The sequence below is a fragment of the Sphingopyxis sp. H115 genome, from assembly GCF_001468465.1.
Classification (GTDB): domain Bacteria; phylum Pseudomonadota; class Alphaproteobacteria; order Sphingomonadales; family Sphingomonadaceae; genus Sphingopyxis.
The window spans coordinates 55,671-99,284 of the sequence record NZ_LNSA01000015.1 but is presented as its reverse complement, the minus strand read 5'-3'; the positions used below and the strand labels follow the sequence as shown (position 1 = coordinate 99,284).

49 protein-coding genes and 1 tRNA gene (1 of these 50 cut by a window edge) are annotated in these 43,614 nt (G+C 62.9%); 14 read left to right on the top strand and 36 right to left on the bottom strand.

Annotation, left to right across the window (positions count from 1 at the left end; translation table 11 throughout):
• Positions 1–22: 22 nt before the first annotated feature.
• From ATE71_RS22900 to ATE71_RS12330, 6 genes are all read right to left on the bottom strand, one after another.
• Positions 23–1,495, bottom strand: a complete 1,473-nt coding sequence (locus tag ATE71_RS22900) for a DUF1156 domain-containing protein (protein ID WP_235588000.1) — start codon at positions 1,493–1,495, stop codon at positions 23–25.
• Positions 1,496–1,510: 15 nt separating this feature from the next.
• On the bottom strand, positions 1,511–2,083 hold the full coding sequence (locus ATE71_RS12350) for an anti-phage-associated DUF3780 domain-containing protein (protein ID WP_058803603.1): 573 nt from the start codon (positions 2,081–2,083) through the stop codon (positions 1,511–1,513).
• Entirely contained in the window at positions 2,083–5,187 is a 3,105-nt protein-coding gene (locus tag ATE71_RS12345) for an anti-phage-associated DUF499 domain-containing protein (RefSeq protein WP_058803611.1), read from the bottom strand. Before ATE71_RS12345 ends, ATE71_RS12350 begins: the two co-directional genes overlap by 1 nt.
• 85 nt (positions 5,188–5,272) lie before the next feature.
• Positions 5,273–6,142 (bottom strand): WYL domain-containing protein, encoded by an 870-nt coding sequence (locus tag ATE71_RS12340; protein ID WP_058803602.1) that lies wholly within the window; start codon positions 6,140–6,142, stop codon positions 5,273–5,275.
• A 171-nt stretch (positions 6,143–6,313) separates the two neighbouring features.
• A complete protein-coding gene (locus ATE71_RS12335) occupies positions 6,314–7,210 on the bottom strand; it encodes a TerB family tellurite resistance protein (RefSeq protein WP_058803601.1) in 897 nt (298 codons plus the stop codon).
• A complete protein-coding gene (locus ATE71_RS12330) occupies positions 7,203–7,625 on the bottom strand; it encodes a hypothetical protein (protein ID WP_152998761.1) in 423 nt (140 codons plus the stop codon). Before ATE71_RS12330 ends, ATE71_RS12335 begins: the two co-directional genes overlap by 8 nt.
• A 252-nt stretch (positions 7,626–7,877) precedes the next feature.
• On the opposite strand from ATE71_RS12330, the gene ATE71_RS21750 reads away from it, so the two are divergent.
• Positions 7,878–8,291: a helix-turn-helix transcriptional regulator gene (locus ATE71_RS21750; RefSeq protein WP_235587999.1), complete on the top strand. Its 414-nt coding sequence runs from the start codon at positions 7,878–7,880 to the stop codon at positions 8,289–8,291.
• Between the two features lie 30 nt (positions 8,292–8,321).
• On the opposite strand, the gene ATE71_RS12320 is transcribed toward ATE71_RS21750, so the two are convergent.
• Positions 8,322–9,803, bottom strand: a complete 1,482-nt coding sequence (locus ATE71_RS12320) for a tyrosine-type recombinase/integrase (RefSeq protein WP_235587998.1) — start codon at positions 9,801–9,803, stop codon at positions 8,322–8,324.
• A 147-nt stretch (positions 9,804–9,950) separates the two neighbouring features.
• A tRNA-Ser gene (locus ATE71_RS12315) sits at positions 9,951–10,043 on the bottom strand.
• A gap of 243 nt (positions 10,044–10,286) precedes the next feature.
• Here ATE71_RS12315 and ATE71_RS12310 point away from each other — a divergent pair.
• Both ATE71_RS12310 and ATE71_RS12305 read left to right on the top strand, forming a co-directional pair.
• Positions 10,287–11,063: a DUF1134 domain-containing protein gene (locus tag ATE71_RS12310; protein ID WP_058803610.1), complete on the top strand. Its 777-nt coding sequence runs from the start codon at positions 10,287–10,289 to the stop codon at positions 11,061–11,063.
• Between the two features lie 191 nt (positions 11,064–11,254).
• Entirely contained in the window at positions 11,255–12,421 is a 1,167-nt protein-coding gene (locus ATE71_RS12305) for a GGDEF domain-containing protein (protein ID WP_235587997.1), read from the top strand.
• Positions 12,422–12,438: 17 nt separating this feature from the next.
• On the opposite strand, the gene ATE71_RS12300 is transcribed toward ATE71_RS12305, so the two are convergent.
• From ATE71_RS12300 to petA, 4 genes are read right to left on the bottom strand one after another with little or no spacing between them, the layout of a single operon-like run.
• Positions 12,439–12,993, bottom strand: coding sequence for an adenine phosphoribosyltransferase (locus tag ATE71_RS12300; protein ID WP_058803597.1), 555 nt, complete (start codon positions 12,991–12,993; stop codon positions 12,439–12,441).
• A gap of 28 nt (positions 12,994–13,021) precedes the next feature.
• Positions 13,022–13,834, bottom strand: coding sequence for a cytochrome c1 (locus ATE71_RS12295; RefSeq protein ID WP_058803596.1), 813 nt, complete (start codon positions 13,832–13,834; stop codon positions 13,022–13,024).
• A gap of 31 nt (positions 13,835–13,865) precedes the next feature.
• Complete coding sequence (locus ATE71_RS12290) at positions 13,866–15,152, bottom strand: cytochrome b (RefSeq protein WP_058803595.1); 1,287 nt, start codon at positions 15,150–15,152, stop codon at positions 13,866–13,868.
• A 13-nt stretch (positions 15,153–15,165) separates the two neighbouring features.
• Entirely contained in the window at positions 15,166–15,723 is a 558-nt protein-coding gene (gene petA / locus ATE71_RS12285) for a ubiquinol-cytochrome c reductase iron-sulfur subunit (protein WP_058803594.1), read from the bottom strand.
• 222 nt (positions 15,724–15,945) lie between these two features.
• On the opposite strand from petA, the gene ATE71_RS12280 reads away from it, so the two are divergent.
• Together ATE71_RS12280 and hemF are read left to right on the top strand one after the other, a co-directional pair.
• Positions 15,946–16,404 (top strand): tRNA (cytidine(34)-2'-O)-methyltransferase, encoded by a 459-nt coding sequence (locus tag ATE71_RS12280; protein WP_058803593.1) that lies wholly within the window; start codon positions 15,946–15,948, stop codon positions 16,402–16,404.
• Positions 16,401–17,261 (top strand): oxygen-dependent coproporphyrinogen oxidase, encoded by an 861-nt coding sequence (gene hemF, locus ATE71_RS12275; RefSeq protein WP_058803592.1) that lies wholly within the window; start codon positions 16,401–16,403, stop codon positions 17,259–17,261. The genes ATE71_RS12280 and hemF overlap by 4 nt, the downstream gene beginning before the upstream one ends.
• A 61-nt stretch (positions 17,262–17,322) precedes the next feature.
• Here hemF and ATE71_RS12270 read toward each other — a convergent pair whose 3' ends face one another.
• Entirely contained in the window at positions 17,323–18,162 is an 840-nt protein-coding gene (locus tag ATE71_RS12270) for a glycerophosphoryl diester phosphodiesterase membrane domain-containing protein (protein ID WP_058803591.1), read from the bottom strand.
• 43 nt (positions 18,163–18,205) lie between these two features.
• Positions 18,206–18,949 (bottom strand): hypothetical protein, encoded by a 744-nt coding sequence (locus ATE71_RS12265; RefSeq protein WP_058803590.1) that lies wholly within the window; start codon positions 18,947–18,949, stop codon positions 18,206–18,208.
• Positions 18,950–19,081: 132 nt separating this feature from the next.
• Between ATE71_RS12265 and lipB the strand changes: the two genes are divergently transcribed.
• A complete protein-coding gene (gene lipB / locus ATE71_RS12260; RefSeq protein WP_058803589.1) occupies positions 19,082–19,735 on the top strand; it encodes a lipoyl(octanoyl) transferase LipB in 654 nt (217 codons plus the stop codon).
• 9 nt (positions 19,736–19,744) lie between these two features.
• Entirely contained in the window at positions 19,745–20,089 is a 345-nt protein-coding gene (locus ATE71_RS12255) for a hypothetical protein (RefSeq protein ID WP_058803588.1), read from the top strand.
• An 8-nt stretch (positions 20,090–20,097) separates the two neighbouring features.
• On the opposite strand, the gene queE is transcribed toward ATE71_RS12255, so the two are convergent.
• The 6 genes from queE to ATE71_RS12225 form a co-directional block, all read right to left on the bottom strand.
• Positions 20,098–20,730 carry a 7-carboxy-7-deazaguanine synthase gene (gene queE, locus ATE71_RS12250; protein WP_058803587.1) on the bottom strand — a complete coding sequence of 211 codons (633 nt, stop codon included), beginning with the start codon at positions 20,728–20,730 and terminating at the stop codon, positions 20,098–20,100.
• Positions 20,731–20,733: 3 nt separating this feature from the next.
• Positions 20,734–21,417, bottom strand: a complete 684-nt coding sequence (gene queC / locus ATE71_RS12245; protein WP_058803586.1) for a 7-cyano-7-deazaguanine synthase QueC — start codon at positions 21,415–21,417, stop codon at positions 20,734–20,736.
• A gap of 184 nt (positions 21,418–21,601) precedes the next feature.
• On the bottom strand, positions 21,602–22,006 hold the full coding sequence (locus ATE71_RS12240) for a hypothetical protein (protein WP_058803585.1): 405 nt from the start codon (positions 22,004–22,006) through the stop codon (positions 21,602–21,604).
• A 125-nt stretch (positions 22,007–22,131) separates the two neighbouring features.
• Positions 22,132–23,049: an Hsp33 family molecular chaperone HslO gene (locus ATE71_RS12235; protein WP_235587996.1), complete on the bottom strand. Its 918-nt coding sequence runs from the start codon at positions 23,047–23,049 to the stop codon at positions 22,132–22,134.
• Positions 23,050–23,059: 10 nt separating this feature from the next.
• Complete coding sequence (gene argF / locus ATE71_RS12230) at positions 23,060–23,986, bottom strand: ornithine carbamoyltransferase (RefSeq protein WP_058803584.1); 927 nt, start codon at positions 23,984–23,986, stop codon at positions 23,060–23,062.
• The gene (locus ATE71_RS12225; protein WP_058803583.1) at positions 23,983–25,170 is read right to left on the bottom strand and encodes an aspartate aminotransferase family protein; all 1,188 of its coding nucleotides are present in this window, start codon (positions 25,168–25,170) and stop codon (positions 23,983–23,985) included. Before ATE71_RS12225 ends, argF begins: the two co-directional genes overlap by 4 nt.
• A gap of 147 nt (positions 25,171–25,317) precedes the next feature.
• On the opposite strand from ATE71_RS12225, the gene ATE71_RS12220 reads away from it, so the two are divergent.
• Positions 25,318–25,755 (top strand): hypothetical protein, encoded by a 438-nt coding sequence (locus ATE71_RS12220; protein WP_152998760.1) that lies wholly within the window; start codon positions 25,318–25,320, stop codon positions 25,753–25,755.
• A complete protein-coding gene (locus tag ATE71_RS12215; RefSeq protein WP_058803581.1) occupies positions 25,752–26,675 on the top strand; it encodes a cation diffusion facilitator family transporter in 924 nt (307 codons plus the stop codon). The genes ATE71_RS12220 and ATE71_RS12215 overlap by 4 nt, the downstream gene beginning before the upstream one ends.
• Here the strand turns inward: ATE71_RS12215 and ATE71_RS12210 are convergent.
• Both ATE71_RS12210 and ATE71_RS12205 read right to left on the bottom strand, forming a co-directional pair.
• Positions 26,672–27,658: an LLM class flavin-dependent oxidoreductase gene (locus tag ATE71_RS12210; protein ID WP_201022946.1), complete on the bottom strand. Its 987-nt coding sequence runs from the start codon at positions 27,656–27,658 to the stop codon at positions 26,672–26,674. The two genes, ATE71_RS12215 and ATE71_RS12210, sit on opposite strands and share 4 nt — an antisense overlap.
• A gap of 67 nt (positions 27,659–27,725) precedes the next feature.
• A complete protein-coding gene (locus ATE71_RS12205) occupies positions 27,726–28,187 on the bottom strand; it encodes an Lrp/AsnC family transcriptional regulator (RefSeq protein WP_235587995.1) in 462 nt (153 codons plus the stop codon).
• A 64-nt stretch (positions 28,188–28,251) separates the two neighbouring features.
• Between ATE71_RS12205 and ATE71_RS12200 the strand changes: the two genes are divergently transcribed.
• Positions 28,252–28,842 carry a LysE family translocator gene (locus ATE71_RS12200; RefSeq protein WP_058803578.1) on the top strand — a complete coding sequence of 197 codons (591 nt, stop codon included), beginning with the start codon at positions 28,252–28,254 and terminating at the stop codon, positions 28,840–28,842.
• Between the two features lie 62 nt (positions 28,843–28,904).
• A complete protein-coding gene (locus tag ATE71_RS12195; RefSeq protein WP_058803577.1) occupies positions 28,905–29,921 on the top strand; it encodes an aldo/keto reductase in 1,017 nt (338 codons plus the stop codon).
• Here ATE71_RS12195 and ATE71_RS12190 read toward each other — a convergent pair.
• From ATE71_RS12190 to ATE71_RS12165, 6 genes are all read right to left on the bottom strand, one after another.
• Entirely contained in the window at positions 29,906–30,475 is a 570-nt protein-coding gene (locus tag ATE71_RS12190; protein WP_058803576.1) for a hypothetical protein, read from the bottom strand. The genes ATE71_RS12195 and ATE71_RS12190 overlap by 16 nt on opposite strands.
• A gap of 132 nt (positions 30,476–30,607) precedes the next feature.
• Positions 30,608–31,480, bottom strand: a complete 873-nt coding sequence (locus ATE71_RS12185; RefSeq protein WP_058803575.1) for a dienelactone hydrolase family protein — start codon at positions 31,478–31,480, stop codon at positions 30,608–30,610.
• 172 nt (positions 31,481–31,652) lie between these two features.
• Positions 31,653–33,566: a sensor histidine kinase gene (locus ATE71_RS12180; protein ID WP_058803574.1), complete on the bottom strand. Its 1,914-nt coding sequence runs from the start codon at positions 33,564–33,566 to the stop codon at positions 31,653–31,655.
• On the bottom strand, positions 33,556–34,197 hold the full coding sequence (locus ATE71_RS12175) for a response regulator transcription factor (protein ID WP_058803573.1): 642 nt from the start codon (positions 34,195–34,197) through the stop codon (positions 33,556–33,558). The genes ATE71_RS12180 and ATE71_RS12175 overlap by 11 nt, the downstream gene beginning before the upstream one ends.
• Before the next feature lie 60 nt (positions 34,198–34,257).
• Entirely contained in the window at positions 34,258–35,601 is a 1,344-nt protein-coding gene (locus ATE71_RS12170; protein ID WP_058803572.1) for a hypothetical protein, read from the bottom strand.
• Between the two features lie 11 nt (positions 35,602–35,612).
• Positions 35,613–36,560 (bottom strand): hypothetical protein, encoded by a 948-nt coding sequence (locus tag ATE71_RS12165; RefSeq protein ID WP_058803571.1) that lies wholly within the window; start codon positions 36,558–36,560, stop codon positions 35,613–35,615.
• A gap of 172 nt (positions 36,561–36,732) precedes the next feature.
• Here ATE71_RS12165 and ATE71_RS12160 point away from each other — a divergent pair, with 172 nt between their 5' ends.
• Genes ATE71_RS12160 through ATE71_RS12150 form a run of 3 tightly spaced genes read left to right on the top strand, consistent with a single transcriptional unit; the run spans position 36,733 to position 39,158 of the window.
• Entirely contained in the window at positions 36,733–37,527 is a 795-nt protein-coding gene (locus tag ATE71_RS12160; protein WP_058803570.1) for a PAN domain-containing protein, read from the top strand.
• A 15-nt stretch (positions 37,528–37,542) separates the two neighbouring features.
• Positions 37,543–38,118, top strand: a complete 576-nt coding sequence (locus ATE71_RS12155) for a hypothetical protein (protein ID WP_058803569.1) — start codon at positions 37,543–37,545, stop codon at positions 38,116–38,118.
• Between the two features lie 2 nt (positions 38,119–38,120).
• The gene (locus ATE71_RS12150; protein ID WP_058803568.1) at positions 38,121–39,158 is read left to right on the top strand and encodes a hypothetical protein; all 1,038 of its coding nucleotides are present in this window, start codon (positions 38,121–38,123) and stop codon (positions 39,156–39,158) included.
• A 22-nt stretch (positions 39,159–39,180) separates the two neighbouring features.
• Here the strand turns inward: ATE71_RS12150 and ATE71_RS12145 are convergent, their stop codons facing one another.
• The 8 genes in view from ATE71_RS12145 to ATE71_RS12110 are tightly spaced (at most 42 nt apart) and all read right to left on the bottom strand, a layout consistent with a single transcriptional unit that may run on beyond the window.
• Entirely contained in the window at positions 39,181–39,852 is a 672-nt protein-coding gene (locus ATE71_RS12145) for an HAD family hydrolase (protein WP_058803567.1), read from the bottom strand.
• 4 nt (positions 39,853–39,856) lie between these two features.
• Positions 39,857–40,270, bottom strand: coding sequence for a GFA family protein (locus ATE71_RS12140; protein WP_058803566.1), 414 nt, complete (start codon positions 40,268–40,270; stop codon positions 39,857–39,859).
• A complete protein-coding gene (gene glmS / locus ATE71_RS12135) occupies positions 40,267–42,090 on the bottom strand; it encodes a glutamine--fructose-6-phosphate transaminase (isomerizing) (protein ID WP_058803565.1) in 1,824 nt (607 codons plus the stop codon). Before glmS ends, ATE71_RS12140 begins: the two co-directional genes overlap by 4 nt.
• Before the next feature lie 16 nt (positions 42,091–42,106).
• Entirely contained in the window at positions 42,107–42,475 is a 369-nt protein-coding gene (locus ATE71_RS12130) for a PIN domain-containing protein (RefSeq protein WP_058803564.1), read from the bottom strand.
• The gene (locus ATE71_RS12125; RefSeq protein WP_058803563.1) at positions 42,472–42,696 is read right to left on the bottom strand and encodes a ribbon-helix-helix protein, CopG family; all 225 of its coding nucleotides are present in this window, start codon (positions 42,694–42,696) and stop codon (positions 42,472–42,474) included. The genes ATE71_RS12130 and ATE71_RS12125 overlap by 4 nt, the downstream gene beginning before the upstream one ends.
• Before the next feature lie 34 nt (positions 42,697–42,730).
• Positions 42,731–43,168: a hypothetical protein gene (locus ATE71_RS12120; RefSeq protein ID WP_058803562.1), complete on the bottom strand. Its 438-nt coding sequence runs from the start codon at positions 43,166–43,168 to the stop codon at positions 42,731–42,733.
• A gap of 18 nt (positions 43,169–43,186) precedes the next feature.
• On the bottom strand, positions 43,187–43,447 hold the full coding sequence (locus ATE71_RS12115; protein WP_058803561.1) for a hypothetical protein: 261 nt from the start codon (positions 43,445–43,447) through the stop codon (positions 43,187–43,189).
• A gap of 42 nt (positions 43,448–43,489) precedes the next feature.
• On the bottom strand, positions 43,490–43,614 hold the final stretch of the coding sequence (locus ATE71_RS12110; RefSeq protein ID WP_058803560.1) for a hypothetical protein. It continues 196 nt past the right edge of the window; 125 of the gene's 321 nt are visible here — the last part of the coding sequence; its start codon lies beyond the right edge, outside the window; the stop codon is at positions 43,490–43,492.

Below are 43,614 nucleotides of genomic sequence, written 5' to 3'. Positions count from 1 at the left end.
GATCGAGGAGGAAAATCAGCCCCTACACATCACCGCCAAAGCCGCCTGACGATGGCCCACGGCCACAGCCGAAATTACACCACCTTGACGGACGCGACCTATCGCTGACACTCCACTGGCGGAGGCGGTTCCTATTAGCACCTGATTCGTCCTTGTAATCCCCACGGATCTCTCTGATGGCGACTCCAAGGATATCATCCAACTGTGGATGATGTAGGCGACGGTCGTGGTTCCCTCCAATAACGGTCCCTTTGTCCGCGATCTTCATTTCGGCCTCTGAGACGCCAGAAATAATCTCAATGTCGTAGCGCTTCGATTCGTGATTTGGGATCAGACGCGCGATAACATTACGTTGTTTTGAGATTACCCAAGACGAAGAAAGTGGCACTATCCACCCGGTCCGAGGACACCTGGTCTCCAGGCAGTAGAGGAACACCTTTGCTCGGTTCCCGTCCTCATCATGCTCAATCCCCATCGTGGTGATCTCACGGTCGATCTCCGCCATCACCGAGACCTGACGCTTGTGCATCCGCTCATGTTCGTCCGGCGTGGCGCCAACGATGTTGAACGCCCCCCAAGTCAGCATGCAGGCGACCGGGTTCAGGTCGGAGGCGTAAGCGTCACAGCCCATCCGGGCCGCCTCGAATGGGATCGACCCCGATCCAGAGAAGGTGTCCGCGAGTTTCGGCCGACGGCCGAACCGCTTGACGCCGAGCTGCTCCACGAGATCCGAAATCGAATACGCCTCGGTTCCGAGATGCTCGTTCACCTCGTCCCAGACCCCCGCAAGCAGAACCTCCTCAGGTAGCTCTTCAGGCCGCTTCACCTTTTCTAGGCGCTCCGCATATGGGAGGGTCATGAAGGCCCGTGTGATCCGACGCTCCCGTTCGTGCTCGGTGATATCATCACGCCAGCACCATCGCCGATGTTTCTCCTCGACGAAGGGGTCCCAATTATTTGGTAAAGCCGCCACGAACTCCTTGGGGTCTCCGTGGGGACTTTGCCGCTCAGCCAGCCTCTTCAGATCCCTTCTAACCCAGTCCGGGATATCGTTTTCTACCCTACAAAGTAGCTTCTGCGCCTCGTGGGACTGATCGTAACCCTCACGGACGTTGGACCTCCACTCGAAATTCTTTCCAGTGGCGACCGTTTCGGCAAATTGGGGGAAGAGCTTGGCAAAGGCTGACGGACCGCCAACGAAACGACGACCGAACGTCTCATCCGCCATCCCCATCAGTTTCTCAAAGATCTCGACATCCCGCTCCAGATCGTCGGTTGCCGGCATCAGCGCGGCGAGCACGCAGGCCCGGGTCAGGATCAGCGGCTTGCGCCCTTTCCAATAAGAACCAAGGCCGGTCAGAGTTTGACCTGAGCCAGCCTTCCGCTCCTTCTGGGTCTCTGCCGAAATCTTCGCCGTCGGCCAGGCCCGCTCGATCAGGGATGGGGCGTTTCGGAGACTGAACGGTACAACGACGGTTTGCTCGGGGGCAGTCACGGTTATTATCAATCCTCAGAACTTGCTAAATAGGTCGGGGGTTTTCTCGCCCGGTGTCGCTGGGCGGGGGCGGCGGGGTGCCTTCTGAGCCTCCTCCCCGTCCCGTACTAGGGCGTGCCGGATCGCGATACGCCACCCGGTCTTGGGGCTGTCCCACTCACCCCCGTCCTTGTCGATCTGCTGGAAGAGCCACCAAAGCTCCTCCGGCCGGTGCGAGGACCACCGGTTGAACGCGATCGCCGCCTCGTCCGTGGTCGCGTCCTCGATCGCCCAAGCGAGCACGCAGAGCTCGCGCCCGAGAATCCGTTCGACCCGGTTGTCCCCGGCGTTGAACCGGGACGCCTTCAGGTCCTTCTCCTTCAGGCGCCGGTTCAGGTGGGCCTTCACCCCCTCCGCTACCTGGCGCCAGGTGTCGCGCGGTACTGCGGCCCGACAGAGCCGCTGCGCGGCTGTCCCGACCCCGACCGCGCCGAAATCTTCCCAGACCTCGACTGGGTCTGTGCGGCCAGCCGGGATCCGGACCAGGAACTGGTGCGGCAGTGGGTCATTCGGAACCCCGAACCCGTGAGTAATCACTTTTTCCGCCATCAGGCCTCCTGCTCCACGTCCTCGACCGGGATGTCGATCCCAACCTGGGTCGCGAAGTCCTTCAGGGCGTACCCATCCGGGAAGTCCGCCTCACGAAACCGGAGCTGCACCTCCGCGTCCGCCTGCCCAAGTGCACCGCGCAGACCCTCGATCATCGTCTCAATGTCCGCACCCGACAGGGCGACGTCCCCGCCGCTGCGCACCCGGAGGCTCCGCTCTCCCTCGCCAACGGTGACGCTGACCCCGTGGAACCGGACGCTCTCCTTCCCTTTCGCGGCCCGGACAACCCTGAGAACCTCACCCTTCGAGGCAAACTGAAAGTCCCGCTTCGCCTTCGCGGGGCGCTCGTTGTTGATAGTTCGCCGCGCACCGACTGCGTCGAAAGCGAAGGTCCGCTGGGCCGATACGCTCCCCTTGACCGCGTAAACGTGGAGCGTGGTCTTCTGGCGCCCATCGATCTCGATCGGCTCCCCATCGTAGACCGCCCCGTCCTTCGGGTTGATGCCCGAAATGTTCCAACGCAGCTCGGCCTCGGGGCGCGCAGCGAGAGTCACCTGCCACATGCCGGCGTTATCGCGCCTCTCATGGGTGATCGTGATCGACCCAGCCCAGCGATAGGGTTCGCTCACTTCGCCCGTTTCCGGGTTGCGGGACTGGAACCAGAGCTCGACTTCCGTGGTCCGGTAGGTCCGGTCCGTGATCGTCTCGCCCGCGCCCAGCCCTTCCCGGGTCGGGGCGACTAGCACCTCGGGTGCTCGTCCGGCATTCGAGACAGCGAGCTCAAGTTCGCTTTCCCCGGTCGTGTCGTCCCCACCGATCCGGGTGACCCTGACCACGGGCTGAGGCGGGGGCGGGCTCTTGTCGACGTAGCCGTTCTCTTCGACCCAGCGCCCCTCCGCGAGGGCCGCTGCCTTAATCTCATCCATGCCCTTCGGCGGAAGCCATATCCAGCGAGGGTTCGACGCGGCGCGCTCCAGCACGTCCGACCAGCGTGTGCGGGACTGGTTCTCCGGAAAGAGTTGATCCTCGCAGCGTTGGATCAGCCCGTCCATTTTCTCCGGGTCAAGTTCGACGAGCTTCTTTGCCCCTCCCCCCGCGAGGGCCGCCTCAACAGCCTTCTCCCCTTGTATCACTCCCCGCTCCTGGAAGTGGCCGAGGTCGATCCGGGCGCTCTTCAGCTCTTTGGTCTGGGGGTACCAGACCGCGTTGAATAGGCTCTTGACGGTGGAGTTGAAGCCGATCTCGGTCGTCTCCTGCTCTGTCTCGATCTCCCGCTGGTGCCTTGGGGTATCCGCGACGATCGTCTTCACGGCAGCAATCGCGAGGAGACGGCGAACGCTGTCCTCCGCGCTGGCCATCTTCGACCCGTCACCGGTAACCACGCAGAACGCATTCTTGTAGACCACGTCCTCGAAGAACCGCGCCGCCGCAGCGGGCGGGGACTTCGCGTCGGGAGAGAGGACCAGACAGGCCCGCTTAGACGGAGTCAGGTTCACGTCATCGACCCGCGGAAGCACCACCAGCTCGGAATAGGCGAGCTTGTTCACCGGACGGAAGATGTCCGTGAGGCGGCGACGCATCTCTTCATCGACCCGGTCCTGAGGGATCTTCCCGACCTTGTCTTCGATCTGCTTGCGGACGTTGGCTATGTCCGAGAAATACCACCGGTCCCCGTCTCGGTTGTGCAGGTACCAGCATCTGTCGCGGAGTTGGTCGAACGCCTCAATGAACCGCGTGGGCTCTTGGCCGGGAGAGACTAAATACTCGACGACCGTGTCGCGCGGCAGGCCTCGGATCCCATCAGTGTTGTCCGACAACGACGAAATGAACAGGAGAGTCGCCACCTGCGATGCGACGCGATCGTGGCGGTCGCCGTCGATCCCCTGCGCATGGGCAGACCCGTCCGTGTCATAGACGTCGCTGGCGAGGGCGGACTCGAGCGACCGCTCAATCTCCTTCACCTGATCTCGGGTTTCTTGATCGGAGAAGTCGAGGAACTGAGCTCCGATCAGGAACACCTCCTCTTGGCCCTTCCTACCCCAGACCCCGCGCATCAGGTTCGCGGTGAACTGGATCAGGCCCCGAGTCTGGCGAAACTTCTCGTTCTCCTTGAAGAGGGAGAGAATGTCCTTGTAGCTCGGGTGGAACGGATAGGAGCCGACGATCTCGTCCGCTATCTGTTCTGCGGATTTCGCCAGCGCACGGCCCCGGATCGCCTCTTGGTAGGTGGCGAGATAGGCCTGCGCCACCCGGTCCACCTCCGCCCCGTCCGGATCCGGTAGCCGGGTAAAGAGGCGTTTGCGCAGGATATCGTAGATCTCGCCCGTGTTCAGGTCGACCGGAGTGATGGATTTCGCTCCGCGGCTCGTCTCCTTCTGGAGGTCGGCGAGCTGCCCGCCCAGGATCCGGCGCGCCTCGTCATAAGCGGCATCGAGGGAGGCGACTACGACCACGCAGCGTTTGAGCTTCATCGCAGCGGAGAAAAGGTTGGCGATTGAGTATTTCAGAAGGTCGAGCAGGGTCCCCTGACCGATCGCTTTGGTGTGCGCCATGGCGAGGTACGGGGGAAGTTCATCGAGCATGATCAGGGTGGGCCGGTCTCCTATGAGCCGGATCCAGTCCCCCTCGTTCATCTCCTTCGGCCCGTTGACCCAGTGGTCCCGGAACGCTTCCGCTTGTCCCAGCTGCTCGGCGATGTCCCCCCAAAGGAAGTTCTGAACGTCTCGCCCATTGACGGTGGCGATCACGGCAGGGTCGTCACTCATTCCGGCCGTGACTATGTCCGGAAGTTGGTCCTTCAGCTCCGGGAACCGGGCTAGGAGGCCGAGGGCGATCATATTGTGGGTTTTACCTCCTCCCATCGCCTGGCGAAGCTCAAAGACCGCCTGCTGACTCTGGCCGGACAGGCGCCGAAGTGCGCCACCCAGGAACTCGGACATCCCGCTAGTGACGTGGTTTCGCGCGTAGAAAGCGCGCGCGGTCGATATATCCGCGTCGCCAATCGACGAGAGGTGTTCCACTTGCTCCGACCGGCTCATGGAGAATACGTCCGGGCTGACGTCGCAGACAGAGGTGACCAAAGGAATATTGTAACCCAAACTCATCTTCAGCTCCCCATCATCCGACATAAGCATCGATTTGATCGTTGTACTTGCCCAAGATTGCTAAATAACTAAGTCACACCGCACATTACTTGTCGACGCCGCCCAAACCTAGATTGACCTCGTGCCAATTTAACAAAACGATCTGCTGATCCTGAGGCCGCCGAGCCGACGGGTCTGTGTCGAGCCCAAGCCGCTTGAGCGCATAATATAAGAGCGCGCGCTTGACCGGGATGGTCGCCCTGCCCCCTTCCATCGCATAATCGAGTTCGATCGCCTTTCGTTGGCCGACACTCAGTTCAGGATGGGGCGCGATGACGAGGTCAATGTCACTGAGCCAATCATGATCGCGCGGATCCGCCCCCTCGGAGACTTTGCTCGCGCGCGTTTCTTCGATGCGGGACAGGACGAAGTCCTTGAACTCCCCGCTACGGACGCAAAGCGCTCGGGCGTGCCATCTGAACCCGTCAAAGACCAAGGCATGCGGCGCGATCCAGCGCCAGGACGGATCCGGCGAGGACATCGACTGATAGAGGACTTCGAGTGCTTCCTTGCGCTTGATCGCGGTCACAATCGCTCGGAGAATGGGGGCAGACACACCGCGGGCAGGTGTTGGCGCGCAAGCAAGCCCCGGAACGCGGCCTATCCAGGCATCGTCGGGAGTAATGATCCCGTCAGCGATCGACCGGATCTGAGTGAGATACCGCTCGGCGTCAGGCTTACGGAAGATTGGCTTGAAGGAAGAGCTTCGCACATAGGTCCGTGCGCTTTTGTCGTAGACCATGTTGGTCTCGGCTAGCCCCAGATATCTGTTGAGATCGGCTGACGCCTGATTGATCGAAACCCCGAATGTCTCGACGATGTCACTTCGGTTTACGTGGCCTTCCCAGAACAATCGGAATTCGATGAATTCCAGCCTGCTCTCGACGCCGCGACGCAACGCAATTTCATAGCCCATGTGACGCCTCCCCCAGCAAACATGGCCCGACCAGTTTCCTTATGGGTCCATCTACTGTGGGGGCAGACGGAACACAATCGGCATTAGATGATGACCTCGAAATTGTTGGCCAAAGCCCGGAGCACTTGAGAGTTATCGGTAGAATGGCTCACGAAGAATTGGACCATAGGGTCATGTCGCCCTACGGAACACCCCTCGGATATCAATCTTCCGGACTCGACCCTTCACGACCTCAGTCACTGCCCCTGCGGCTTTAGAGACATTGGTTAATGCCCATTTTTTCAGCCGCAATCGACTAAAGGGCATCGCTTTCATTGAATGAGCGATCGCGTCAATGGCCAAATCCTCGCGTTCGTCGATGACACCGTCCGCCATCGCGATTTCTCTGAGAAAATCCACCAGCGCAGCTTGCATTGCGAGGTTGTTACAATCCGGATTCTGGGCCTGAAATGAAGCGAGGGATCGCGCCATGTCCTTGACCGACGCCTTAGGAATGTCAGTGCGAACCACCGCTAAGGCCGATTCAACATACGCTGGGTGAAAGCCCCATTCCCCGACAAAATAGTCAGTTATTGCGCCAATCTCTCGTTTATCGATTTCGCCGTCGATTTGGGCAACACGGACGGCTAACCCGGCCATCAGGTCAAATAAGCTTGCGCCGAGCACATCAATTGGAGTGTTTATGAACTTAGGAATCTTGTCGACCCGAGATTCCTCGTAGCCGCCAAATAGCCGAGTGACGCCATAGAATGCGCCAGCCGATGTGGCGGCCGCGAAGAGGACCCATCCCACAGGCGTAACAGCGGCTCCGAAGCCAAACAGTGCAGCCAGCCCGGTTGGCGCAAAGAAGGTCGTTGCAACAGTTTTCGATGCTGCCACCGCGGCCCCCGTCCCCGCCCAACTAGCCGTATCCCAAACCCGATAGAGATACTTCGTTGTACGAAGCGAGGTGTAGGCGTCCTCTCCAATTCCTAGCTGAAGTTTGAATCGAAGCGGATCGGCGATCACACATTCGATCTCCGAGAAAGCCTGCTTGAGTAGCATCTCGCCTTGCGATTGCTCATCCATGGTCGATCACATTTGCAAAATGCTCTTCGAGAATCGCCACCCGCGACCGCATCGGCCCGTCTTTTAGGTCCGCCAACGCTCCCGCCGCAAGGCCAAACGCAAGCAGCAACGGCGCCAGGAGCGGACCCAACACTGCGCCAAACAATGGTATTGATGTAATTAGGGACGACACGACGAGCGCGACGATCATGCCAAATGCCGTGTTTGGATATCGCTTCACCATGTCGAAGACGAACGCCAATATTTGTCTGCCCGCTGCCACCACGCGGCCGCCCGCCTCCATCGCAACGTCGAGAAGGTCATTCAACAAAGCCTTCGCGTCGGCGGACGCATCCAGACGGTCGATACGCAATCGAAGATCGACCTTTGATGGGACGTCTCGAAACGGCTCGAAATCAATGTCGTCACTATCCATATGCGCCTCCATCCCCATTGCTCAAATGCGGCTAATCAATCCAGCCTCTTCCACCCCCCGCCGCTGTCAAGCTCTGCCATTCGTGCCGCAGTCACGATCGGAAACCTTCGGGTCATTTGCACTGTTCCTATGACAATAGCGGTCGCACAATCGCTCAAAACGGGATGATTGAGAAACTCCCGACCCGCACAGTAACATTATCTCGATGTCACCCCCCGGTGATTAATATCGTCCTTGAACTACGTTTAGGGCATGAACTCACCAGCCAGCAACCTCCATAGGCCAAAGTCGACGGCGCGCGGCGATGCCGGGGGCATGGGCCTAGCGGAAGAGCTAGCTAAATTGATCTCCGCAAGCCCAGCCGCTTTGAAATTGATAGCTGCGGCGATGAAGGAAAGACAACTCGACCAGTTCGCGGTGTCTACACCGTGCTCAAGTTGCGACACGAAATCCAAGTCTCTCGAGGTCATATCGACGTCCGCCGAGGCCGACGATCCTCTCGTTTCGCTCGACGTCGTCAAACGCATCGCAGGCATCGGAAAAACTCGGATTTATGCTCTAATCCGCCAGCATAAATTTCCCAAGCCCTACAAGCCGGGAGGGACGGCTTCACGATGGAGTCTGGCGGAGGTAAAATGCTGGCGAGATGAACAACGGTTACAATGAGATTTTTGTTGGAGCAGTATAAATATCGAGCTACCGCGGCCTTCCCGGGCCGGTTGCCGCCCATCTAATCGGTCCATTGAGCAGGGTCTCGGCCGGCCAAAACCCATCGAATACGATATCGGCCCATTCCTGCGCGAGCTGCCTGCGGCGTGGTCTATAGGCCGCCCGATTGTAGGCATCCTCGGACCCCGAAACCAGCGTTCCGGGAGAGTTTCGTTCGCCCGACGACTGCGGAACATGAGCCAGCATCAAATCAATAACGGCGCGGTCGCCATCATTTCCCAGCTCCTTGGCGCGCTCATTCATAATGGTTGAAAAAGCAGCGCGAAATCCATGCGGGACGTGGCGCTGATGATAATCGGCCCGAATGAGGAGCGCCCTCAGTGTGTTCTCCGATATCGGGCGATTAGCCTGCCGTTCGCCAGGAAAGCAAAACAGGAACTTTCCGGTCAAACGCCTGAGCTGATTCAGTACGTCCACGGCCTGCATCGAGAGGGGGACATGATGATCAAAGTCAGAGCTGTCCTTCCTGGCCTTTATCCCCTTCATTCGCAAAGCCGGAATTATCCAGGTCGGCTCATTGCCGCCGAGATCGAAAAACTCGGTCCAGCGTGCACCGATGAGATCCCCGGGCCGCACTGCGGTTAGAGCAAGCAATCGAAGCGCGAGTTTGGTCTGCGCTCGACAACGCTGCGCTTCGCAATCCAACAACATCTGACGAACGGCGGTGATTCGTCCGGCTTGGTCGGGCTGTTCGTCCACTATCGATGGTTGGTGCTTTGACTCTGGAACAGGCTTCAAGGCCTTTGAAAGCGTGGCGACAGGATCGCTGTCACAAAGGCCAGCCGCGATCCCGTACACAAATACCGCTGAAATTCGTTGCCGCAGACGGTGCGCAGTCTCGATCGCGCCGCGGTTTTCGACGTTTCGTAACAGAGCCAGAATTGCTGGCGCCTTCAATTTGGCGATCGGCTCGTCCCCGATCACAGGCAGGACATCACGTTCCAAGCTCACCCAGACATCGCGTGAGTGAACTGCTGACCAACGAGCGAGGGGGTCGACAGTCCAAATGTCGGCATGGAGATGCGACCATTTGCCTTCGTTCTCCATCGCTGATTCGCGCAGCTTCTGGAGAGACCATCCGCTCTGAAGCTCGAACCAGGCTTCGGTGGCCGCGCGAAAACTATTCTGCCTCTCGAGAGCCTCGGCCCGTTCAACGGCCCTGCGCTCTTCCGCTGGGTCCCTTCCCTGGCTCAGTACTCGCTTGGCTTCATCGCGCTTAGCGCGCGCGTCCAAGAGGCTGACAGCAGGATAAGAGCCAAAACTCAGCGTCTTCTGAACAAGCTTTCCCGCGGAGTTCCGCCCAAAGGTGTAGTTCATTCGCCAGTGCTTGCCGCCAGATGGCGTAATCAGGAGATAGAGCTGCCCACTATCTCCGAGGCGATAAGCAGATTCGCGCGCCTTCGCCGCTTTGATCTTCCCGTCGTTAAGCACGGCAGTCTCCGATACCATGGATGTCCGAACCGATACCATGGCCTATACCATGGATTTGCATGGACGCCCGCGAACCGGCGCGAACAAGCCCAATACTGATTGGCCGAAATAAGCGCGGAAAATCAACGATGTGTGAACGGGCGCGAACTGGAAAGTTTGCAAAGGTGGCGGAGACGGAGGGATTCGAACCCTCGGTACCGGATTTACCAGTACGACGGTTTAGCAAACCGTTGGTTTCAGCCACTCACCCACGTCTCCGCATGGCCTGTCGCGCTAACGACAGTCTGGCCTAGGCGGGTCGCTATAGCCATGCGCTTCGCGCCCCGCAACGGCAAAGATTGTGCATTTTTCGTGGTGCAGCGCGCATTTCGTCGCCCCGATGATTCGACTTGGCGCAAATTCGACTCGGGTCATCGCCCGTTCATTGCCCGAACGCCAAAGCGAGTCATGATTAACGACGATTTCGCCGTAACGACGCGGTTCGACTTTTGGGGGTCCAATATGCGGAAAACGTTCACCAGCCTCGCCTTGACGGCTTTGGCATCGATCGGCCTCGCGCTGACGCCGCTACCGGCGGCGGCTCAGATGCGCGAGATCGACCCCAGCAATATGCAGATCGATTCCGATCTCGACAATCCCGCTCCGCCCGCAGCGCCCAGCGAGCCGACGACGGAAGAATCGTATGACAGCGACCTTGCGACCGGCGATCAGCAAACGAGCGAAGTCCCGGTCGATAGCGCCGGGGCCAGCATCGATGCCCCGACGACCGCCACCGACGTTTCCGTCGATGATGGTTCGACCTACAAGAAGGACGACCTGATCGGTGCGGCCGAGGGCATATTCGGCAAGGGCGCGCAGGGTTTGGCGGGGATGATCGAAGACATATTGAAAAAGCAGGGCGAACCCAATGCCTATATCGTCGGGCGCGAAGCCGGGGGCGCGCTGGTTCTGGGCGTCCGTTACGGGTCGGGTACGCTTCACCACAAGATTGAGGGTGAATTGCCGGCCTATTGGACGGGCCCCTCGGTCGGCTTCGACGCCGGTGCCAATGCTGGAAACACGTTCGTCCTCGTCTATAATCTTTTCGACAGCGAAGACTTGTACAAGCGCTACCCGGCTGGCGAAGGCGCCGCCTATCTGGTGGGCGGTTTCAACGCGAGCTATCTGCGTCGCGGCGACGTCGTCCTGATCCCGATCCGGGTCGGGGTCGGCGCGCGCCTTGGCGCCAACGTCGGTTACATGAAGTTCCGCAAAAAACAGAATTGGGTACCGTTTTAAGCACACCTGTTTTGCCATCGACCACGGGGACGATAGCCCGCACTCCGGCGGGGGCTTTTTCTGCATAGCGACGAACCGCGCTCCAGATCGGTCCTGACGCAATCCCTTATTACCGAGTGTTAATCCTATCTCCATAAGCTCGGGGAATGGAACGATCGGCTTCCCCTACCCCGATCGAGCCGCGCTTGCGCTTGCGGATTTTTCCGAGCTCTGCGGCTCTGCCGCTGCCGGTGTATCGCGACTTCGTCGCCATGCTGTTCGGCATGTGGCTTCCCATCCTCGGGCTGGGCATCGTGTTCGTCGCGATATGCCTCCTTGTTGGTGCCGCGCTCGATAGCGGCGTCATCCTCCTCTTGGCGGTGGTCGGCGCTTTGACCACCATCCTGCGCCTCGCCACGCTCCGCGCCTATGCCCGTTCGGCTCCCGTCGTCGAATTCGGGCATCTGCGGCGCTGGGAGCGCCGCTACGCGATCGGCAATTATGTGTCCGCCTCGCTTATCGCGCTGCTCAACGTCGTCGCGATCACGGCCCACGATCCCCTGCTGCATTTGATCACGGTCAGCCTCGTCTTCAGCTTCGGCGCGGGGATCGTTTCGCGCACCTCGGTTCGTCCGGCGATTTGCGTCATCAGCCTATTGATCGCAACCGTGCCGACGATCGCCGCTCTGAGCCTGCACGCCCTCGAAACGCACTCCGCCCCCCTGCATGCCGAGCTGTTCGGGATCGAGGCGCTGATCGTCACGATGATTACCGCGCTGAGCCTCCAGACCGTTGCCTACCTCCACCGCACCGCGGTCGAGCACCACACCGCACGCCACGACATGGCCAAGCTCGCACGTACCGACGCGCTCACCGGTCTGTCGAACCGGCTGCTCCTCCGCGAACTATTCCAGCATCATACCGCGACGGCGATGCGCACGAAAAACCAGGTCGCGCTGCACTTCCTCGATCTCGACGGTTTCAAGGCGATCAACGACCGCTACGGCCATCCAGCGGGCGACGCGTTGCTCGAGCAGGTCGCGCGGCGGCTTGAGGATATGGTACGCAGCGACGACGTCGTCTCGCGGTTGGGCGGCGACGAATTCATCGTGCTTCAGGTCGGCCTGCGCGAAGATAGCGAAGCCGAACTGCTCGCGCGCCGGATCATCCGCGAAATCAGCAAGCCCTATCTGGTCGACGGCATTTCGATGTCGATATCGGTCAGCGTCGGGATCGCAACCGCGCCGCGGCTGGGCATCGAACTCGAACGCCTGCTCGCCTGCGCCGACGCCGCGCTATATCGCGCCAAAGCCGGGGGCAAGGCGCGCGCGATCTTCTGTATCGAGGCCGACGCCGCGATGGCCGATCTCGCGGCATAGGAGCGGCGCGTACCGCGCTAATCTCCGTCGAAGGCGATCAGCGTCTCGCAATCGAGGCCCGCGGCCTTCAGCCGCTGCGATCCGCCGAGGTCTGGCAGGTCGATAACGAACAGCGCTGCGGCGACCTCCGCCCCCGCGCTCCGCATCAAGTCGGCCGTCGCGAGGATGGTGCCGCCGGTTGCGAGCAGGTCGTCGACGAGCACCACGCGATGTCCAGGCAACACCGCGCCCTCATGGAGTTCGAGCCGGTCACTGCCATATTCCAGTTCATAATCGACGCCGATGGTCACGCCGGGCAGCTTGCCTGCCTTGCGCACCGGGACGACGCCCAGTCCCATTGCGGTAGCCATAGCGGCACCGAACAGGAAACCCCGTGCTTCGACAGCAACGATGAAGTCGGGCTGGTACGCCGCAGCGCGCGCGCTCAACCGGCGCACGCTCTCGCCGAAACCGGCAGCATCGCCGATCAGAGTCGTGATATCGCGGAACAGGATACCCGGCTTTGGAAAGTCGGGGATGGTGCGGACCAGCGACGCGAGATCGAGGTCCGGTCGAGGCGGAAGGGCGATCATGTCGTCACAATCGCCCTTCCCTCGTTTCTCAATGCTTCTTGTCGGCCCAGATGTTCCGGTACGACAAATAGGTCAGCACCGTGAAGATCAGCAGGAAGCCGAACACCGCATAGCCCACCTGGATGCGCTTGATCAGCTTCGGTTCGGCAGTCCAGACGAGGAACGCGGTGACGTCCTTCGACATCTGGTCGACCGTCGCCTTGGTGCCGTCGGCATAGGTGACCTGACCTTCGGTTAGCGGCGGCGCCATCGCGAGGTTGAGGTTTGCGAAATAGGGGTTGTAGTGCAGCCCCGTGCCCGGTTTCAGATCTGCCGGCAGGTTCGCCGGCGGGTTCTGGAATCCGGTCAGCAGCGAATAGACATAGTCCTTGCCGCCTTCGCGCGCCTTGGTGATCAGCGACAGGTCAGGCGGCAACGCATTGTTGTTCGCGGCGCGCGCAGCGACCTCGTTCGCATAGGGCGACGGGAAATAATCCGACGGCAGGCCGTCGCGCGTCGCCGGCTCACCCGTGTCGGGGTTGATCGACGGGACCTGGAAGCCCTTGGCAAAGGTCTTGATCTGGCCTTCGGTGTAGCCAAGGTCAGCGATGTCGCGGAACGCGACATGGTGCAGGCTGTGGCAGGCCGAGCAGACTTCCTTGTACACCTGCATCCCGCGCTGCAGCTGCGCCTGATCCCAGTGCGGCAGCAAAATGCCGTCGCTGGCCAGCTTCAGATGCTTGGGATGTTTGTGAAACTCGTGCGCGACATTGGGTTCATTGCTGAGCGGCGTCGTGAGGATCGCGAGCACCAGCGCGGTAATGAAACCGAGACCAACGAGAAAACCGAGCGGACGAACCATGGCTGTATCAGCTCCTATTAAAGTCCGGCGCTCAGGCCGTTGCCGAAGCCGACGATGCGTCGGTGGCATGTTTGGCGAGGACCGCTTCGGTAATCGAATTCGGCATCGGAAGCGGGCGTTCGATCCGCGACACGATCGGCAGGATCACCAGGAAGTGAGCGAAGTAATAGATCGCGCCCAGCTGGCTGAGGATGACCCACGGCTGTTCGGCCGGCTGCATGCCGCACCAGCCGAGGAGCAACACGTCGGCGACGAGGATCCAAAAGAAGATCCGGTACAGCGGACGATAGTTCGACGACTTGATCGGCGAGCTGTCGAGCCAGGGCAGGAAGAACAGCAGCGCGATCGAAGCGAACATCGCGATGACGCCCCACAGCTTCGCGTCGATCCACAGGAAGTTGAAGGTGAAAGCCTTCAGGATCGCGTAGAAGGGCAGGAAATACCATTCGGGAACGATATGCGCCGGGGTCGAAAGCGAGTTCGCCGGGATATAGTTGTCGGCGTGACCAAGCGTGTTCGGGCTGAAGAACGTCAGCGCGACGAAGATCAGCAGGAAAACGCCAACACCGAAGCCGTCTTTCGCGGTGTAATAGGGGTGGAACGGGACGGTGTCCTGCTCGTCCTTCACCTCGATACCCGTCGGGTTCGACGAACCCGGGATATGCAGCGCCCAGATGTGCAGGATGATGACACCCAAGATCACGAACGGCAGCAGGTAATGCAGCGAGAAGAAGCGGTTGAGCGTGGCATTGTCGGGAACGAAGCCGCCGAGCAGCCACTCGCGCACCGGTTCGCCAACGACGGGTATCGCCGAGAAGAAGCCGGTGATCACCTGCGCGCCCCAGAAGCTCATCTGGCCCCACGGCAACACATAGCCCATGAAGGCGGTCGCCATCATGAGGAGGAAGATCACGACGCCAAGCAGCCACACCATTTCGCGCGGCGCCTTGTACGAACCGTAATAAAGGCCGCGGAAGATGTGCAGATACACGACGATGAAGAACATGCTGGCGCCGTTCATGTGCGCGTAGCGGATGAACCAGCCGGCGTTCACGTCGCGCATGATATGCTCGACCGAGTTGAACGCGACGCCGGCATTCGCCGCATAGTGCATTGCGAGCACGATACCGGTGATGATCTGAATCATCAGCGCGGCGCCGGCGAGGACGCCGAAGTTCCAGAAATAATTGAGGTTGCGCGGAACCGGATAGCCGGGACCGGTGGCGTTATAGACGAGGCGCGGAATCGGCAGCTTCTCGTCCATCCACTTCATCAACGGATGCTGGGGTTCATAGGGTTTGGCCCAGGGAAAGCTCATCTTATCTCGCTCCTCAGCCGATCGTCACGACGGTGTCGCTGGTGAATTCATAGGGCGGCACAACCAGATTCTTGGGTGCCGGGCCCTTACGGATGCGCGCCGCAGTGTCGTAGTGCGAACCGTGGCACGGGCAGAAATAACCGCCGAAATCGCCCTTGTTCTCGCCCTCGGCGGCACCGAGCGGCACGCAGCCGAGGTGGGTGCAGACGCCAAGCGTGATCAGCCAGTTTTCCTTGCCGGGCTTGGTGCGCTGGTCGATCGTTTCGGGATCGCGCAGGTCGCCGAGGGGAACCGCCTTGGCTTCGGCAATTTCCTTGGCGACAAGGTTGCGCACGAACACCGGCTGCTTGCGCCAGCTGGTCTTGATTGCCTGCCCCGGCTGGATCGCCGAAATGTCGATTTCGGTCGTCGACAGTGCGAGCACGTCGGCCGACGGGTTCATCTGGTTAAGCAGCGGCAGCACGACCGCAACCGCACCGACACCAGCGAAACTCACCGCCGCAATATTGATGAAATCCCGGCGGCGTACGCCATCCTCGATACCGGCGTTGAGTTCAGATTCACTGGCCATTCGACTGCCCTTGCATGGGTGAACTACAAAAGTTCTCGAAGGATTGGCCGCCCCTGTTGCACGCGCACGAAGGCGCACAACCCGGCGGCCCCTCCGGGAATTGCGGGCCTGATAGCCGCACAGTCCGGGCTTGCCAACAGGCAATTTCCGCAGCGCGCACCGCATCGGGCCTCAATGCCGTAACCACTCGATTCCAGCGCCGACCGCAGCTATGGGCTGGGAATGGAAATCGCCATGTTTCAGCCGGATATCGCGGGCAATGTCGGCACGACCTTGCGCACCGCAGCCTGTTTCGGCGTGCTGGCGCATATCATCGAACCGTGCGGTTTTCCCTTTTCGGATGGCGCGCTGAAGCGTGCCGGAATGGATTATGCGACGCGGGCGAATGTGCGCCGGCATGCCGACTGGGACGGCTTTTTCGAATGGAGCGCCGATGCCGGGCGGCGCGTCGTGCTGCTAACGACGGCAGGCGCGACACCCCTGCCCGCCTTTGAATTTGCATGGGGCGACATCCTGTTGCTCGGTGCCGAATCTTCGGGCGTGCCGCCCCATGTTCATGACGCGGCCGCGGCTCGGGTCGCGATTCCGATGCGTTCGGGCTTTCGCTCCTTGAATGTCGCGGTTGCGGCTGGCATCGCGCTCGCCGAAGCACTCAGGCAAACGAAAGGTTTTCCGGAATGATCTCGCTCGATCCGCAGCAACAGGCTGCACGCGACTGGTTCGAATCGCTTCGCGACCGAATTTGCGCCGAATTTGAGGCGATCGAGGCCGAAGTCGGCAGCGACGCCCGCTTTGCCTATACGCCGTGGGATCGCGAGGCTGAAGGGGTCGACCCCGGGGACGGAGGCGGCGGCGTGCGCGGTGTGATGACCGGTAAGGTTTTCGAGAAGGTTGGGGTCAATGTTTCGACCGTCGGCGGCCAGTTCGCACCCGATTTTGCCGCATCGATCCACGGAGCCGGCGAGGATCCGAGCTTTTTCGCGACGGGAATTAGCCTGGTTGCCCATATGGCAAACCCGCATGTTCCGGCGGTGCATATGAACACGCGCTTCCTCGCGACGACAAAGCGGTGGTTCGGCGGCGGCGCCGACCTGAACCCGCCGATTCCGTACAAGGAAGACACCGACGCTTTTCACGCGCGGCTGCGCGCGGCCTGCGCACCCTTTGGCCCCGACGTCTATGAACGCTATGCCAAATGGGCCGACGACTATTTCTATATCCCGCATCGCGGCGTACATCGGGGCGTCGGCGGGATTTTCTACGACCATCTCGAATGCGGGGACGATGCCGGGTTCAACCGCAATTTCCAGCTGACGCAAGCGGTGGGGGAGGCGTTTCTCGATATTTTCCCGCAGATCGTGCGCCGCCGCATGGGCCTGCCCTTCACCGAAGCCGAGCGCGAGGAACAGCTGGTCTGGCGCGGCCGCTATGCCGAGTTCAACCTTGTTTACGACCGCGGCACATTGTTCGGGCTCAAGACCGGCGGCAATATCGACGCGATCCTGATGAGCCTGCCGCCGCTGGCGAAATGGAGCTGACGCAGTAAAAAGGGCGCCCCTGACAGCAAGGGCGCCCAAATTAACGAGATCGACGAACCTATCAGGCGAAAACGTCGGATTTGCTACCTTCGCCCAGCGCCCGATAGATGCCGGCGGGCACCCCGACCTGAAGATAGGCCATCGGAATACTGAGCAGCAGCGCACCGATAAGGATCGCGACAATCGATCCGCCGCCGGGCATACCGCCGCCCGCGAACATCGACACACCTACGATCATCCCGAGGATCAGGAACACGACGAAAAGCGCGATGCCGAGCAGGATGAAATAGCCGAAAATCTTCCATTGCGATGCGGCGGTCATCTTCCATGATTCGCCGAGCCCGGTCAGCACGTTGAACGTCCGCTGGTCCGCCATCACCGGCCCGGTGCAGCAGAAACGCGCGGCGAGCCAGATCAGGAACAGGAAGAATAGCAGCATAAGCAGCAGCATGATCGCGCTGGTCCCCGCGCCGGGTTGCCCGCCCATCGCCAGTGGCGCCAGCGCGCTGCCGAAGACGACAAAGCCGATCAGCACGAGCACCAATACAACCGCGATCATCAGCAGCAGCGTCGGAAGCGCGGCGATAAAGCCGAAGCCGAGAGCCGAGCCCAAAGTTTCACTGCCGTTCGAGAGCCCCATGCGCCACGACGCAAAATAGCTCCCCGTCTGAAGAACATAATTGATCAGGCTGGTAAGGATCGCGAGCCCGCCCATCGCCGCCATCCCCCCGGCCGCGAGGCTCATCGGATCCGCCATCATCGCCCCCCCGCCCAGCGCAAACTGAATAACGAGCGGCGCGACGATGCCGACGCCGATGAGAGCGATGGCGTGATTGGCGCCCTGCCCCGCAAAAAAACTGGTCGCATAGGACCAGGCTTGGCCGATACTAAACCGATTCATTCCTTTTCTCCCCCTGAACGATGCCATCGATATGCGACCCGGATCACGCGAACACCCCACCCTCAGCACGAATGGTCAATTGGCGATAGATCGAAGCGATCACCGCAGTGTTGAGCAGTCCGAAGGCCGCCGACACCGCCGAGTTGATCGCGCTGCCGACCAGGTGCCCGAACGAGCCCTGCGTGCCGAACACGCTCGTGATGCCGCCGGTGATCGCCGAAACGACGAGCAGGACGACCATGAACAGGACAACGAACAGCGCAATCCGCCAGCCGTTGCCCTGCGTCAGTCGCCAGCTGCCGTGCAACGCCGCGACCGGGTTCTTGAGTTCGCGGTCGGCGAGCAACGGATAAACCGCCGCAAATCGGCCGATAAGATAGATCATCGGAATAATCAGCAACAGGAAGGCCAGACCAAAAAGGATCGATTGGATCACGAATATCCCAATCAAGGTCGGTATCATCAATATCGCGAAAGTCAGCGCTTCCCCCACGCTGGTACCGGCGCGGGCCAGCCACAATCGCAAAATCGCCACCGAACCGAGGGTCGAAGCGACCGCCACGAACAGCAACCATGGCAGCTGCTGCCGCATATCGGCGATCAGCAACGTCAAGAGCTGGTCGGGCGTGGTATCGTTGGGCGGGGTCAAGGGAACGGGACCAAGCAGCGCCAACGCCATTCCGGGCAGAAAGAGGAAGATGCCCGCGAGGATGCTGGTCAGGGGCAAATGCGCCTTCACGAGCGCCATCGCATCGTCCCAAGCCGCACCCATGTCGAATTTTGCCATTGATACCCCGTCACTTTTTCAATTCCCGGTCGGGATGAAAGTGACGATCTTCGGCGCCGATGTCCAGCCCCGTCGCCAATCGCCCGCCGCCCCCTTGCATCGGGCCTGGCGACGGGCCAGATAGCCGGCGAAATGGATGCCCTTCCCCTACCCGAATGGACGATCGCCTCCGGGCTGACAGACTATGCAGCCGCGCTTGCCGACATGGAGGCACGCGCCGCTGCGATTCATGCCGGTGAAGCAAGGGAGCGCATCTGGCTACTCGAACATCCCCCGCTCTATACCGCCGGAACCAGCGCCGATCCCGCGGAGCTGCTCGATCCGCGTTTTCCGGTTTACGATGCCGGTCGCGGCGGACGCTATACCTATCACGGGCCGGGTCAGCGCGTCGGGTATGTCCAACTTGACCTCACAAAGCGCGGGCGCGACGTCCGCGCCTATGTCTCGGAGTTAGAGGGCTGGGTGATCGATGCGCTTGCGCTGTTCGGTGTCGCGGCGCGTCGCGCCGATGGCCGGATCGGCATCTGGACCGACGACGAGAATGGCCGTGAAGCGAAGATCGGCGCGATCGGGGTGCGCGTGAAGCGCTGGGTGACGATGCACGGCTTTTCGTTGAACGTCACGCCCAACCTCGCGCACTTTGGCGGCATCGTGCCATGCGGCATCGCTGAATTTCCTGTCACCAGCCTCGCCGCGCTCGGCAAGCCCGCGACCTTCGCCGATGTCGATACGGCGCTTGCCCGCACCCTGCCGGCCTTTCTCGACAAGCTCGGGCCAACCGACTAATATCCTGCTATGAACCGCATCATTCTCACCGCGCTTCCGATACTCGCCCTTGCCGCCTGCGGCGGCGGCGACAGCACGGGCAAATCGACGACCAAGCTCGACGCGGTAGAGGTCCAGCCTGGATCGATCAGCGATTCGATGATCATCCTCGACGATGTCGCGGGCGACGGTACCGCGGTCGACAACAGCGTTCCCGACGACGGCACGAAAAAGGATGCCGCCAAGGCGGACGATGAAAGCGCCGAAGAGGATGCGGCGGAAGGCGATGATGAAACGGCCAATCCTGACGCCGTTCCCGCTCCCGAAGCAAAAAAATCGCTCAGCGCCGAGACGGCGACCAAAAAAGGCGAATAATCAAAGCCTCAACGCAGGCCAAGATTCTTGTGCGTCTGGAGCGAGAGGCGCCAGCGCGGGTCGGCCATCACCAGATCGATGCACGCTTGTACATTGGCGGCGGCGTTCGGATCATCGAGCGGCTGCAAGAGCAATTGGCCGAAATCGAGGCCGGCGAGTTGCTCGACATCGCTGCCCGGCTGCGGCCAGACGAGCTTGAGTTCGTCGCCGCTAGTCTGCACCAGTTCGCTGCCAGCCTTCGGGCTGACGCAGATCCAATCGATACTGCGCGGGATCGGAAACGTACCGTTGCTTTCGATAGCGATGCTGAAGCCGCGCTCGTGAAGCGCGTCGATCAGCGCCGTGTCGACCTGCAGCATCGGCTCGCCGCCGGTCAGCACGACATAGCGGTCTTCAGCACCCTCGCCCCAGCTTTCGGCGATGATATCGGCAAGCGCCACCGCGCTCCTATATTTGCCGCCGAGCGTCCCGTCGGTACCGACGAAATCGGTGTCGCAAAATTGGCAGATCGCTTTTGCGCGATCCTTCTCACGCCCCGTCCACAGATTGCAGCCAGCGAAACGGCAAAAGACCGCGCGGCGCCCCGCCTGCGCGCCCTCGCCCTGCAAGGTCAGGAAAATTTCTTTGACCGCGTAAGCCATCGGTCAGGCGTATCGCGTCGGATCGGCGAGTCCCGCATCGGCGAAACCCTTGCTGCGCAGACGGCAACTGTCGCATTCGCCGCAGTGCAAGCCGTCGGGGGTCGGGTCGTAGCACGACCAGCTCATGCCCGCATCCATGCCGAGCCGCGCTGCCTCGGCCGCGATATCGGCCTTGGTCATATTCTGGAGCGGCGCGTGGATGCGGAACGCCACGCCCTGGTCGCCGTCGCGCGTCGCGAGCGCCGCCAGCTTCTCGAACCCATGAATGAATTCGGGACGGCAGTCGGGATAGCCCGAATAGTCGAGCGCGTTGACGCCGATCACAATGTCCTGCGCTTGGCGCGCCTCGGCGAGGCCGAGCGTCAACGACAGGAAGATGAGGTTGCGCGCCGGGACATAGGTGACGGGAATATCGTTGCCGACGCCATCCTTCGGCACGTCGATATCGGCGGTCAGCGCCGACCCGCCGAAGCGGCGCAAGTCGAGCGGCAGCACGATGTGTTCGGCGGCGCCCACATAAGCGGCGATCCGCGCGGCGGACTCCAGTTCGACGCGGTGGCGCTGGTTATAATCAATCGTGAGCGCGACAACGCGCGCACCAGCTTCACGCGCGAGGCCCGCGCAGACCATCGAGTCGAGTCCGCCCGACAGGAGGACGATCACCGTTTTTCCGGAAACTTGCTGCATGTGCGCCAGATAGGCCTGTGCCGCAGAGCGTGCAAGGGCTGCGCGGCACCAAAAGAAACGGGCCGCGCGACGCTGTCCCACGGCCCAGTTCGGCATGAAAGCCGTTAGGGAGAAGACACACAACAGTATGTCATGCCCCGGACTAGCCCGATATGGTTAACAAGCCGTTAGCGGCTGCCGAATTTCAGCAAGCGCCGGCTCGGCGCGCCTCGATCGCCTGCGAGAAGGGCTTGCCGTCGGCGATCCCCTGCGTGTCGATCTGAACAAGCCGGTTCGTCTCGCTGCGAATGGTGGTGCGCCCGTGCCCAGCGCCAGGGCAGGTGTAATGCACCGTCACCGACTGCGGCGTATCTTCGATGATATAGCGCGAGCATGTCGCGCGCGGGTGGTGGATCTGTATCATCCGCCGCGCGTCGCCGACGCAGATCGTCTGCAGGACGGCGCTCTGGCCGCGCTCGCGAAGCTGCCAGCTTCCCTTTTCGAGCCGGTCGAGCATCGCCAGCGACGGCGCCTGTGCGGGCACCGCCGTCGCGCCCGCGAGCGCGCCCGCCGCCACGAAGCATCGAAACAAGGGAGAGAAGATCGCCATTTTCACCTATCCATTGGCTGCCCGCAAGCGGGCTGAATTTGCGACCCCATTGTCCTTGAGGTAGCAAGCCAAAGACCAAATTTCAACCGATTGGCGCCAGATCGCGTCGCTTCGTCGCGTGCCCGTCAATGGTCGTGCGTTGAAATTTCGTTCAGCGGGATAGGAAAGAAGCGCGAACAAAAGGCGCAATCGACGACAATATTCCCTGCCTCGTCCGCCATTTCGGCGCGTTCGCTCTCGGGGAACTGCGCCAGCACTCCCGCGAAATAGCCCGTGCTGCACCGGCAACCGCGCGAGACCGCAATGCCGGGCTCGACCCGAACCTCGTCTTCGTGGAACAGGCGCCACGCCAGCGTTTCGAGCGAGGTGGCGGGATCGGTCAGTTCCTCGGCCTTCAGCGTGGTCGCGATCGTCTTCGCATGTTCCCACTCAGGATTGTTGTGGCGTACATGCAGCCGGTCGCGGCCCACTTCGCCTTCGGGCAGATGCTGGAGCAGCAGCCCGCCGGCAAGGCAGCCAGCCTCCGGATCGTGGCGGGCGGCAAGCTTGATCAGGCTCGAAATCTGCTCGGACTGCTCGAAATAATGTTCGGCAGCCTCGCCGATCGACGCGCCTTCGAGTGGGACGATGCCCTGATAGCGCTCGCCGGTCGTCGCCTGGTCGAAGGTGATCGCAAGGAAACCTTCCCCAAACAGCGCGAACAAGGTCGGATCGGCGCCGACCTCGGCCAGCCGCTCAGCGTCGAATTTCAGATAGCCGCGCAGTTCGCCCCCGCGATAATCACAGACGAGCAGTTCGACAGGACCGCCGCCGGTCTGGGCCTGCAGCGTCATCTGGCCGCTCTCGTCCTTCAGCGTCGAGCCGAGCAGGACAGTGAGGACAAGCGCTTCGGCCAATAGCTTTTCCGCGACCGGCGGATAATTATGCGCCCCGATGATCGTCCGCAGCGTCGGGCCCAATCGCACCAGCCGTCCGCGCACATGGCGTTCGGCGATGGTGAACAGCAGGGGCTGGTCGAACCAGGTTTCGATGATGTCGCTCACGGTTTCGAACTCACAATTTACCGAGCGCCCAGAGCAGGATCGATTTCTGCGCATGGACGCGATTTTCGGCCTCGTCCCACACCCGGGACTGTGGACCGTCTATTACGGCATCGACGACCTCGTCACCGCGATGTGCGGGCAGGCAATGAAGGAATATCGCATCGTGCTTGGCACACGTGATCAGCCGCTCGTCGACTTGGTAGGGTGCCATCGCCGCGATTTTGTTATGCGCATGATCCTGCCCCATTGACACCCAAGTATCGGTTACGACTAGGTCTGCGCCCGCCACGGCTTCGCGTGCATCGCGCACGATGTCGATGCGCGATCCCTCGGCGCGCGCGGCGTCGACGAAGCCGGCATCGGGCTCATAGCCCTGCGGCACGCCCACGCGGACGTGGAAGCCGAACAGGCCCGCCGCCTCGACCAGCGATGCGAGGACATTATTGCCGTCGCCGAGCCACGCCAACTCGAGCCCCGGCAACGCCTTGCCGCTTTCGACCACGGTCAATAGGTCAGCGACGATCTGGCACGGATGCGACAGGTCGGTGAGGCCGTTGATTACGGGGACGCTTGCATATTCGGCCAGTTCCTCGGCCTTCGCATGGTCGTCGGTTCGGATCATGATCGCATCGGCATAACGCGACAGCACGCGCGCCGTGTCGGCGATCGTTTCGCCGCGACCGAGCTGTGTCGTGCCGGCGTCGAGGATCATTGGCACGCCGCCCAGCTGGCGGATCGCGATATCGAACGAGGCGCGCGTGCGCGTCGAATTCTTCTCGAACACCATCGCAAGCACATGATCGGCAAGCGGCTTATCGGCATCGGGTTTCGCTTTCGGCCAGCCCGCGCGCGCTGTCTTGCGGTCGATCGCATCGGCGAGCATCGCGGCGACCGCATCCCCGCCCGCGTCGGACAGGTTCAGGAAGCGCCGTATCATGCTTCGGGCGGCGTGTAGCTCGCCGCGCCTGCCGAGAGTTTCTCGATGAACTCGGCGATATGGCTGTCATCGATGTTGAGCGGCGGCAGCACGCGCACGACATTCTCGCCCGCCGCGACGGTGAGCAGCCCGTGATTGTCGCGCAGGTGCGCGACGAAAGCGCGGCTGTCCGAATTAAGCTTGAGCCCGAGCATCAGGCCGACGCCGCGCACGCTGTCGAACAGCTGGTCGTGGTTCGGGATGAGCTGTTCGAGCGCCCCGCGCAGGCGCTCGCCGGTCGCTTTGACCTGATCGAGGAACCCTTCTTCGAGCACGACGTCGAGCACCGCCTGCCCGGCGGCGCAAGCGAGCGGGTTCCCGCCATAGGTCGAGCCATGGGTGCCGATCACCATGCCGCGTGCGGCCTTTTCGGTTGCAAGGCAAGCCCCCATCGGGAAGCCGCCGCCGATGCCCTTTGCACTCGCCATGATGTCGGGAGTCACGCCGAAATGCTCATAGGCATAAAGATGTCCGGTGCGCGCGACGCCGCACTGGACTTCGTCGAACACGAGCATCAGGTCGCGCTTGTCGCAGATATCGCGCAGCGCCTGCAGGAAGGGCTGCGAAGCCGGGCGGATACCGCCCTCGCCCTGGATCGGTTCGACAAGGAAGCCGGCGGTATTGTCGTCGACCAGATCCAGCGCGGCGTTGATGTCGTCAAAGGGCGCATAGGCAAAGCCTGGAAGCAGCGGGTCGAAACCCTTGCGCAGCTTTTCCTGGTTGGTCGCCGAGATCGTGCCGAGCGTTCGGCCGTGGAAGGCGTTGTTGAATGTGATCAGCGTGTGCTTTTCGGCGTTGCCCGCGCTCGAATGATAGGCGCGCGCGGTCTTTATCGAACATTCGACGGCCTCGGCGCCCGAGTTGGTGAGGAACACCGTATCGGCGAACGTATGTTCGACAAGCCGCGCGGCATAGGCTTCGCCCTGCGGGCTGCCATAAAGGTTCGACACGTGCATCAGCGTCGCGGCCTGATCCTGGATCGCCTTCGTCAGGTGTGGGTGGCCGTGACCGAGCAGATTGACCGCGATGCCGCTTGCGAAGTCGAGATAGCGCTCGCCTCGATCGCCGATCAGATAGGCGCCCTCGCCGCGAACCGGACGCACACCGCACCGGGGATATACGGGCATCAGCGGCGTGATCGTCATGGCAGGCACCTTTCAGTCAAAAGTAAAAAGGCGACCCCAAAACGGGCCGCCCTTGATCGGGCCGCCCCTATACTGCCCCTGCCGGAGCCGCGTCAACATGGGGCGCCGGCGCGACGCAACCAAGCGGGCGGCACCGCGTTCGCAGCGATGATGTATCGCGCCTGTTTTCTTCCTTTATTGCTGGCCCTTGGCGCCTGCGACGCATTACCACGCGACGCGGCTGGAACGACCGAGCGGATCTCGCGCGAGCATGCGATGCGCGTGGCGGTGCTGCCCGGGACGCCGGATGCCGCGCCTGCCCTCGCCCTGCTCGACGCCTATGCGACCAAACATCGCGCACGCCTGATGCTCGTTGACGCGCACGGCGAGCATGCAGCACGTCAGCTTGAGGACGGCCGCATAGACGCGCTTATTGGCCATTTTTCGAAAGTGTCGCCATGGATGGCGGACATTTCGCTGTCGAAAGCGGTGGCCCATCCCGAGCCCGATGACAGCCAGCAGCCGGTGCTGCGCATCGCGCGGCGGAATGGCGAGAACGCCCTGATCCTTGCGACCGACCGGGCGGTCGCGGCGGCGGCACGATGAGCCTCCATGGCGGCATTCCCCGCGCGATCGCGGCCGACGTGCGGCACGGCGAACGGCTTGAATATTGGACGCTCGGCTGGATGGCGAGTGTGGTGCTGGTGATGTGGCTCGTGATGGGGGCGAGCCAGGCGATGAAAGCGGCGGTAATCGAGGACTTGCTGAGTCTCGTTCCGGCATTCGTCTTCCTGCTGTCCGTGCATTGGGAACGGCGCGGACCAAACACGCGCTTTCCCTTCGGCTATCGCCGTGCGAACAGCCTTGCCTTTCTGGTCGCTGCGACCGCGCTGCTCTCGGTCGGCGGCTTTCTTGCCTATGAGAGCGTGTCGACGCTGATCCGGCAGGAGCATCCGACCGTCGGCGGGATCACGCTGTTCGGCCAGACGATCTGGCTCGGCTGGCTGATGATCGCGGCGCTTGCTTATTCGGTTGTACCGCCGATCATCCTCGGCCGGATGAAGCAACCGGTCGCCGAACGCATCAAGGACAAGGTGCTGCATACCGACGCGCTGATGCAGAAAGCCGACTGGCAGACGGGGCTTGCCGGTATCGCGGGAATTATCGGAATCGGAATCGGCTGGTGGTGGGCCGACGCGACCGCCGCGCTATTCATTTCCCTGTCGATTATCAAGGATGCGATCGGCGCGCTGCAACAGGCGGTTGCCGAGCTGCTCGACGGCACACCCCGCGCGCTCGATTCCAACGCGCTTTCCGACGATGCAAAGCAACTGAAAGCCACGCTGAAAGCACGGTTCGGCGATGTCGAAATACGGCTTCGCGAAACGGGGCGCTATATCGCCGCCGAAGCCGACTGCGCGCCGCCGGCGGCGATTCCCACGGCAGCGGAATTAATGGGCGACGATCTTGCCTGGCGCCTCGCGAGCCTGAGCTTTCGTCCTGAACCGGTCAAGGCGAACCCCTAAAGCGTCTTTGCCGCGTCCATCGCAAGCGCGACCGAATGCTTGCGCGCATCATGGTCGTACATCGACGAGGCGACAATGATCTCGTCGACGCCGGTTCGCGCCTGAAATGCCTTGAGACCTGCCGCGACATCGTCGACTGTCCCGACCGCCGAGCATTGCAGCACGTGGTCGAGAATCGCGCGCGCGTTGGGCGGAAGGCTGTCCTTATAGCCCGCTAGCGGCGGCTTCATCTTCCCGGGATTGCCGGTGCGTAAAGCGACGAACGCCTGCTGCTGCGACGAGGCAAGCAGTTCGGCCTCTTCGCGCGTGTCGGCTGCGAAGACGTTGAACGCCGCCGCGGCGTAGGGTTCGGACAATTGCTCCGACGGCTTGAATTGTCGGCGATAGATGTCGAGCGCCTCGTCGAGCGCGTCAGGCGCGAAATGGCTGGCGAAGGCATAGGGCAAGCCCAGCATCGCCGCGAGCCGCGCGCCGAACAGGCTCGACCCCAAAATCCACAGCGGGACATTTGTGCCCTCGCCCGGCACCGCGCGGATGCCCAGCCGGTCGTCGCCGGCAAGGAAGGCCTGCAATTCGACGACATCCTGCGGGAATTGCCGCTCGTCGCTCGCGAGGTTGCGGCGGAGCGCGCGCGCGACGACGCCGTCCGACCCCGGCGCGCGGCCAAGCCCCAGATCGACGCGGCCGGGGAACAATGCTTCCAATGTGCCGAACTGCTCGGCGATCACCATCGGGGCGTGGTTCGGCAGCATGATGCCGCCCGCGCCGATACGGATGCTTTGCGTGGCGTGACCAAGGTGCGCGAGCACGACCGACGTTGCGGCGCTGGCGATCCCCGCCATCCCGTGATGCTCGGCCACCCAGTAGCGTTTGTAGCCGAGCGCCTCGGCGTGCCTTGCTAGATCGGCTGCGTTGGCGAGCGACTGGGCGATCGTGCCGGTGTCGGTGACGGGCACGAGGTCGAGGAAAGAGAGTTTTGGCATGAAACTTATATGCGGCCGCGAGGACGATGGTTCAAGCTCAGCGCTTCGCGGGCGGCGCGAAGAAAAACTATGCCCGCTCGTCCTTGGGCGAATCCATCAGCACATAGGTGGTGATCGAATGCACCTGCGGCAGCACGCCCAGCACCTCGGTGTGGAAATGCTTGTAGCTCGCCAGATCCGCCGTTTCCACGCGCAGCAGATATTCGATTGTGCCGGTGATATTATGGCATTCGCGCACCTCGGGCGCGTCGGCCACCGCCGCTTCGAAATCGGCCTGCGACTTCTTGGTGTGCGACGACAGCCCGACGGTCACATAGGCGATGAAGGTCAGCCCGAGCTTCGCCGGGTCGATCACCGCGCGATAACCCTTGATCACCCCGCTGCGTTCGAACTCCTGCACGCGGCGCAGGCAGGCAGATGGGGAGAGGCCGACGCGATCGGCGAGTTCGAGGTTCGAGATTCGCCCGTCGTGCGACAATTCCTGCAATATCTTGCGGCCGATAGCGTCGATCTTGATCATAGATTGCATAATTTAGCCGAATGCGGCCCATCTTTGCAATCCGCCGCGCATCGAAACGCATTATGTTGCGCGAATGAACCAGACCACCCTCGCCGCGCTCTCCGCTTTCGCGCTCGTCTCGTCGGTCACGCCGGGGCCGAACAATATGATGCTGATGGCATCCGGCGCCAATTTCGGCCTGCGCCGGACGGTTCCGCATGCCCTGGGCGTCGGCATCGGTTTCACGCTGATGATCGTCCTCGTCGGCGTCGGGCTGATGGGGCTGTTCGACCTGTTCCCTATGCTGAATATCATATTGAAGGTGGTGAGCGTTGCTTATCTCCTCTGGCTTGCTTGGAAGATTGCGAACGCCGCCGCGCCCGACACGACCGGCAGCGCGCGCGGCAAGCCGATGAGCTTTTTCCAGGCTGTGCTGTTTCAGTGGGTCAACCCGAAGGCCTGGTCGATGGCGCTCACCGCGATCGCGCTCTACGCACCCGATCGAAATTTCGCCGCGGTGCTGCTCGTCGCGGTGATCTTCGGCATCATCAACCTGCCCTCGACCAGCCTGTGGGCGGTGATGGGCGTGTCGCTGCGCGGCTGGCTGTCGAGCCCGGCACGGCTCAGGGCGTTCAACTGGACGATGGCGGCGCTGCTCGTCGGATCGCTCGCGCTGCTGATCTGATTGCAAGGTTTCATCGCGCAACCTAAAGACGGGCTCCCCTCCCCCTGACCGGAGAACGAGCCATGCAAAGCCGCCGCCTCGGAAAAAGCGCCATCCACGTCTCCGACATCTGCATGGGGACGATGACATTCGGCAGCCAGACCGACGAGGCCGAGGCGTTCCGCATCCTCGACCGCTGTTTCGACGAAGGAATCAATTTCTACGACACCGCCGAAGGCTATCCGGTGCCGCCCGATATCAAATGGGTCGGCCGCACCGAGGAGATCGTCGGGCGCTGGATGAAGACCAAGCCGCGCGACGCGATCATCATGGCGACCAAGGTGTCGGGGCCGAGCCACGTCTGGTTCAAGTCGCCGTGCCGCAACGGCATGACCGCGCTCGACCGCAAGAACATCATGCAAGCTATCGACGATAGCCTGACGCGGCTGCAGACCGACTATGTCGATCTCTACCAGACGCACTGGCCCGACCATGACGCGCCCTATGACGAGATGATGGACGCGCTCGACGAACTCGTCCGTGTCGGCAAGGTCCGCATCCTCGGCTGCTCGAACGAAACGAGCTGGGGACTGATGAAATCGCTCGCGGCGTCGGAGAGACTGGGCGGTGCGCGCTATCACACGATCCAGAACAATTTCAGCCTCAATAACCGCCGCTTCGAAGACGAATTGGCGCAGGTGTGCCGGCAGGAAGGCGTCAGCCTGATCCCTTACTCGCCGCTCGCCGGCGGCGTGCTTTCGGGCAAATATCAGGGCGGTGCGACCCCCGACGGCGCGCGCTTCTCGCGCTACCTCCAGATGGAAGGGCGCCAGGCGGCAATGGGTCGCCGCTTCGTCAACGAAAAGAGCCTTGCCGCGACCGAACGCTATATCAAGATCGCCGAAGAGGCCGGGCTGCATCCGGTAACGATGGCGACCGCCTGGTCGAAACAGCACGACTTCGTCGCGTCGACGATCGTCGGGGTCAGCGCCTATGATCAGGTCGATCCGATCCTCGATGCGATGGAACTGGTGCTTTCGGACAATGTGATGAAGGCGCTGCACAAGGTCAGCAAGGACATCCTCTACCCGATGGGATGACCGCTCGGCCATTGGAGGATCAACGCATCGCCGACCCGCAGCGAACGCCACGCCCGCGACAGCCGATCGAAATCGGCAAACACACGCGATTGCTCGGCATCGATCCGCGCGCGCTCGTCGGCGAGGAGCGAGGAGCGTTTCCGTTCCACCTCGCCAAGCGCCGCGCGCTGTGCCCCGCTGTCGGGGCGCGTGCTGCTGCGCCAGCCGATATCGAAGACGAAGGCGGCGAGTTCGGACAATTCGCCCTCGCGGCCCTGCGCCTTGATCAGCTTCGCGCCCTTTGCGACCTGTTTGCGCGCCGCGTGCTGGCGTTCCTTCGCCGACCGTGCGCCGTCCGCTTCTACATGGAAGGAACCCGCGTCGCCGCCCGCCGCAATCTGGCCGAACACGCCGGTTTGGAGCCCCATCGCCGCCTCGACAACGAAATGCACCATGTCGTGCGGGAGATCGGGATCGAAGCCCGGTGCGGGGTCCATCACCAATGCCGGTAGCCCGGCGCGTTCGATGCGAATGCTGTAGCGGCGTTCGCCCGACCGGATGAAATGGACTTTCATGGCCCCCGCCTATAGGCTCTGCGGCGCTTCCACTAAAAGGATTTGCGATGACTGCTGCCCGCCGCCAGCGCGTCTATGCGAGCTATGCCGCGAGCGGCGGCGCGCACGCGCACTAACCAAGGGCGCCGCGCATCAGGCCAGCTCGGCCTTGAACAGCTCGAGCATTCGCCCCCACGCCTTTTCGGCCGCCGTTTCGTTGTAGGCGCGGCCGTCGGGCGGGCACCAGCCGTGCATCGCGCCGGCATAGACCTCGACCTCGTGCCAGTGCGGCGACGGTGCGAGGGCTTCCTTCAGCAAAACCTTCTCGTTTGGGGCTTCCTTGTCGTCATTGTCGGCGATCGCGAAGAGATAGCCGGCATTGGTGTCACCGATCAGCAGGTGCGGGCTGTCGGGCTTGTCGGTCGCGACGCCACCGCCATGGAAGCTCGCCGCCGCGCCGACGCGGTTCGGATCCAGCGCTGCGGTGTAGATCGTCATCGCGCCGCCCATGCAATAGCCGGTGGTGCCGATCCGGCGCTTGGTATCGACCTCTTTCTGCTCGTCGAGGAAAGCGAGGTGCGCTTTGGCGTCGGTTTCGACGATCGGGCGGGTAAGTTGCTTCAGATAGCCGAACAGCTTCTGACGAACCGCGTCGTTACTCCAGTCGTTCGCCGCGTCGACGACGGGCGATTTCTGCCAGCGGTAGAAGGGATTGACCGTCAGCACCGCATAGCCCTCGCCCGCCAGTCGGTCGGCCATCTGGCGAAAGGCGGGACGCAGCCCGCGAATGTCGGGCCACACCAGCACGCCAGGATGCTTGCCCTCGGCGGGCGCGACGAAATAGGCGTCGCATGTGCCGTCGTCGGTCTTGATCGCGACGTCGCGCCCCTTCACGGGCTTACCCGCCATCGCGCGCGCCGGCAGCGCCGCGATCAACGCGCCGGCGCCCGCCAGCGCGGCAAAGCTGCGCCGCGCAACGGGCATTCCGGCACGGTCGAGGTCGGCTTCGGTATCTTCGGTGCACATCGCTTCTCTCCTTGGGGCGCTTTTCGAAAACCGCAGAAAACTGGCGTAGCTTCCTCATAGTTACAATCTCTTGGCCGGTTCGCGAACCGGGTGTCCGACTCGAAGCTAATCCAGCGATCCAGGGTAAAACAGCAAAATTTTTAGAAGAGCGACGATGGTCATCGCCACGGCGCTAGCGGACGGAGGGCATTTCACGATCCCTGTGTTCGGGCAGCCAGAGCGAGACGCGCGTGCCGCCGGCGGCGGGCGCCGCAAAGCGGCATTCTCCACCCAAGGCGCGCGCGCGGGCACGCATGTTGGCGATCCCCTTGCCGGTCCCACTCTCCTCACTCGCGAAACCTTTGCCATCGTCGGCGATCTCGATCGAAATCCCGGCGACATGCTCTCTGGCGGACGGCGACAGCCGGATGACGATGCGCGTCGCCCCCGCGTGGGTCAGCACATTGCTGAGCGCTTCCTGGATAATCCGAAGCATGTGCAGCGCGTTGGCCGCGTCGAGCCATTCGAGCGGCGGGCACGGTTCGACGTGCCAGTCGAGCGCGATCCCGGCGCGCCTGAGGTCGGGCTCCATCCTGTGCCGCAGGTTGGCAAGGAGCGTAACCACGTCGCCATCGACCGGCGCCAGCGAATCGACCGTCAGCTTGAGGTCGGAGATCGCCCGTTCGAGGGTCGCGATCGTGTCGGGATCTTGCTCGCGCCGGCGCGCGACGGCGAGCGCGGTGACCAGGTTCGACCCGATGCCGTCGTGCATCTCGCGCATCAGGCGCTCGCGTTCGGAATCGATGGCGCGTTCGACCTCCATCCGGCGCCGGGCGCTTTCGCTGCGCGCCAACGCCTGTGTCGCATGTTCGACGCGCCGCTCGAGTTCGACGTTGGTTTGCTCGACGACGTCGAGAGCGCGCAGGATGCGCCGCCCGATCGAGAAGAGAAAGGCCGTAAACAGCGCCAACCCCGTATAGGGCTGGGCGTGGAAGCCCAGGCCATCCCACCAGAGGATGTTGGGGACCCGGCCGAGATCGTGGAGGGCAAAGGCCGTCGAAACGCCCAGCGCACCGATCAGGACAAGATGCTCGATCGTCCGCTGGCGCAGCCAGGCGGCAAACAGCACGACGAGCATCGCGACAACGATTCCCAGCGTCATCAGATTGCTCAATACGTCGGTTGCGGTAGAGCGGACAAGGAACAGGCGGAAAAGGCAGAGCGACAGGCCAAGCAAAAGCAGCGCGCCGATAATGCGACGCCGACGACGCGGCTTCATGAATTCGACGCAGAAGCACAGCGACGTGATGATTGCGGGATACAGCGAATAATAGGTGATCTGCTGAAACAGCCACGGATCGAAGGGCGCTTCTTCGGCAAAAAAATGATAGTCGCGCACGAACCACGCGAAGCCGGTCATCGCGAGCCAGAATAACTCCATCTCCTTGCGGCGCCACAGCCACATGACAAAGATGATCGCGGACAGGAAGATCAACGCATAATTGGCACCGCGTGCGCCCGAAATACGCCAGAAATAGCGATCGGCGTGGAGCGCGGCGAGGCTTTCGCGCGGCCCCACCCACACCGACCCGACGCCAAGGTTGAACTCCCTGCGCGACGCGGTGTGCAGGATTATTTCGTTGACGCCGGGCTTCACCAGCGCGTCGGGCACGGTGATCAGATAGGGGCGGTTCCATCCTATCGCCGGCGCGGCTTCGCTTCGATAATTGCGGTAAACGTCGACGCCGTTGAAATAGACGGTGAGCTTTTCGCGATTATTCTCGGTCAGGATCGCCAGATGGTCGCCATCGACATCGCTCCGGTCGAAGCGCATCCGCGCCCATGCGCCGAGCCGTCCGGGCCGCAAGCGCCGCGCTTCGTCCGAAAGCCAGATCTGCGGCATCGTCCGCCGATGCCACCCTCGCGCGGGGATGTCGGACTGGGCGCTGAGGACGAAATCGGCGTCGGTGAACTGGACAATCCGCCCGTGGTCGGAAACGCGCGCGACGAAACCGTTGGTCGCCCCCGCTTCGGCAGCGAAGGCCGGCATGCCGGCGGCCGCAAGCAGGAAGCAGAAGATCGCGCCCGCGATCCGCTCAATTGTCATCGAGCATCCCGCGAAGCGTCGCTTCATAGACCGCCTCCGACCGCGACCTGACCTCCAGCTTGCGATAGATATGCTTGACGTGCGTGCCCACGGTGTGCGGCGAGATGTCCATGATCCCGGCGCACTCCGAATAGGTGAAACCGCGTGACAGGAGGCGCAGCGTTTCGGTCTCGCGTTCGGACAATCGCTCCTCTTCCTCGGCCACCGATATGGCTGGCTGGAGCCGCTTGAGCAGGATGCGCGCGATGATCGGGCTGATCGGCGAACCCCCGCGCCGGATTTCGCGGATTGCCTCAACGCAGTCGTCGAGCCGCTGGTCCTTGAGCAGATAGCCGCGCGCCCCCGCCTTGATCGCCTCGATCACCTTCGCATGATCGGCGAACATGGTGAGCACCAATATGTCGGCGTCGGGGTCGCGCGACGCGGCGCGGCGGATCAAGTCGGCCCCGTCGCCGTCGGGCAGGCCCAGATCGCACACGAGCACGTCGAAACCGCCGCCCTCGACCAGCCGTGCGCCGTCGGCATGGGTCGCCGCGGTCGCCACGACAGCGCAATCGCCCGACGCTCCTATCGCCGCGCCGAGTTCCGCCTGGATCAACGGATCGTCCTCGATGATCGCAATGCGTATCATGGCCCCGCCCTTTCCGAGCTTGTCAGCGCCCCCTTGTCGCAGATTGCCCGCCCGCCGTCATTATTTCGATATTCGGGTGAAGGAATATTCCATCGGGGTCCCCTTCGGCATCGGCTGGGAAGTCTTGAAGCTGTTGCCGTCGCAGGTGTAGCTGACGACGCCGTCGGACCCCGCCGCACCCGGAAAGCCAAAAGGCGTCGTGACGCTATGTTTGGGCGTGCTGCCCGTCACCGCGCCCGTCGTGCGGTCGCCGCTGTTGAAACAGGCCCGAACTTCACCATTTTTTGCGCTCCAATATCCCGTCGTCGGCGCCATCTGCCCCCGCGCCCTTGCGGTCACCGGGTCCTCGGATGTCGTGGTCGGATCGTCGGGCCGATAGAATTTGATGTCCATCGCGCCATTCTTTGTCTGGAAACTGCCGTCCGATTTTAGCGTGAGGTCGAGCGGCGTGACCTCGGCGCGTGGCATCTGTACCTTGCCCATCTGGACATTGCGCTGGACCCATTCGAGCGGACCGCCCCCGGTCTGGCGCCAGTTGCCGATCAGGCACTGGTCGATCACCGGCGGCGCGCCCAGGCAGCCGCCCGCCGCCGCGATCACCTTGGTCTCGCACGTATCCGAATTATGGGTAACGATGCTGCCGTCGGGGCGGATGATCTTGGTGTCGCCGGTCGCAGGATTATGGCCGATCATCGTTCCGTCGGGATAGCGGATCCATCCTTCCGGGGTTGCGCTCGCCTCGCCGCCCGACGGGTCGGTTGGCGGGGTGGTCAGCCCGTCGTTCCATTGCAGGTTGCCATCGCCGTTGCGGCGTGTACCCGGATCGCGGGCTTCGGTGATGCGGCCGTCGGGGTGGCGCGTCTTGGTCAGCCCGGTCGACGGATCATGCGTTACCACCGTGCCGTCGGGAAAGGATACCAACCCGTCCTCGGCGATCTTGCCCGCGCCGCCCGCCGGGTCGGTTCCGGGCAAGCGCACGCCGTCGCCCCAGACGAAATAGCCGTCGACAAGTACCGGCATCCGGATATTGCTGCGCGTGACCTCGCCGTCGGGATGGGTGATGGTCGTCTCGCCCGTGTCGCTGTTGTGCGCAACCGTCGTTCCGTCGGGATAGCGGAGCGATCCGTCAGGCAGCAGTACCGCGGGGCGGCCATCGAGGTCGGTATCGCGCACTTGCGTCCCGTCGCGGTAGATATAACGGTCGCCGGCATGGCGCGGTCGATCGACCGGCCGCGCCGCCATGCCCGCTCCCGTGGGAATGCAGCCGCTGAACGGCCCTCTTGGTTCGGGGGGCGGCGGTCCGGTCAGCACCGGCGGCGAGAATACGCCGCTGGCCCAGGCGAGGCCCGTCAGTAGGGCCGCGAGCGCCCCGGTTCCCGCGACGATGGTCTTGCGATTGGCCATATCGCGCCTCCCTATTCGCGCGGACGCAATGGTTCGACCGGCCGGAAATCATCCGAGCGACCGATACGGTTGGGACCGCAGCGCATGCCGATGACGCCGTTGCCCGGATGACGCTGGCCGTTGCCGTCGATCACATTGACGATCCAGTAATCGTGCCGGCAGATCGTTGCCGGCGGGGTGACGTCGGCCCAGCTGCCACGCCGGTGCAGCTTGCCGCCGCGCACGACCTGATAGGTCTCGCCTTCGGTCGGGTGGATGGGCAGGACTGTGTTCGACCGGATCGCCGTCGCCACGGCCCGCGGATCGTCGACCAGCGGCGTGAAGGTGATGCGTCCGACGGCCTTCTGCATGTCCTTTTTGAGCGTGATGCGAAAGGGACGCGCGAAATCGAGGGTGCAGGGGGTGATCGTCGCCACCGAGCGCGAAGATACCGAGGTGCAAGGGCCGTCATAGGGCGGCGACGGCAGGGCGCGGCCAGGAACGGCCGCCTGCGTCAGCGGGCGCGGCGCTGTCTGGACGAGGTTGAAGCGGCTCGCCCCGCGAACGGGCGCGTCGGCGCATCCGCTCCAGTCGAGCGCCAGCGCGCGGGGTCCGTTCGAGCGCAGCGAATGCGCGGCGAAGCGACCCCAAAAGCCCCCCGATGGGACGGGGAAGGACGAAGGTACCGGGCCGCGCGGGCTGCTGCACGGACGATGCGCGCGGTCGGCGCGCGCCGATTGCGGGGCGCGAACCCACCGCCCGTTCCATTCGCGTCCGGCGTTGCCGAGCGATCCCCAAAAGACCGATCCGTCGTCGAGGGTGAATATGGCGGTCGCGCCGACGATCCGCATCTCGCCCGCTCCCCATGGCGTGTCGTAACGGCCCGGATCGATTGCCGGTGCCGGCGCGGGTTCGGCGCGCGCTGGTATCGCGACGGCGGCGAGCAGCGCCGCCACGGAAACGCCAATCCAGTTCTTCATCGCGCATCGCTCCTGCCTGTTGACTCCATCGAAGGGGGCATAAGCGGATCGCCGCCGCCCGGGCATCCCATGAACTGGGGATGGGAGCGCAAGGCGCCGCTTGGTAGGTCAACCGCGAGAACGACAGAGGTCGCCGCGGTCGCCGCCTTCACTCTCGTTGCCGGAGAAGATCATGAAACACATCGCTATTTCGGGCTTAATCCTTGCCGCATCGCTGGCCGTGACAGCCTCGTCCGCCTCCCCTCCCACCGCCCTTGCGGCCGCCGCGACGACCGCGCAGACCGCCGACACCCCCTGTGTCGACAGCGAGGGCGCCAACACGGGCTTTTTCTGCCAGCCGCTGTCGTCGAAAGGAAAGCTGATCCGGGCGTGCGGCAAGAAGAAGCCACAGGATCTCGCGACGTGCCAGGGAGAAACCGCCCTGGCGTTTTGCCAGAGCCGCGCCTTTGCGAGCGCCGCCGCCTATAACCTCGACGCGCAGGGCAATCTTGCCGAGGTGGTATGCACGCGCGCGCCGGTACAGAGTGCAGCAGCCGCACCGGCCGCCCCCGTCCCGCAAGCCGTCGCGGCCGCCCCGATCGAGGAATGGCAGCCGATGTTCAACGTCAACCTGCTCGGTTACGACCACCGCGAATTCGGACTCGCGCGGCGCGACGACTGGAAAAGCTGCAAGGCGGCGTGCGACGGCGACGGCCAGTGCCAGGCCTGGACCGTCAGCCAGGAGGCCAGCACCTGTTATCTGAAATGGGACGGCAATCCCGAACTGCTGTCGTCGAACAATTGCTGCATCACTGGGATCAAGGGCATGGCGAGCGCCGGAGCGGTGTCCGCGCAAAAGAAAATCCGCACACCCGAAGAATTGAAACGACTCGGCTCGCGCGTCCAGGGCGCGGCGGAGGACGAGATCGGACGCCGCGCCGAAGACGCGGTTCGCCGTAGCCTCGGCGGCATCCTCGGCGACAATTGAGCAAAGGAAAAGATAATGGCGATGCGAAAGCTCCATTCGATGCTGCTTCTGAGCCTTGCCGCGACGATGGCTGTAAGCACTTCTGCGGCGCCGCGTCCGGACGCGCCCGACAAGGCGACACCGGCGAAGCCCCGTCCCAAATTCGACCCGCCGGGCGTGATATGCCAAGGCGACCCCGCGATTTCGCGGATCAACCTGATCAAGGGTGCCGCGCCGGGTTCGGTGACCGTGACCGTCGAAACCCGCAATCAGGGGACTGGCGCCTGGCGTTCGCGTGCCGGCCAGCAGGTGCTGGCCGTGATGGTGCGGAACGGCAACACCGGGGCGGTGTCGCGCCATAGCTGGCCGCTGCATGCGAGGGCCGAGGCGGGGACAAGTATGGGCACTTACGGCACGCCGCTGATCCGCGATGCGTTCGACACGTTCGAATTTCGCGGGACGGTCGAGGCAAAAATCAGCTACGATCCCGACATCCTGATCGACGGCAACAGCTGTAACGATGATCGCAACATGGCCAACAATGTCCGGCGCGTGAGCGACAGTGAGGTCGGGCGGTTTCTGGCGGGCGACGCCGCCCGCATGCAGTTCTAGCCGTGGCTAAATCCGATCACCGGCGGCCGCTGTGCGCCGTAGCCGTCTGCCTGGCAATCGCGGCCGCATCGCCCGCCGTCGCCCAGATTCGCCCGGCGACAGTTCCCCCGATCAGGCCGGCGATAGCCAAGGAGGTTTTCGCCGCCAATTTCAGGCTGGGCCAGCCGCAGTGTGCGCCGGATTACAGCCGCGCGACCGTCCCCGTGTCCGCGCGCGTCCTCCTGCCCGCATCCATGGCGGGAACGGCGAAGCTCGGCTATGCGATCCATGTCGACGGCGCGAACAGCGGATCGGTGACCGCCACGGTGCAGCGCGATCCGGCGGGCAGGCCCTATTTCGATGTCGCGCGCACGCTGACGCTGCGCACCGCGAGCCCCGAAACCCTGCTGCGGCTTTACGTCAACGGGCGGGCCTTCGGCGGCGTCGAAACGGTCGCGACGCCCTGCCGGCTGCGCGGCGTGCCCGACAGTCGCGCCGCGACGGGCCAGCCGCGCTACCCCGATCTTGCGCCCGGCCCGGTCGTCATCGCCGAATATGTGCCGCCGATGCCGCCAGACCCGCCGCCGAGTTGGCCGATCGCTCCCGTGCTTTCGCTCGGCCGACCGTTCGGGCTGGGTTCCGCCGTGCTGATCGAAAACGACGTGCGCCGGCCCCTCGAACTCTGGCGGCAGACGTCGCGGAATTGCCCGAGGAAGAGCGATGCCTTCGTCACCGTGCGTTTCTATGTTTCGATCGTCGCCGACGGGATCTCGGCGAGAGATTATTTTCCCCACGAACGCACTTATTACTTCCTGTCGGGCAATCCCGAGCAACAGCGGCAAGCACAGGGATATTATCTCGACACGCGCGGCGGTTCGCCCACGCCGCCGACGGGTGAGCGCGCGCTTCCGGCCGGCTATGAATGGGCCGTATTCGACCGCATCCTGCCGTGTACGCTCAGCGGGATTTTCGAGTTCCGCATTGACCAGGCCAACCGGCTGCGCGAGCGCGACGAGGGGAATAATATACTGCGAATGCGATATGCGACCGTCCGGCCGTAGGTTTTGTGCGGTGCCCGCGTCGTCAGGCGCGGTGGAGCGCAAACGCGTGCAGCGCTTCGTACGTCGGCGCGACATGATGGACTCCGACGCCGCGCAGCGTCTCGCCGTGACCGGCGCGATCGACGATATGCCCCGCGCCGCAGAAACCCACGACGGTCATCCCGGCCGCGATTGCCGCGCGCGCGCCGGTCGGAGAATCCTCTATTGCGAGGCACGCGGCGGGATCGACGCCGAGCCCCTTTGCCGCGGCGAGATAGATATCGGGATGGGGTTTGCCGCGATCCCAGCCGTCGGCGCTGTAGATATGGTCGGCGAAATGGTGGCGGAGACCGAACAGGCCGAGCGCCCAGTCGATATATTCGGCGCGGCTTGACGAAGCGATGGCGCGGGGCGTGGCGCCGAGCGCGCCCAGAAAATCTGCAACGCCCGGAACCGCGTCGAACCCGTCCATAAAGCGTGCCCGCGCGCGGGTGCGGTGCGTCTCTCGAAAATCGGGAGGCAGCAGGCGCCCGAAGCGCGCCTCGATCCGTCGCTGCGTTTCCTGCCAATTATGGCCGTAATAGTCGCGCAAACTCTCTTCATAGGTCGTGGGCATGCCCGCCGCGGTCAGGCTTTCGGACAGCGACAGGTTCGCACGCACTTCGCTGTCGGCGATCACGCCGTCGAAGTCGAAGATGATGGCGGCAAAGGACATTGGCTCAGGGCATAGCCCTGGCCTCGCGCGAATAGCCCCACGGCCCTTCGCCCGACCAGCCGCGGCCATCTGGAAATACGAGTTTGAGCCCGCTAAGTTGCTCGGGCGCGAACAGGCGCATGTTGACGCCCATCAGATCGACCGCGCCGCCCATCCGCTCGACCAGCCCCTCGGTCGCCGACCAGTGCGTCGAACAACCGCAGGTGGGACAGAAATGCAGGTCCGAATTGGGCTTCGCCCGGTCGGCGCGGTTATAGGTCTGCGTTTCACCCTCAATCGCAACATCCTTCGGCGAATAATAGGCCCAGATGATGCCGTGCGAGAAGCAGAGCGAGCAATTGCACTCAGCCACTTCCTCGGGCGCCTTGGTGAGGCGCACCGAGACGGCACCGCAGTGGCAGTTGGTGTTCCAGGTCATTCGACCGTCACTGACTTCGCCAGATTGCGTGGCTGATCGACGTCGGTGCCTTTCGCAACCGCGACATGATAGGCGAGCAGTTGCACCGGCACCGCATAGACGAGCGGCGCTATCAGCGGGTGGACCTTGGGCATTTCGATCGTCGCCATGCAGCCGTCGCCGGCTTCGGCGAGGCCTTCGGCGTCCGAAATCAACACGATCTTGCCGCCACGCGCCATGACTTCCTGCATGTTGCTGACGGTCTTTTCGAACAGCGGACCCGAGGGCGCGAGGACGATCACCGGGACCGCCTCGTCGATCAGCGCGATGGGCCCGTGCTTCATTTCGCCCGAGGCATAGCCTTCGGCGTGGATGTAGGAGATTTCCTTGAGCTTGAGCGCGCCTTCGAGCGCGAGCGGATAGTCGGGCCCGCGGCCGAGGTAGAGCACGTCGCGCGCTGGGGCGACGAGATGCGCCATCTTGGCGATATCCTCGTCATGCGCGAGCGCGGCGTTGAGCGCCGCGGGCGCTTCGATCAGATGCTTGACGATCTCGCGTTCGTCGGCGGCGCTCAGCTTGCCTTTCTTCAGAGCGAGATGCGCGGAGAGCGCGGCGAGCACTGCAAGCTGGCAGGTGAAAGCCTTAGTCGAGGCAACGCCGATTTCGGGACCCGCGTGGGTCGGCAGCAGCAGGTCGGCCTCGCGCGCCATACTGCTGGTCGGCACGTTGACCACGACCGCGATCGTCTGACCGTTCGCCTTGCAATGACGGAGCGCCGCGAGCGTGTCGGCGGTCTCGCCCGACTGCGAGATGAAGAGCGCGAGCCCGCCGGGTTGCAGCACCGGGTCGCGGTAGCGGAATTCGGACGCGACATCGATGTCGACGGGGACGCGCGCAAAGGTCTCGAACCAATATTTGGCGACCATACCCGCATAGAAGCTGGTGCCGCACGCGACGATGGTGATGCGGTCGATCTTCGACAGGTCAAAGTCCATCTGCGGCAGCGCAACCGTCTGTTCGAGCGGGCGGATGTAGGAGGACAGCGTCTGCGCGACCACGGTCGGCTGCTCGAAAATCTCCTTTTGCATGAAGTGGCGGTAATTGCCCTTCTCGACCGCCGCAGCGGTGACGCCCGAGGTCGTGATCTCGCGCGTCACCGGGTTGTTTTCGGCATCGAAAATCTGTGCGCCGTCCTTGGTAATGACCACCCAGTCGCCTTCGTCGAGATAGGCGATCTTTTGCGTCAGCGGCGCGAGCGCCAGCGCATCAGAGCCCAAATATGTCTCGCCCTCGCCATAGCCGACGACGAGCGGCGAGCCGAGGCGCGCGCCGATCAGCAGATCGGGATGCTGGCGGAAAGCGATGGCGAGTGCGAAGGCGCCGCGAAGCAGCGGCAGCACGGCCTGGACCGCCTCCTGCGGCGACTTGCCGGCCTCGACCTGTTCGCTGACGAGATGCGCGACGACTTCGGTGTCGGTCTCACTTTCGAAGTTGCGCCCGCGCTCCTGCAGCGCCTCGCGCAGCGGTTTGAAGTTCTCGATGATCCCATTGTGGACGAGCGCGACTTCGCCCGTCGCATGCGGGTGCGCGTTGCTTGTCGTCGGCGCGCCGTGCGTCGCCCAGCGCGTATGCGCGATGCCGACGGTGCCCGGCGCGGGGTTATTGCCAAGTTCCTTGACGAGATTGTTGAGCTTGCCTTCGGCGCGGCGGCGGATCAGCTGGCCGCCCTCAACTGTGCAGACGCCCGCCGAGTCATAGCCGCGATATTCCATGCGCCTAAGGCCATCGACCAGCCGGTCCGCGACCTGGCCCTTGCCGATGATTCCGATAATTCCGCACATATTCTCTTACCTTCATTCAGAGCGTATAAGGCACGCGAATCCCCGGCATGGATGCGGGAAAGACTTTGATATTCCGCGTAATCAGGATGCGGCCGCTTATTTGTGCCGTCGCCAGTACGAAAGCGTCGGCCAAGGTCAACCCTTTGCGTTCGGCGCGCAAGGCGGCAGCGCGGCGCGCGACGGCATCGCCGATTTCCTCGACCGCGAAACAGCCGAGGAAGGCCTCGACCGCCTTCACCGATTGAGGGTCGGCGGCCGACATTACTTCGGTCCAGCTCACGCGGCTGACGCTCTTGCGCCCCGCGCGGCGAATCTCGCTGCGCGCCGCCTCGACACCGTTCAATGCATCGATCAGGATGTCGCTGTCGAACTGCGCGTCGATCATTCGCGCTTGCCCCTCAGCCGCCGCTGATATTTGAGGCCGTCGCCGATGTCGTCGCGCGCGCGCCAGATGCCAAAAGCATTGTCGATCGCGTCACCCGAAATATCGGCGCGATAGGCCGTCACGGCGCGCCGCACCAGTTCGGCGCGCGACACGCCCTGCTCGACAGCAAGCGCGTCGAGCCACTGAATATCGTCGTCAGGAATGTCCGCGAGGAAACGCATGCATCATTGATATCACATCATGATATCATGTCAATCAGGCGAACTGGATGACGGCGTCCAGTGCCAGCGATGCTTCGCAAGCTCGCAGAAGATTGAGGATGGTATGCGCTTCGACCGGATAAGCTTGCCAAGGCGGCCCATCCGAGCGCGGCGAGTCCATAAACTCCAGAAACGCATCAGATTCTGGATCAACGTCATCTGAAAGATGGAGGGTATCTGCCAGCTCGCGGCACTCGTCAAGCAACGCGACCGAAGAGCCGATCATCATTCCCAGACCCGGCCGCTGGGGCTCGGTGAAATCGACGATGACTTCGTCAAAGCTCCTCGGCAGGTAGAAGCCCTCGGCGTCGGAATGCAGCACCAGATGCTGGAATTTTGGGCGCGGGGGTGGACCGCCAAACAATCCGAGAAACTTTCGCTTATCGCGGTTCAGCAGATAATGCTCATGAGCCCGCCCGAATTGGACGGCCACCGGGTCGTTCGCATAGCTTTAGTAGCTTGCTCCCGCCGGCGGGAGCGTCTCCTTCAGGACCAAAAAGGCCGCAAGGCGACGCAGCGCATGAAGGCCGCCATAGCCCCACATCTGGGCTTCGAAATAATGATCGTGCGCTATCGAGCGAGGTTCCGCGTGAAGCGCCATCCCCTGCTCCGCAAGAACAATATTGAGCATCTCGAACGGCTCGTCGAGGAAATCGTCGCCATCCTCGGCAAGATTTTGTGCGTATAGACCGACCGCTACCGTCAATCCCATCGCCGCACCTCCGCCGCCAAGCTGCTCGTCCGTCCGGTGATCCTAGCCGGCCGCCCTGCCGAAATTGCGGTCGACGAAGATCATCGCGAACTGCCGCGGATCGGCCGCCTCGCCATTGCCTTGCTCGAAGCGCGCTTTGCCGCTTTCCCAGATGGCCCTGATCTGCG

What these genes read in the sequence shown, in the direction of transcription:
- ATE71_RS12265 (WP_058803590.1), bottom strand. Translation starts at nt 18,949, where the DNA reads ATGGCAAAATTCGACATGGGTGCGGCTTGGGACGATGCGATGGCGCTC.
- ATE71_RS12170 (WP_058803572.1), bottom strand. Translation starts at nt 35,601, where the DNA reads ATGGCCAATCGCAAGACCATCGTCGCGGGAACCGGGGCGCTCGCGGCC.
- ATE71_RS12295 (WP_058803596.1), bottom strand. Translation starts at nt 13,834, where the DNA reads ATGGTTCGTCCGCTCGGTTTTCTCGTTGGTCTCGGTTTCATTACCGCG.
- ATE71_RS12195 (WP_058803577.1), top strand. Translation starts at nt 28,905, where the DNA reads ATGCAAAGCCGCCGCCTCGGAAAAAGCGCCATCCACGTCTCCGACATC.
- ATE71_RS12280 (WP_058803593.1), top strand. Translation starts at nt 15,946, where the DNA reads ATGGAAATCGCCATGTTTCAGCCGGATATCGCGGGCAATGTCGGCACG.
- lipB (WP_058803589.1), top strand. Translation starts at nt 19,082, where the DNA reads ATGGATGCCCTTCCCCTACCCGAATGGACGATCGCCTCCGGGCTGACA.
- ATE71_RS12125 (WP_058803563.1), bottom strand. Translation starts at nt 42,696, where the DNA reads ATGCGTTTCCTCGCGGACATTCCTGACGACGATATTCAGTGGCTCGAC.
- ATE71_RS12200 (WP_058803578.1), top strand. Translation starts at nt 28,252, where the DNA reads ATGAACCAGACCACCCTCGCCGCGCTCTCCGCTTTCGCGCTCGTCTCG.
- ATE71_RS12165 (WP_058803571.1), bottom strand. Translation starts at nt 36,560, where the DNA reads ATGAAGAACTGGATTGGCGTTTCCGTGGCGGCGCTGCTCGCCGCCGTC.
- ATE71_RS12190 (WP_058803576.1), bottom strand. Translation starts at nt 30,475, where the DNA reads ATGAAAGTCCATTTCATCCGGTCGGGCGAACGCCGCTACAGCATTCGC.
- ATE71_RS12240 (WP_058803585.1), bottom strand. Translation starts at nt 22,006, where the DNA reads ATGGCGATCTTCTCTCCCTTGTTTCGATGCTTCGTGGCGGCGGGCGCG.
- ATE71_RS12255 (WP_058803588.1), top strand. Translation starts at nt 19,745, where the DNA reads ATGAACCGCATCATTCTCACCGCGCTTCCGATACTCGCCCTTGCCGCC.
- ATE71_RS12345 (WP_058803611.1), bottom strand. Translation starts at nt 5,187, where the DNA reads ATGAGTTTGGGTTACAATATTCCTTTGGTCACCTCTGTCTGCGACGTC.
- ATE71_RS12130 (WP_058803564.1), bottom strand. Translation starts at nt 42,475, where the DNA reads ATGATCGACGCGCAGTTCGACAGCGACATCCTGATCGATGCATTGAAC.
- ATE71_RS12290 (WP_058803595.1), bottom strand. Translation starts at nt 15,152, where the DNA reads ATGAGCTTTCCCTGGGCCAAACCCTATGAACCCCAGCATCCGTTGATG.
- ATE71_RS12320 (WP_235587998.1), bottom strand. Translation starts at nt 9,803, where the DNA reads ATGGTATCGGAGACTGCCGTGCTTAACGACGGGAAGATCAAAGCGGCG.
- ATE71_RS12115 (WP_058803561.1), bottom strand. Translation starts at nt 43,447, where the DNA reads ATGGGATTGACGGTAGCGGTCGGTCTATACGCACAAAATCTTGCCGAG.
- glmS (WP_058803565.1), bottom strand. Translation starts at nt 42,090, where the DNA reads ATGTGCGGAATTATCGGAATCATCGGCAAGGGCCAGGTCGCGGACCGG.
- ATE71_RS12270 (WP_058803591.1), bottom strand. Translation starts at nt 18,162, where the DNA reads ATGAATCGGTTTAGTATCGGCCAAGCCTGGTCCTATGCGACCAGTTTT.
- hemF (WP_058803592.1), top strand. Translation starts at nt 16,401, where the DNA reads ATGATCTCGCTCGATCCGCAGCAACAGGCTGCACGCGACTGGTTCGAA.
- argF (WP_058803584.1), bottom strand. Translation starts at nt 23,986, where the DNA reads ATGATACGGCGCTTCCTGAACCTGTCCGACGCGGGCGGGGATGCGGTC.
- ATE71_RS21750 (WP_235587999.1), top strand. Translation starts at nt 7,878, where the DNA reads ATGAACTCACCAGCCAGCAACCTCCATAGGCCAAAGTCGACGGCGCGC.
- ATE71_RS12160 (WP_058803570.1), top strand. Translation starts at nt 36,733, where the DNA reads ATGAAACACATCGCTATTTCGGGCTTAATCCTTGCCGCATCGCTGGCC.
- ATE71_RS12220 (WP_152998760.1), top strand. Translation starts at nt 25,318, where the DNA reads ATGATGTATCGCGCCTGTTTTCTTCCTTTATTGCTGGCCCTTGGCGCC.
- ATE71_RS12155 (WP_058803569.1), top strand. Translation starts at nt 37,543, where the DNA reads ATGGCGATGCGAAAGCTCCATTCGATGCTGCTTCTGAGCCTTGCCGCG.
- ATE71_RS12330 (WP_152998761.1), bottom strand. Translation starts at nt 7,625, where the DNA reads ATGGATAGTGACGACATTGATTTCGAGCCGTTTCGAGACGTCCCATCA.
- ATE71_RS12180 (WP_058803574.1), bottom strand. Translation starts at nt 33,566, where the DNA reads ATGACAATTGAGCGGATCGCGGGCGCGATCTTCTGCTTCCTGCTTGCG.
- ATE71_RS12340 (WP_058803602.1), bottom strand. Translation starts at nt 6,142, where the DNA reads ATGGGCTATGAAATTGCGTTGCGTCGCGGCGTCGAGAGCAGGCTGGAA.
- ATE71_RS12350 (WP_058803603.1), bottom strand. Translation starts at nt 2,083, where the DNA reads ATGGCGGAAAAAGTGATTACTCACGGGTTCGGGGTTCCGAATGACCCA.
- ATE71_RS12140 (WP_058803566.1), bottom strand. Translation starts at nt 40,270, where the DNA reads ATGACCTGGAACACCAACTGCCACTGCGGTGCCGTCTCGGTGCGCCTC.
- ATE71_RS12205 (WP_235587995.1), bottom strand. Translation starts at nt 28,187, where the DNA reads ATGCAATCTATGATCAAGATCGACGCTATCGGCCGCAAGATATTGCAG.
- ATE71_RS12310 (WP_058803610.1), top strand. Translation starts at nt 10,287, where the DNA reads ATGCGGAAAACGTTCACCAGCCTCGCCTTGACGGCTTTGGCATCGATC.
- ATE71_RS12145 (WP_058803567.1), bottom strand. Translation starts at nt 39,852, where the DNA reads ATGTCCTTTGCCGCCATCATCTTCGACTTCGACGGCGTGATCGCCGAC.
- queC (WP_058803586.1), bottom strand. Translation starts at nt 21,417, where the DNA reads ATGCAGCAAGTTTCCGGAAAAACGGTGATCGTCCTCCTGTCGGGCGGA.
- ATE71_RS12335 (WP_058803601.1), bottom strand. Translation starts at nt 7,210, where the DNA reads ATGGATGAGCAATCGCAAGGCGAGATGCTACTCAAGCAGGCTTTCTCG.
- ATE71_RS12185 (WP_058803575.1), bottom strand. Translation starts at nt 31,480, where the DNA reads ATGTGCACCGAAGATACCGAAGCCGACCTCGACCGTGCCGGAATGCCC.
- petA (WP_058803594.1), bottom strand. Translation starts at nt 15,723, where the DNA reads ATGGCCAGTGAATCTGAACTCAACGCCGGTATCGAGGATGGCGTACGC.
- ATE71_RS12215 (WP_058803581.1), top strand. Translation starts at nt 25,752, where the DNA reads ATGAGCCTCCATGGCGGCATTCCCCGCGCGATCGCGGCCGACGTGCGG.
- ATE71_RS12225 (WP_058803583.1), bottom strand. Translation starts at nt 25,170, where the DNA reads ATGACGATCACGCCGCTGATGCCCGTATATCCCCGGTGCGGTGTGCGT.
- ATE71_RS12210 (WP_201022946.1), bottom strand. Translation starts at nt 27,658, where the DNA reads ATGCCAAAACTCTCTTTCCTCGACCTCGTGCCCGTCACCGACACCGGC.
- queE (WP_058803587.1), bottom strand. Translation starts at nt 20,730, where the DNA reads ATGGCTTACGCGGTCAAAGAAATTTTCCTGACCTTGCAGGGCGAGGGC.
- ATE71_RS12175 (WP_058803573.1), bottom strand. Translation starts at nt 34,197, where the DNA reads ATGATACGCATTGCGATCATCGAGGACGATCCGTTGATCCAGGCGGAA.
- ATE71_RS12300 (WP_058803597.1), bottom strand. Translation starts at nt 12,993, where the DNA reads ATGATCGCCCTTCCGCCTCGACCGGACCTCGATCTCGCGTCGCTGGTC.